Annotated in this window: 50 protein-coding genes (1 of these 50 running past the window's edge); 15 read left to right on the top strand and 35 right to left on the bottom strand. The window is 39.6% G+C overall.

Annotated elements, in window-relative coordinates:
* The 17 genes from EKM69_RS07700 to EKM69_RS07620 all read right to left on the bottom strand — a co-directional run.
* Positions 1-188, bottom strand: partial view of a DUF4091 domain-containing protein gene (locus EKM69_RS07700; RefSeq protein WP_125709813.1) — the 5' end (the start) only. Its footprint begins 1,495 nt before the window's first position; only the first 188 of its 1,683 coding nucleotides appear in the window; its start codon is at positions 186-188; the stop codon falls past the left edge of the window.
* A 451-nt stretch (positions 189-639) separates the two neighbouring features.
* Positions 640-2,583, bottom strand: a complete 1,944-nt coding sequence (locus EKM69_RS07695) for a M13 family metallopeptidase (RefSeq protein WP_125709811.1) — start codon at positions 2,581-2,583, stop codon at positions 640-642.
* A gap of 111 nt (positions 2,584-2,694) precedes the next feature.
* The gene (locus EKM69_RS07690) at positions 2,695-3,159 is read right to left on the bottom strand and encodes a universal stress protein (protein ID WP_125709809.1); all 465 of its coding nucleotides are present in this window, start codon (positions 3,157-3,159) and stop codon (positions 2,695-2,697) included.
* 15 nt (positions 3,160-3,174) lie between these two features.
* Positions 3,175-4,395 carry a carboxylate--amine ligase gene (locus tag EKM69_RS07685; protein ID WP_125709826.1) on the bottom strand — a complete coding sequence of 407 codons (1,221 nt, stop codon included), beginning with the start codon at positions 4,393-4,395 and terminating at the stop codon, positions 3,175-3,177.
* Positions 4,396-4,843: 448 nt separating this feature from the next.
* On the bottom strand, positions 4,844-5,089 hold the full coding sequence (locus EKM69_RS07680) for a hypothetical protein (RefSeq protein WP_125709807.1): 246 nt from the start codon (positions 5,087-5,089) through the stop codon (positions 4,844-4,846).
* A gap of 98 nt (positions 5,090-5,187) precedes the next feature.
* Positions 5,188-6,039, bottom strand: coding sequence for a DegV family protein (locus EKM69_RS07675; RefSeq protein WP_125709805.1), 852 nt, complete (start codon positions 6,037-6,039; stop codon positions 5,188-5,190).
* A 17-nt stretch (positions 6,040-6,056) separates the two neighbouring features.
* On the bottom strand, positions 6,057-6,569 hold the full coding sequence (locus tag EKM69_RS07670; RefSeq protein ID WP_125709803.1) for a DUF1836 domain-containing protein: 513 nt from the start codon (positions 6,567-6,569) through the stop codon (positions 6,057-6,059).
* Between the two features lie 678 nt (positions 6,570-7,247).
* Positions 7,248-8,078 carry an aldo/keto reductase gene (locus tag EKM69_RS07665; protein WP_125709801.1) on the bottom strand — a complete coding sequence of 277 codons (831 nt, stop codon included), beginning with the start codon at positions 8,076-8,078 and terminating at the stop codon, positions 7,248-7,250.
* A 797-nt stretch (positions 8,079-8,875) separates the two neighbouring features.
* Positions 8,876-10,783, bottom strand: coding sequence for an asparagine synthase (glutamine-hydrolyzing) (gene asnB, locus EKM69_RS07660; protein ID WP_125709798.1), 1,908 nt, complete (start codon positions 10,781-10,783; stop codon positions 8,876-8,878).
* Between the two features lie 12 nt (positions 10,784-10,795).
* The gene (locus tag EKM69_RS07655; protein WP_225423863.1) at positions 10,796-11,887 is read right to left on the bottom strand and encodes a metallophosphoesterase family protein; all 1,092 of its coding nucleotides are present in this window, start codon (positions 11,885-11,887) and stop codon (positions 10,796-10,798) included.
* Positions 11,888-12,072: 185 nt separating this feature from the next.
* Entirely contained in the window at positions 12,073-12,597 is a 525-nt protein-coding gene (locus tag EKM69_RS07650; RefSeq protein ID WP_125709794.1) for a GNAT family N-acetyltransferase, read from the bottom strand.
* Between the two features lie 76 nt (positions 12,598-12,673).
* Complete coding sequence (locus EKM69_RS07645; RefSeq protein WP_125709792.1) at positions 12,674-13,348, bottom strand: hypothetical protein; 675 nt, start codon at positions 13,346-13,348, stop codon at positions 12,674-12,676.
* Positions 13,338-14,156, bottom strand: coding sequence for an ATP-binding cassette domain-containing protein (locus tag EKM69_RS07640; protein ID WP_164505894.1), 819 nt, complete (start codon positions 14,154-14,156; stop codon positions 13,338-13,340). The genes EKM69_RS07645 and EKM69_RS07640 overlap by 11 nt, the downstream gene beginning before the upstream one ends.
* Before the next feature lies 1 nt (position 14,157).
* A complete protein-coding gene (locus tag EKM69_RS07635; protein ID WP_125709789.1) occupies positions 14,158-14,649 on the bottom strand; it encodes a hypothetical protein in 492 nt (163 codons plus the stop codon).
* Positions 14,650-14,691: 42 nt separating this feature from the next.
* Positions 14,692-15,240, bottom strand: coding sequence for a DNA-3-methyladenine glycosylase I (locus tag EKM69_RS07630; protein WP_125709787.1), 549 nt, complete (start codon positions 15,238-15,240; stop codon positions 14,692-14,694).
* 455 nt (positions 15,241-15,695) lie between these two features.
* Complete coding sequence (locus EKM69_RS07625) at positions 15,696-16,169, bottom strand: universal stress protein (RefSeq protein ID WP_125709784.1); 474 nt, start codon at positions 16,167-16,169, stop codon at positions 15,696-15,698.
* A 69-nt stretch (positions 16,170-16,238) separates the two neighbouring features.
* Complete coding sequence (locus EKM69_RS07620; RefSeq protein WP_125709782.1) at positions 16,239-17,375, bottom strand: glycerate kinase; 1,137 nt, start codon at positions 17,373-17,375, stop codon at positions 16,239-16,241.
* A 74-nt stretch (positions 17,376-17,449) separates the two neighbouring features.
* Between EKM69_RS07620 and EKM69_RS07615 the strand changes: the two genes are divergently transcribed.
* Positions 17,450-18,253, top strand: a complete 804-nt coding sequence (locus EKM69_RS07615) for a tyrosine-protein phosphatase (protein WP_125709780.1) — start codon at positions 17,450-17,452, stop codon at positions 18,251-18,253.
* A gap of 808 nt (positions 18,254-19,061) precedes the next feature.
* Here the strand turns inward: EKM69_RS07615 and EKM69_RS07610 are convergent.
* The 5 genes from EKM69_RS07610 to EKM69_RS07590 all read right to left on the bottom strand — a co-directional run bounded on the left by EKM69_RS07610 (position 19,062) and on the right by EKM69_RS07590 (position 26,035).
* Complete coding sequence (locus tag EKM69_RS07610) at positions 19,062-19,721, bottom strand: HD domain-containing protein (RefSeq protein ID WP_125709778.1); 660 nt, start codon at positions 19,719-19,721, stop codon at positions 19,062-19,064.
* Positions 19,722-19,864: 143 nt separating this feature from the next.
* Complete coding sequence (locus tag EKM69_RS07605) at positions 19,865-20,125, bottom strand: hypothetical protein (RefSeq protein WP_125709776.1); 261 nt, start codon at positions 20,123-20,125, stop codon at positions 19,865-19,867.
* Between the two features lie 1,525 nt (positions 20,126-21,650).
* Positions 21,651-24,008 (bottom strand): phosphoketolase family protein, encoded by a 2,358-nt coding sequence (locus EKM69_RS07600; RefSeq protein WP_125709774.1) that lies wholly within the window; start codon positions 24,006-24,008, stop codon positions 21,651-21,653.
* Positions 24,009-24,099: 91 nt separating this feature from the next.
* Complete coding sequence (locus EKM69_RS07595) at positions 24,100-24,828, bottom strand: GntR family transcriptional regulator (RefSeq protein WP_125709772.1); 729 nt, start codon at positions 24,826-24,828, stop codon at positions 24,100-24,102.
* A gap of 202 nt (positions 24,829-25,030) precedes the next feature.
* Complete coding sequence (locus tag EKM69_RS07590; protein WP_225423862.1) at positions 25,031-26,035, bottom strand: choloylglycine hydrolase family protein; 1,005 nt, start codon at positions 26,033-26,035, stop codon at positions 25,031-25,033.
* 152 nt (positions 26,036-26,187) lie between these two features.
* Here EKM69_RS07590 and EKM69_RS07585 point away from each other — a divergent pair, with 152 nt between their 5' ends.
* On the top strand, positions 26,188-27,135 hold the full coding sequence (locus EKM69_RS07585; protein WP_125709770.1) for a Dyp-type peroxidase: 948 nt from the start codon (positions 26,188-26,190) through the stop codon (positions 27,133-27,135).
* Between the two features lie 900 nt (positions 27,136-28,035).
* Here the strand turns inward: EKM69_RS07585 and EKM69_RS07580 are convergent.
* The 3 genes from EKM69_RS07580 to EKM69_RS07570 all read right to left on the bottom strand — a co-directional run bounded on the left by EKM69_RS07580 (position 28,036) and on the right by EKM69_RS07570 (position 30,368).
* Positions 28,036-29,583, bottom strand: a complete 1,548-nt coding sequence (locus tag EKM69_RS07580; protein ID WP_125709768.1) for a PH domain-containing protein — start codon at positions 29,581-29,583, stop codon at positions 28,036-28,038.
* Complete coding sequence (locus EKM69_RS07575) at positions 29,573-30,058, bottom strand: PH domain-containing protein (protein ID WP_125709766.1); 486 nt, start codon at positions 30,056-30,058, stop codon at positions 29,573-29,575. The genes EKM69_RS07580 and EKM69_RS07575 overlap by 11 nt, the downstream gene beginning before the upstream one ends.
* A 103-nt stretch (positions 30,059-30,161) precedes the next feature.
* Positions 30,162-30,368: a hypothetical protein gene (locus tag EKM69_RS07570; protein WP_125709764.1), complete on the bottom strand. Its 207-nt coding sequence runs from the start codon at positions 30,366-30,368 to the stop codon at positions 30,162-30,164.
* A gap of 248 nt (positions 30,369-30,616) precedes the next feature.
* Between EKM69_RS07570 and pgtP the strand changes: the two genes are divergently transcribed.
* Entirely contained in the window at positions 30,617-31,975 is a 1,359-nt protein-coding gene (pgtP, locus tag EKM69_RS07565) for a phosphoglycerate transporter protein PgtP (RefSeq protein WP_125709822.1), read from the top strand.
* Positions 31,976-32,222: 247 nt separating this feature from the next.
* The gene (locus tag EKM69_RS07560) at positions 32,223-33,332 is read left to right on the top strand and encodes an SLC13 family permease (RefSeq protein WP_125709762.1); all 1,110 of its coding nucleotides are present in this window, start codon (positions 32,223-32,225) and stop codon (positions 33,330-33,332) included.
* A 572-nt stretch (positions 33,333-33,904) separates the two neighbouring features.
* Here EKM69_RS07560 and EKM69_RS07555 read toward each other — a convergent pair.
* Positions 33,905-34,432, bottom strand: a complete 528-nt coding sequence (locus EKM69_RS07555) for a PadR family transcriptional regulator (protein WP_125709760.1) — start codon at positions 34,430-34,432, stop codon at positions 33,905-33,907.
* Between the two features lie 109 nt (positions 34,433-34,541).
* Between EKM69_RS07555 and EKM69_RS07550 the strand changes: the two genes are divergently transcribed.
* The gene (locus EKM69_RS07550) at positions 34,542-35,081 is read left to right on the top strand and encodes a phenolic acid decarboxylase (protein ID WP_125709758.1); all 540 of its coding nucleotides are present in this window, start codon (positions 34,542-34,544) and stop codon (positions 35,079-35,081) included.
* Positions 35,082-35,743: 662 nt separating this feature from the next.
* On the opposite strand, the gene EKM69_RS07545 is transcribed toward EKM69_RS07550, so the two are convergent.
* Together EKM69_RS07545 and EKM69_RS07540 are read right to left on the bottom strand one after the other, a co-directional pair.
* Entirely contained in the window at positions 35,744-36,295 is a 552-nt protein-coding gene (locus EKM69_RS07545; RefSeq protein WP_125709756.1) for a ClbS/DfsB family four-helix bundle protein, read from the bottom strand.
* Positions 36,296-36,394: 99 nt separating this feature from the next.
* Positions 36,395-36,883 (bottom strand): cysteine hydrolase family protein, encoded by a 489-nt coding sequence (locus EKM69_RS07540; RefSeq protein ID WP_125709754.1) that lies wholly within the window; start codon positions 36,881-36,883, stop codon positions 36,395-36,397.
* 192 nt (positions 36,884-37,075) lie between these two features.
* Between EKM69_RS07540 and EKM69_RS07535 the strand changes: the two genes are divergently transcribed.
* From EKM69_RS07535 to EKM69_RS07525, 3 genes are all read left to right on the top strand, one after another.
* Positions 37,076-37,357, top strand: coding sequence for a hypothetical protein (locus EKM69_RS07535; protein ID WP_125709752.1), 282 nt, complete (start codon positions 37,076-37,078; stop codon positions 37,355-37,357).
* Between the two features lie 106 nt (positions 37,358-37,463).
* Positions 37,464-38,111 (top strand): TetR/AcrR family transcriptional regulator, encoded by a 648-nt coding sequence (locus EKM69_RS07530; RefSeq protein WP_125709750.1) that lies wholly within the window; start codon positions 37,464-37,466, stop codon positions 38,109-38,111.
* A gap of 63 nt (positions 38,112-38,174) precedes the next feature.
* Positions 38,175-39,200, top strand: coding sequence for a lipoate--protein ligase (locus tag EKM69_RS07525; protein ID WP_125709748.1), 1,026 nt, complete (start codon positions 38,175-38,177; stop codon positions 39,198-39,200).
* Between the two features lie 84 nt (positions 39,201-39,284).
* On the opposite strand, the gene EKM69_RS07520 is transcribed toward EKM69_RS07525, so the two are convergent.
* From EKM69_RS07520 to EKM69_RS07510, 3 genes are all read right to left on the bottom strand, one after another.
* Entirely contained in the window at positions 39,285-39,941 is a 657-nt protein-coding gene (locus tag EKM69_RS07520; RefSeq protein ID WP_125709746.1) for a phosphatase PAP2 family protein, read from the bottom strand.
* Between the two features lie 849 nt (positions 39,942-40,790).
* Entirely contained in the window at positions 40,791-41,495 is a 705-nt protein-coding gene (locus EKM69_RS07515; protein ID WP_125709744.1) for a VIT1/CCC1 transporter family protein, read from the bottom strand.
* A gap of 21 nt (positions 41,496-41,516) precedes the next feature.
* A complete protein-coding gene (locus EKM69_RS07510) occupies positions 41,517-42,209 on the bottom strand; it encodes a VIT1/CCC1 transporter family protein (RefSeq protein ID WP_125709742.1) in 693 nt (230 codons plus the stop codon).
* A gap of 252 nt (positions 42,210-42,461) precedes the next feature.
* On the opposite strand from EKM69_RS07510, the gene EKM69_RS07505 reads away from it, so the two are divergent.
* The 5 genes from EKM69_RS07505 to EKM69_RS07485 all read left to right on the top strand — a co-directional run bounded on the left by EKM69_RS07505 (position 42,462) and on the right by EKM69_RS07485 (position 47,973).
* Positions 42,462-42,929 (top strand): Fur family transcriptional regulator, encoded by a 468-nt coding sequence (locus EKM69_RS07505; protein WP_125709740.1) that lies wholly within the window; start codon positions 42,462-42,464, stop codon positions 42,927-42,929.
* Positions 42,930-43,569: 640 nt separating this feature from the next.
* Positions 43,570-44,592, top strand: coding sequence for an LCP family protein (locus EKM69_RS07500; RefSeq protein WP_125709738.1), 1,023 nt, complete (start codon positions 43,570-43,572; stop codon positions 44,590-44,592).
* A 129-nt stretch (positions 44,593-44,721) separates the two neighbouring features.
* A complete protein-coding gene (locus EKM69_RS07495; RefSeq protein WP_125709737.1) occupies positions 44,722-45,153 on the top strand; it encodes a MerR family transcriptional regulator in 432 nt (143 codons plus the stop codon).
* A gap of 186 nt (positions 45,154-45,339) precedes the next feature.
* Positions 45,340-46,587 (top strand): glucosaminidase domain-containing protein, encoded by a 1,248-nt coding sequence (locus EKM69_RS07490; RefSeq protein WP_125709735.1) that lies wholly within the window; start codon positions 45,340-45,342, stop codon positions 46,585-46,587.
* Between the two features lie 495 nt (positions 46,588-47,082).
* Positions 47,083-47,973 (top strand): Gfo/Idh/MocA family protein, encoded by an 891-nt coding sequence (locus tag EKM69_RS07485; protein ID WP_125709733.1) that lies wholly within the window; start codon positions 47,083-47,085, stop codon positions 47,971-47,973.
* A 624-nt stretch (positions 47,974-48,597) separates the two neighbouring features.
* On the opposite strand, the gene EKM69_RS07480 is transcribed toward EKM69_RS07485, so the two are convergent.
* Both EKM69_RS07480 and EKM69_RS07475 read right to left on the bottom strand, forming a co-directional pair.
* Complete coding sequence (locus EKM69_RS07480) at positions 48,598-49,383, bottom strand: glucose-1-dehydrogenase (protein WP_125709731.1); 786 nt, start codon at positions 49,381-49,383, stop codon at positions 48,598-48,600.
* A gap of 825 nt (positions 49,384-50,208) precedes the next feature.
* On the bottom strand, positions 50,209-51,069 hold the full coding sequence (locus EKM69_RS07475) for an aldo/keto reductase (protein WP_125709729.1): 861 nt from the start codon (positions 51,067-51,069) through the stop codon (positions 50,209-50,211).
* Positions 51,070-51,746: 677 nt separating this feature from the next.
* Here EKM69_RS07475 and EKM69_RS07470 point away from each other — a divergent pair.
* Entirely contained in the window at positions 51,747-53,378 is a 1,632-nt protein-coding gene (locus tag EKM69_RS07470) for a glycosyltransferase family protein (RefSeq protein ID WP_125709727.1), read from the top strand.
* A 43-nt stretch (positions 53,379-53,421) separates the two neighbouring features.
* On the opposite strand, the gene EKM69_RS07465 is transcribed toward EKM69_RS07470, so the two are convergent.
* Positions 53,422-53,817, bottom strand: coding sequence for a hypothetical protein (locus tag EKM69_RS07465; RefSeq protein WP_125709725.1), 396 nt, complete (start codon positions 53,815-53,817; stop codon positions 53,422-53,424).
* Between the two features lie 260 nt (positions 53,818-54,077).
* Positions 54,078-54,662, bottom strand: a complete 585-nt coding sequence (locus tag EKM69_RS07460; protein ID WP_225423861.1) for a TetR/AcrR family transcriptional regulator — start codon at positions 54,660-54,662, stop codon at positions 54,078-54,080.
* A 166-nt stretch (positions 54,663-54,828) separates the two neighbouring features.
* Between EKM69_RS07460 and EKM69_RS07455 the strand changes: the two genes are divergently transcribed.
* Positions 54,829-57,156: an ABC transporter ATP-binding protein/permease gene (locus tag EKM69_RS07455; protein ID WP_125709723.1), complete on the top strand. Its 2,328-nt coding sequence runs from the start codon at positions 54,829-54,831 to the stop codon at positions 57,154-57,156.
* Positions 57,157-57,671 lie beyond the last annotated feature (515 nt).

Below are 57,671 nucleotides of genomic sequence, written 5' to 3'. Positions count from 1 at the left end.
TCAATTAATCCCTGATATGGTAACGATTCATCGTCGTTTAAATTAATCCAAGTATCTTTCTCCAAAGTAATACTTACTTGTAAGCCTAATGATTCACCTTTCAATGCGAATACATCTAGTGATTTAGCAGTGTCTACTGGACGATACCCCTCTTGTCTGATCAATGGTGAGACAAATGACAATTTCATAAAAACATTCCCCCTTATTGTTCATCAGTTTCTACCGATGAGTTGATTTGGCATATTCACCCCTGGATATGCTTTATATTTTTATTCTATCATCAAAATATTTGTTTTTGATTTTTTGTTGGGAATGAAAAAGACAAATACCATTTTTGTCAGATGTTTTTTTCTGATGGTATTTGTCTTTCTTTGTTTTTTATGGAGTTATTGATTGTTGCATGGGGTGATTTGTACTGGAGCTTTGTTGTTTGGGAGCCAAACGGTTATTGTTTTATACAACCCCCCCCCTTTAGTTTGGTTATCAAACGTTGCCCCATTTATAGCGGAAACGAGCTCCGGGAGATAGCGGCCTCCGGTTAACACAGGTGGTCGCGGTACGGCTTTGCCACACCTCTGTGCGACCACCCGCGTTAATCCTCAGCAGCTGACCATCTCTCTCCGCTCTTTTTTTTTGTTTTTACCAAATATTAACTCGTTTATCTTCATCCAACCACATTCCATCATCAGGTGTGATGTTGAACTCTGTATAAAATTCGTCCATGTTTTGTGCCATGACGTTGGCTCTTAATGGGCCTGGTGAGTGTACGTCAGTCTTTAATAGTAGTTCGTTGAATTCTTTGGTTGCTTTTAGGCGCCATACTCTAGCCCAGTTGATGAAGAATTCTCTTAGGTTTTCGTCTTTTTCGGTTTTGGCCGCTTCTAGAGCACATCTTAAACCGCCGACGTCGGCTACGTTTTCACTGACTACTAGCTTACCGTTTACCTTGCCTCCGTTGTATGGGATGCCGTCGAATTCTTTGATCATCTTTTGTGTTAGTTCTTTGAACTTGGCATAGTCTTCGTCGGTCCACCAATTGTTCATGTTTCCGAACTCATCGAATTGAGCACCGTTGTTGTCAAAAGCGTGGGAAATTTCATGCGCGATAACCGCTCCGATACCACCGTAGTTTTGACTGCTTGTTTGATCCAAACTGTAAAATGGTGCTTGTAAAATAGCTGCTGGGAAAGTGATATCGTTTCTTGATGGGTCGTAACAAGCATTGACCATATGACCTGGCATGAGCCATTTTTCACGGTTGACTGGACGATGGTAGCTGTCTAGTTCGTCTTGACGACGGATCCGTCTGAAGTTGATCACGTTGTCGTATAATGACGCTGTCTCTTCCACTTCATACTTGGAATACAGTTCATCGATCTTATCAGGATAACCGACTTTGATCTTGATCGTTTCCAACTTAACAATAGCCTTTTTCTTAGTATCTTCACCGAGCCAAGTGTTGTCGTTGATCCGTTGTTCATAGATTGAGATCATCTTCTTGACCATATTGGCAACGTCATCTTTGGCAGCCTGTCCAAAGTATTTCTTACCGTAATAAGTACCAACTACTTGAGAAAAAATATTGGCTGCCTTGTGATAGGCATATTTGGTTCTATTTTGAAGCTCTTGAGCACCGCTCAAAGCTAGTGAGTATTCACCGATGGTTTGACGGAACTCTTCATCTAAGTTAGATGCGTTATCAGTTAAGTATGTGACTAACATCCATTCTTTAATGTTTTCAAAGTTTTCAGCATTGACCAACTTGTTCAAGTTATCCAAATAACGTGGTTCTTCAATGATGACTTTTTCCGGAGTAGCATCGATCAAATCGACTACTTGCTTCTTCAAGTCTAAGACATTAGATTTTGTAACGTATTCATTGAATTCCATTGGGTTGTAGATCTTAGTATAATCAGCCCATTCTTCCTGGCTCTTGACGATCGGTACTAGCAATTTATCGAAAGCTAAGGCTTTTTTGACGATAGCTTGGGCTTTTTCTAGGTCGTAGCCGATCATGGAAAGCAATTTAACTGAGACTTCGCTGAATTTCTTCAATAAAGTTTGGCCTGATTCGTTGTCGTCGTCATAGTATGACTTGTCCGGCAAGATCAAACTTGCTCCTTCGATGTAGACGACATTTGTTGAAGTATCTTTCATGTCAGCATCGATCGATACGTCGATCGGCAATGGGAAATTGTCGGCTGAAAGTGGAGCTAATTGCTCACTCAAATCGTTGATATCCTTAAGATCAGTAATCCGTTGGATATCTTTTAGGATTGGTTGTTGATGAAATTTATCTAGGTGTTCAACGTTGTTAGCCAAACGATATAGTTTGACTGCTTGGAATAACAAGTCATCGTTGACTTTATCTTCGTCGTTAGCAAACTCATGAAAATCCTTCATTAAGGTTTTTTCAACGCCCTCATCGAGATCCATGAATCCACCGGTTCTAGGCTTATCAGAAGGGATCACTGCCTTTTCTTGCCAGGCTCCGTTGACTGCTAAGTATAGATTATCTTTTTCATTAGCTGGTTTAGCATCGACCATGTCGCCTGCGCCACCAACTATCTTGCTTGTAAACATGCCTTCACCACCAAATATAAGTTAAATTATGATTGTTAATTGAGTACTACTATAACACTAAAAGGAGGTTGGGACTTAGTCCCAGCCTCCCAGCTTGGTTAATTTGTTGATTTATCTAATAACACTGACTGAAACCTTAGAATCGTTAACGATCCGTGCTGCTTGAGAACCGATAGTATTACGGTTACGGTTCTTTTCTTCAACACCAACGATCACTAAGTCTGGTTGGAATTTAGGAATTACTTGTTCAACGATCACGTGACCAGGGTTACCTTCTGTGACCATCAAATGAAGATCTTGAACACCATAAGTCTTGGCTTTCTCCCCGTATGCTTCGAGGAGTTCCTTGATTTGGTTACGGCGCTCTGCAAGTGTGTCTTTATCCAATGATTGGAAAATGTTCAAGTCACCTGTCTCCAAAACAGATACGATACCTAATTTGGCATTGTAGTGCTTAGCTAGAGAACAAGCGTAGTTGAAAGCATTCTTGGAAGAAACGAAGTCATCTGAATCTACACAGATCAAGATGCGATCATATTCAATTTTCTTAACTTGATAATCCTTTAATTCGTCCATTTGTACAGCCCCCTATTATTCGAAATCTCGTCCTTTGTTGACCTCAAAATATTTGTCGAAACGCTTTACATAGTTGTGGAACATGTAAGTTAGTAACAACCAGCGTTTGAAGGAACGATCTTTATCATAGAAAACGGTTGTGCCAATTCTGTCTTGCTTGATCAGCTCTTCAGCGTAGTGGCTAGCTTCATTATCAGCCGCATACTTACGGAACACCTTAACTGGAACTCCAAGCCAAAGCTTGTGTTGAGCTTTATTCTTGTTTGCGTAAACAGTTGGCTCATTTTCTAAGCTATTTTCAATATAATCTTCTACGACATATTTAGCAAGATTGTAGCCATTCAATGTTACGAAAAAGCTGCTCCGTCCTTGACGTAAGTTGATTTCGAAGAACTTGAAAGTTTGATCACGAGAATCATACTTCATATCAAAGTTAGCATAGCCGGTAAATTTGATGTCTTCGAGGAATTTTTGCACGACGTCATAAACGTCTTGGTTAAACTCAGGCACGATAGCCACATAGTTACCGATTGCTTGCGGAGTTGGGTCCTCCAAAATTGGATGACCTAAGCACATCATTTTAACGTGATGTTCTTGGTCCACGTAAGCATTCAAAACACGCATATTTGAATCGTCACCAGGGATAAAGTCTTGTAAGATCAAGTCAGAAGTGTAGCCATTGTCAAAAATCTTACCAACGATATCTTTGAATTCTTCGTCTGAATGGATCGTGAAGGCTTTTTTACGACCTTCAAAATGAATATCGAGCCATTCAACACTATTAGCAGGCTTCAAAGCTACTGGATAGTCGTAAGGATTCTTGATATCTTCTTTATCTTCATACATCGCCCTAGTAATGATAGTAGTCAAAGGATGTGGCAATTTGTGTTCGTCAGCGACCTTATAAAAACTTTCCTTGTTGTTCAATGATTTTAAGAGATCATAGTCAACGTATGGGCAAATGAATGTCTTTGATAATTCTTCTTTATGTTTACTAATTAATTCGGCGTAGCCATCACCACAACCGATCAAAATTACTGGTTCATCATGTTTGTCATATTTTTTAGCGATCTGGCGCATCTTTTCAATAAAAACGGGATCTTCAGAAAATCCAGAAAAGAGAGTAAGATCAAGTATTTTAGTAAAACGTGTTGGGGCTAATTGTGCTTCGGCATATGCTTGTACTTTGTCGCCATATAGATCATGGAACGCACGAGCCATTCCGTACACGTTCATATCACTACCTAAGAGTACCGGTGTGAATTTTTTTCCTGATTTAGTTTCGATAGGTATCAACCTCTCACTCTAATTCGATTATTTTTAATTTTTTACAATCATTGTTGATTATACCATATTTGTCGGGATGGTTATTTCTTCGGTTAATCGACTCAATATGATATCAATAATTCTATAGTAATTCAAATTTGTGTTTTGAGTGGTGGTTGGGGGGAAACTTAATAATATGTTAGTAAGTTGTTTGGTGGTTGTAATTTTGGTGGTGGTTCACTGCCGACTCCGGGGGCCGGGGATACAGCCGCTGGAACGCTGCCGGCTGCATCGATTGAAGCTATCCGGGGAGTTCACCCGGACATCTCCAATACGAGCCTTTCACTAGGCAATAAATTGCCAAGTGAAATTTGGCGGCTGAGGGCTGTATCCCCGGCCCCCTCCGTCTAGATAGTCATTAACCTTCTTTTTTAGGGGGGGAAAGTAGGTGCTGAATTTTTTTGTTGCAGAAATTTGGTGTTTTTGGTGCTTTTCTTTCTTTTTGATGTTTCGCAGGACTTCGCTCTGCGAATTTGGTTTTATTTTTTATTGCTGCTTTGTACCTCTCTTTGTTTTTTCTCGGCACCTCTGTTTGATTGTTCGTTTGCGCGTGGATCGGGTGCTTTGCACCCTTCACGCTTATTCTTTTTTGTTGTAAGAGCATGGAAAAAAAACACCTTATCGTTATTTGTTACTTGATAAGGTGTCTTATTTGTTTTTCTTCATTTACTAATTTGCTTCTTTTTCTGATTATTTTTTAGTTTACAGGAGACAAGTTGCTACCCCTACTAGTCCTGGGCCTGTGTGTACTCCTAGGGCTGGGCCTACTATGCCGAAGAATTCTTTTTTGCCGTGGATGCCGTTTTCTTCTAGTTTTGCTAGTAGGTTTCCGCCAACTTTTTCGTCGTTTCCGTGACTTACTCCTATTAGGTAGTCTTTATGATCACCTATGAATTCTTGGATTTTTTCACGCATGATTTTTTGACCTTTTTTCATTCCTCTGGCTTTGGCTATTGAGGTGTAGATTCCTTCTTCGTTGCAGGTTATTACTGGTGCTAGTTTTAGCATTCCTCCTACTACTGAGGAGACTAGGCCGATTCTGCCCCCTGCTCTTAGGTAGGTTAAGGTTGGGATGCAGAAGTAGGTTACTGTGTTGGCGCAGATTTTTTCTACTTGTTTTACTATTTGTTCGAAATTGTCTTCGGTGTCAACTAGGTCTTTGGCTGCTACAGCTATTAGGCCGGCTCCGATGGCTACTTGTTTGGTGTCGAAGGCATGATAGGTGAAGCGGTCGTCTTGTTCTAGGAAGGTGTTTAAGAAGTTGTACGTTCCTGATAGGTTTGAGGAGATCGAGATGGAGATTATTTTGTTGTAGCCTGCTGCGTAGGCTTCATCTAAGGTTCTTTGGATCGAATCTCCTGTTGGTAGTGATGTTTTTGGTATTTCTTGTTCTAGGTTGTCATAAACTTGCTTTGAAGTTATGTTTACACGATCTAGATAGCTTTTTTCTTTGTAGTTGATCTGCATTGGTAGTTCATAAATGCCGTCTTTTTTTAAGTATTCTTCAGGTAGATCACAGCATGAATCTACTAGGATTGCTATTTTATTAGTCATTTTGGTCGCCTTTCATTTTAGTCGTTATTTCCAATCGTTAGAATCTTTCTGGTCATTAATTTCGTTGCAAAGGTCCGTGTGACTAAGTCGATCACCAGACTACTTAATAGTTCGGTGTCTTCAGGGACTGGCACCTTGTTGGTGCTCAGGTTTTGTAAGGCAGCTTCTTGTTTGTCGCAAAAAGTATTGTATGCGGATTCGACGCTTTTTAGGGCGATGGTTTCCGATTCGATGCCTCGCTTGATTTCGTCCATCGACATGACTTGTTTTAAAAAAGTTATTACGATCAAGTAAGCTAGCTGTTCTCTGTGGTAGCGCTTTTTGATCGGTGCTGGCATCATTCCGTTTTTTACGTAGTTGTTGACCATGGATTGGGTTACTATTGGTGCTTCCCCGATCCATACTGGTTTTACGTATTGTTCTACTAGGGTGATGAGCTGGTCTTTGTATAGCGCTAGGTCTGGGAGGTTGTTCCACCTTGGTAGGGTGTAGTTGGCTGTTTGTTTTAGCCATGTTTGTAGTTCGTTCATTGCTTTTTGATTCCTTCTGGTTTTTTGTTTTTTGTTGGTATTTGGTTATTATAACTTAGTTATCTAGTTTTTTTAAACTAGATGTTGTGGTTATGGTTATTTGTTAGTGGGATGGTGGTGGTAGTTTGGGGGGTGGTTCACTGCCGACTCCGGGGGCCGGGATACAGCCGCTGGAACGCACCTGACACGATTTTGAGCTACCCGAGAAAACCACTCGGGCATCTCAAAACTCGGTCTTTCACTAGGCAATAAATTGCCAAGTGAAATTTAGGTGCTGAGGGCTGTATCCCCGGGCCCCTCCGTCTAGATGGTGCAACAATCTCCTCTTTTTTTTGATTGGGACCGAGTTTTTTTGTGCAAGTTGGCATTTTTTGCGCGTCCTAGTTTTTGTGGTCTATCTCAATTTCTACCTTGGTTTGTAAGATTAAAAGCCAGTTCAAGACCCTGTTCATTTTTTTACTCTGTTAACATTCTTCTTTCTTTCATTTTCTCTTTTTTCTTCTCTTTTGCTTGCGTGCTCGATTCTCTCGCACTCTCGCCTTATTTTGTGGTTCTTTTTTTACTTCTGTGGTTTTGTGTTTTTCGGTTTTGCCATGGTGGGGTCCTTTTTTTCACCCCCATTCTACAAAAAAAGTGCAACTGGACAATGTCACATTGTACCAATTGCACTTTTCTTTTCTAGAATTCTTGGTAATAACTTGGATCTTGGTCTTTTAATCTTCCATCTTTTGAACTTAAAGAGTTGATTGTTGCCATGTCTTCGTCTTTGATGGTGAAGTCGAAGATGTCTATGTTTCCTTTTTGACGGCTTGGTGTTGATGATTTTGGTATTGGGAGTGTTCCTAGTTGTACTTCCCATCTTAAGATCAATTGGCCGACGTTTTTGTTGTATTTGGCTGCTATTTTTTTCAAGGTTTCATTTTGTAGCATTTCGCTAGCTCGACCGATTGGGCTCCAGGCTTGTGTTAGGATGCCGTGATCTTGGTCGTATTTTCTTTGTTCTTCTTGGTTGAAGTATGGATGTAGTTCTACTTGGTTGATCACTGGGACTACGCCAGTTTCTTTTTCTAGTCTATCTAAGTGTTCTGGTAGGAAGTTTGATACTCCAATCGAACGAATCAGTCCGAATTTTTGCGCATCGATCAAGGCTTGCCATGCTTCTACGTAATGATCTTCTTTTGGGTTTGGCCAGTGGATCAAACATAGATCGTAATAGTCCAGGTGTGCCCGATATAGTGATTCTTGGATCGTATCGATGGCTTCGTGGTAGTCATGATGTCTGCCTGGTAGTTTTGATGAAATGATCAATTCTGAACGAGGTACTGACGAACGTTGAACAGCTTCGCCGACTGCACCTTCGTTTTCATAATTAAAAGCAGTATCAAGCAAACGATATCCTTGATCGATTGCCGAATCGATCACTGAAACACCGTGAGCGCCATTCAATTTATAAGTACCAAAGCCAACCTTTGGCAACTTAAGTCCATCTCGCAAAGTATAAGTCTCCATGAAAATCCTCCTCTAACATCATTTAAGATTAGGATATCACTAACCCTCAAAAAATAACCAGTCATCCCTTTTCAAAAAAGTGACAAAAAATCTAGATCCTTTCCACCTAAAAAAATGGGATAATTCATTTCATTACAAATTCATCAAATAATTTAAATAGAATCCAACAACAAAAATCAGTAACAAAAAAACAAAGTGAAAATAAACAGCATAATCTATAAACATTTGTTAGAACCACGCGAGGGTGCGGTACTTAGGCACACGAGCCCAGAAGCGAAGGCAAGAGATCAAAAATAATATCCCAACTTATCCGACCAGAAAACAAAGAAAAGATTGCAAAAATAAGGTACGTCAGGAAACAAAATAAGCGGAGCTTTAGTCCCGCGCACCGAGAAGCTGCTCAGTAATCAAACAGAACAAATCTTGCGCATAAAACTAGGAAGCACCTATTTCCCAATTAAAAAAAAGAAGATTTCTACTATTCAGACGGAGGGGCCCGGGAATACACACCTCAGTAGGGAGATTTCACTTGGCAATTTATTGCCTAGTGAAAGACCGAGTTTTGAGATGTCCGGGTGAACTTCCCGGATAGCTCAAAATCGTGTCCCCTACGTTCCAGTGTCTGTATTCCCGGGCCCCGGAGTCGACATTGAACCTCCCAAACAAGCTACTACCTCTATCCCAACAACCACCTAAAATCACAAGCGCCTATCAAAGCAAAACGCCTCTGTCTGCGTTTCTCTCTCACCTCAAGTACAAAAAAAGCCTCCACTATCTCTAGTGAAAGCTTATCAAATCTATTGATTACTATATGCAACTTTAACTTGTGGATCGATGTCAGGCTTAGCACCATCATTGATAAAGTAAACTTTATACCAGATCAAGAATGTATAAATTGTCCAGATCTTACGACGATCATCGTTTTCACCTTTATAAAATCCGTCGAGCATCTTCAAGATCATATCTTGATCAAAGAACTCTCCAGCAAAGTCTTCGCTGAATAGCTCGTGCATTTCGTTATAAACTTTTTCAGTGTGGATCCAGTCACGAATTGGTACTGGGAAACCTAATTTTTCACGTTTTGCCCATGCTTTAGGCAATGCTCTTTCAGCTGCCACACGTAATGCATACTTACTATCCTTGCTGTTCAATAAGTACTTCGTAGGAATTGTTTCTGCTAATTCTGCTACCTTCTTGTCTAAGAATGGCACACGCAATTCCATTGAGTTTGCCATACTCATCCGGTCAGCCTTCAAGATAATATCGTTAGCCATGAATTGATGAAGGTCTAAGTATTGCATCTTCTTCACTTCGTCTTGGTAGTCTGCTACTTTGCGGTAACTGCGCATAACGATTTCTTTAACTGAACGTGATTTTTCAAAGTCCGGTTTAACGACTTTGGCTGCTTCTTGTTCACTGAAGACTTTTGCTTGGCCGATGAAGAATTCTTCAGCCTTAGCTGTTGACTCGTATAAGTGGAGTCTTCCAGGAAAGTTAGGAAGCTTCTTTAATCCGTGGGCTAACTTGTAACGCACACCCTTTGGCAATTTCTTCAATTCTTCAGCTACTACTCGAACTGTCTTCGAGTGTGAGTGGTAGCCGTAATTTGCGTAGCCTGCGAACAATTCATCGGCACCTTCACCGGAAAGGATTACCGTAACGTCGCGACTAGCTAGTTTTGTTAAGAAATAAAGTGGCACACATGAAGGATTGGAATCTGGTTCATCCATGTAATATTGGATCAATGGGATCGACTTCATAGCTTCATCAGCTGTAACGATTCCACGAGTGTTTTCCAAGCCTAAGTTAGCTGCTAATTCTTTAGCGGCTGATCCTTCTTCATAAGTGCTTGTATCAAAATCGATCGAGTAAGTGTGTTGTGGTTTCAAGATGGCTGTAACGTAACTTGAGTCCACTCCACTGGATAGTAATGATCCAACAGGAACATCACTAATAGCATGGGCCTTAACAGACTCACGTAAAGCTTCATCGATTTTTTTGACAGTATTTTCTAAGCTGTCTTGTTTTTCTTTGAAGTCAACATCCCAATATTTCTTGATCTGCAACTTGCCCTTGTGGAACTTGAAGTAGTGTCCTTCTGGGATGCGGAAAACATTCTTGAAAAATGTTTCATTTAGAGCTGAATATTGGAAAGTCAAATAAGGTTTCAAAGCTTGTTTGTTTAGTTCCTTAACAAAGTTAGGATGCTTCAAAAATGACTTGATCTCTGAACCAAAGATGAATGTTCCGTTCTTATTATAGTAATAAAGTGGCTTGATACCGAAAAAGTCTCTGGCACCTGTAATGTCCCCTGTTTCGAGGTCATAAATTACGAAAGCAAACATTCCGCGAATTCTCTTAAGTAATTCTTCAATTCCCCACTCTTCAAAACCGTGCAACAATACTTCTGTGTCTGTTTCGGTAGTAAAAGTATGACCCTTTTGGATCAATTCTTCTCTAATACCTTGGTAGTTATAAATTTCTCCGTTAAAAATTACCGCTTTTGATTTATCTTCGTTATAAATAGGTTGCATACCACTGTTGATATCAATGATACTTAACCGACGAAATCCTAGCGCTGTATCCTCATTAACTAATTCCCCTGAACTATTAGGTCCACGATGTTTGATCGTGTCCATCATAGCCTCTATAACTGGCTTTTTGTCAGCAATTTTATTGTCTACAAAACCGACGATACCGCACATATTTAATTCTCCTTAAATTTCAAAACTTACGAATCTAGTTGCTGCACCATATCCAAATATTTGTAGCAGCATTTTATCGGGATTGATATTAATGAAATAACCTGCTAATTCAGAAATTTCATTGTATCGACGATCCCATTTTTTATTGTAATCTGTCGTTAGGCCATGCTTTTTACCCATCAAGGCCGAACAATTTAATATTATATGATTAATTCCGCTTACTGTGTAGTACTTTTCATAATGCATGTGTCCACAAATATAATTGGAGACAGTCGAAATGCCAGTGTCAGTGAAGTTGTATCTAACATTAACTCCAAAATCGCCCGACAATTCATTTTTTAATAGTCCTGATTCTTTGTTGTTAAAACTAGTAAAAATCTTCTGGATCAAGTCACCATTGAAGTTCAAAGCTGAACGACCGCTTTGGCTGATCAAGTTGGCGTGACCGAATACAACGACGTGCTTGTCGACGGTCTTCTCCAAAATCGTGATCAGATCTTCGATTTGTTGCTCACGGATACCTCTGACTTTTTTGAAGTCATACTTCTTGGTCCCGCCATTTAGGATATAGGGAATATCGCTCGTATTCAAGAAAATAACTCGGATATCGCCCTTATCGATCCAAGCAACTTTAGATCCTAAGCTCAGACGCTTGATCTCAGGCTGTTCAAAGTCAGGTTTCGTTACTAAATTATAGTAGTCATCACGTCTGAATGAGGCTGAAGTAATGAACTTATGCTCATCATACTTGTCATTTTCATCGTGGTTTCCTTCTAAAACGTAAAAAGGACGTTGACTATTTTGATAGTTTTCCATCGTGAATTGTAACAATCCGCGACTGATTTCTGGCTTATCGCTTCCATCGATCAAATCACCCAAATGAATATTGTAATCCACTGGCAGTGAATCGCAAGCCTTGTTTGCTTCAATGATGTGTCGAACACCGTTGAGACCATAATATGATGAACTAGCGACGGCCTTTTCATGCGTGTCAGTCAAAACCGATAACGTTAGACAGTTTGGCGTCACATGAGGTTCAACATTCTTTCTGAAAACTTGGCCGATATATTCAGTAAAAAATGGTCTCGGCTTTAATTTTCTCAAAAAATTGTCTGTTTGAGAAGAGATAAATTCCGAAGGCCTTGGTTTTAAAAATTTTTTAGTAAGAAATTTGATTTTCACGATTTTTATTCTCCTAATTGACTAAATCTTATCATGTTTTGGACTTAGACAAACAAAAAAACCATCAGAAATAGATGGTTTTTAATAAAAAATATTATATTTTCATTTTAATGCAAGAGAAGTTGATAAGCTTTTCTAACGCCTTCGTCTTCTTCCATGCTGATCTCGCCCTTTTCAACGAATCCGTTAGTAGTAATAACGTGTTGCATAACTAAGTTTTCAGGATGTGTGTCAATTCTGACATCTGAATAACCTAGTTGATAAGAAATAGTCAATAATTGACGAATTAAAGCAGCTGATAAATGTTGGCCTTGATGCCCTGGTTCAACAGCGATTCGATGAATTACTGAATACTCCTTATTTGATTCTGCATCCCATTTTCCATTAACTAACTTTTCGTAGTTAGGTTCGATTCCTTGTTGCAAAGCTGCCGTTCCGACAACTTCTCCGTCCAATAACATTACATAATTAATTCCATCGTTTAAATCTTGTTTTAAGATTGCTTCATCAGGATAGCCTGTTTGCCATTGGTCGACGCCACGATCTCTAAGTGTTTTTTTCGCACCAGAAATAATGTCCAATACTTTTGGTAAATCTTCACTTCTAGCTTGACGTAGATAAACGTTACTCATCTTACGACCTCCATAATCTAAAATTACTCATTCCGATATTTAAACAAAAAGGACGTGTAATGGCAAGCTTTTTATATCACTTTGCATAACTTTTTTTGTTGAAGAACAAGCTGATGCCGAAAAGGATGAGTGCATAAATGAACTGTCTCAAGGCTAACGGTAACAAAGCGACCATTTTGCTATGCTCTTGAAAGGTTGTCACTACGGTCGAAACTGGTGGCAAGATCCAGTTGATGTAGACCAAGATAGTATTGGTGCTGTCTGCTAACGAGAATAATACGATCACCAACAAACTGACAGCAGCAATATATTTCCGACTAGTCCACTGGGAACGGCAGATGAATGCAATTGCTGTCCCGATCCAAGAAGTTGTCATCAATACTAATATCATAGTACCATTTGCGGCCGGTGATGTAGAAAATAAGAACGTAAAAATACCCGAGATCAAAGCTGTGACCACATTAAAGACGATCAACACGAACATCTGGGTCAGTGCGTACAAATAATAGTCATCGATCCGCTGCTTCAAATAACGATTTTGCAAAGTATCTTTTTTCAAGAAGTACATTGCTAAAATCAAGGCAAAGAAAAAGTTCAAAATAATCATGCTAGGATATTTGACCTTAACGCTGTCATCCACGAGTAGGTTGAAAAACAACTCAAAGATCACTAGAAATCCTAAAAAAACGGGATAGACTAAGTCGTCCAACAAGAGTTTGGAAAAATTGCTGAATAAAAATTTAAACTTCAAGGCTGACCATCCCTTCAAACAAGTAATTCATTTCTAACATCGTATGCAAGATCCGTTCCTTTTGATCATATGGTGCTCTGATCTCGATCAAATTATTGAAAGTAGTCGTCGCATAATGAGCGATTTCTTTCGTGATCGCCATCGAGTCTTTAGTCGCTTTAAATGACATCAAATAGGCACTGCGGTCGACTGGCAATCCGGCAAGTGTCTTGCCGCTCAATAAATAATTCGTATTGAAAAAGCCATCAGTAATAGTATCGCGCATTGGAGCCGCCATAATAATACCGGAACCGTGGTCTTGCAGATCTTTAAAAATCTCCAACATATTGTGGGCGTAAAAACTATTTTGGAACGAAAACGGATCATCCATGATCAAAATATTAGGACGCTTAGCGATCGCATTTAAAAAGCTAACTCGCTGCTTGGCCCCTAATGACAACGTCTTTACTGTGCGGTCCATCAATGAACGCATGCCTAAAAAAGCCGCCATATCTTTCAATTGTGCGGACGACACAGCTAGTTTGCCCTCGATCTGTCGAGTTTGTTCTAAATAATCACCAACACTAATGTCAATGACTTCAGTCTCGACTTGTGGCATAAAACTGATCCGAACTCCCGGAGTAGTAGTAACTTTACCACTATCTGCTTCATTCAAACCAACGACTGTCTCTAACAACGCTGTCTTACCTGATCCAGCATCCCCCACGATGTTGATAGCTTGGTTTTGAGCTAAAGAAAAGGTTACATGCTTGAATGCAAAGTAACCTTTTCTTTCAAAAGATAAATCTCTGACTGATAACAAGTCCATCTTAATCTTGCCAATCTGCAATTGCCTTAGCTGCCAAAGCAACTGAAAGGATCGCATCCTTTGAGATAGAGTTTCTAATATCAGCAACGATTGTATTGGCAAAAACAGCACCAATCACAACGAAAGAATAGTTTACTAAGTCAACGTCGACCTTAGGACTGTATTCGCCATCAGGAAATGGATTTTCGTGGTTGTAAGTAAAGTTAACATCGTGGTCAGCTAACGAACCATCAATGTGGTTGACCAAAACGCGATCTTTTAATTCGCTCAATTTAGCCTCAGGATTTTGAAGTGTCAAACGGTGATCAGACTCATTTTCGTAGTAGTCTTCTTCAGTCATATCAAAGTATTCTTTGATCGGCTTTCTTAACACTTCCAAGTTATCGATGACATCGTAAACACGTTGTGCATCAAACTTAACTGAGTTGTTTTCAATCTTGTTGGCGTTATCGTCAAGCCATTCGCCAAACTCACTAATAGTTTCAGAATTCATTTTATTTCCTCCAGTTAGCTTACATTATACTGAAAAATCGTTTCATTTAAAATCGCATTGATCTAAATGATCATTGATCACGCCGACCGCTTGCAAGTATGAGTAGATGATCGTCGGCCCAACAAAGCGAAAGCCACGCTTCTTCAAATCCTTGCTGATCCGTTGCGACAGCTCATCTTGAGCCAACATTTCATCGTCTTTTTTTAGATGATGATCGATAACTTTTCCGTCAGTAAAGCTCCAAATATAATCAGAAAATTTTTTGCCTTTTTCATGCATCTCAACGATTTTCTGGGCATTGTTGATCGTAGCAGAAATCTTCAGCTTATTATGAATGATGCCGGGATCGTTGCGGAGTTCCTCTTGCTTGGTCTCATCAAATTTTGCGACTTTTTGATAATCGAAGTCAGCAAAAGCTTTGCGATACCCTTCACGTCGTTTGATGATCGTCGACCAGGATAAACCCGCTTGCGACAATTCTAGCGTTAGCATTTCAAAAAAGTATTTCTCATCGTGACTTGGCTTGCACCATTCGTTATCGTGATATGCTTCCATCTCTGGAAAAGTATTTTCGGCCCATTTACAGCGCATGGTTTTACTCCTTTGATTCAGTTAGTTTATTTGGATAGTCAATATTTTCATTGTACTACTGGTTGGTTTTGATAGTCTTTTGTTGTTATATCTACTGGCTTTAATTTAAATTACGTTTTTTTGTTGTTTGTATTCTTGTTCAGCAAAAAAGAGGCCGGATTTTGGCCTCTTTTTTTGGTTTTGGATTTTTTGTTTGAGCTTGGTGTTCACTATTTTTTTAGTGAACTTTGGTTGTTTGGTTGCCAAATGTTGTTTGTTTTATGCCAAACCTCGATTGTTTGATGACCAAACGTTCTTAGGTTTGTTACCAAACGTTGCCCGTTTTATAGCGGAAACGAGTTCCGGCGCACAGCGGCCTCCGGTTAACACATGTAGTCGCGGCACGGCTTCGCCGCGCCTTGTGCGACTACACGCGTTAATCCTCAGCAGCTACCCGTGCGCCTCCACTCTCTTTTTTATTTAATGGTTTTATTATCAACGTCAGTTCTAACAATAATAACATCAGTTCTAGCATTACGTGTGACATACTCCGATACTGATCCGACTAATAGTCTTGTTACTGCGTTCATTCCGGTTGATCCGATCATGATTAGGTCGTTTTTGTATTCTTCTACGAATTCTGTGGCGATGACTGTTTTTGGTTCTCCGAATCTTACGTGGATGGCAATTTTGTCTGAGTCAAAGCCGTCTTTGACTGCTTCGTCTTTTAATTCGTTGAGATACTTTTGTGCATCTTCTGATAGTTGGTAAATTACATCCCCGTTTAACATTCCACCGTGTAAGCCGATGAATTGTTTTGTATCAAGAACTGTTAGTACGTCAATGTGACCTTTGTTCATTGCTGCCACTTTGACGGCCTTGTGAAATGCCATTTCTGCTTCTTTTGATCCATCTACTGGTACCAAAATCTTTTCATAGTCTTGTTCCATAATTTAATCCTCCAACAACGCCCTTAATCGAAAGCTTTACCTTTAGATTAATGCATAATTTTATTAATTTCAATCTTTTCCATTATGAAATGCACCCAATGTTCTCGCTAATTGATTAGCGATCGATTCATAATGTTCAAAAATTATTTGTTCATCTTTACTTTTTAATGAATAATTCGACATTTGTGTCGAGAATATTCCGGTAAAAAGTTGTTCATAATCTTCAAAGTCATCAATAAAGTTGTTACAAAAAATGAAGGTCGGCATTTTGGAAAAGCCGGCGATCTTGCTCAGGTGAAACAGGATTTCATCGTGCATGGATTCTGAAGACACTTCGTCAGTGGCGGTTATCATAACGTCAGCTGACCGGATCGTTTCATCCATCCCAGTGACATTGGCGACCCATTCGAAAGACGAACGCGAAATATGGGCGTCCATCATCGCAAATGCACCGGCCAATGTATTAATGGAGCCTGAACGAGGCATCGGGTGTATATCTAAATTATACTTCTTATTGATTTTTTCTGTAATATAAAGCAGGTTATCCTCTAAAAAATCTTTTTGCGTTTCAGATAAGTAGTCGTGCTTTTCCTTCATTTCAATGCTAGTAGAATAACTCAGCAAGACGGTGATCTTCACTTTTCGTAGCAATTTATAGACATCGTCGAGATCAGCCTCATAACCGTTTATCAGCGGGTTTTCACCTTCTGGTATCAAATCCCCACCTTCGTCATAAATCTTAGCTCCAAGAGCTTGGAGGGCTCCTAAACCACCATCGTATGATTCAGACGTCCCCAAAGAAATAACAATCTGGCGATAGCCACTCGTCACTGCATCCATAATGAACTCGCCAATACCATAACTCGTCGCATGAAAAAGATCATTTCGACTTTTTGATTCGGCTAATTCTGGGCCAACTATTTGTTCTGTATCAATAATTGCGGTATCCTGACTATCAATGTTCGTTAATAAGTAACGTCCCATCTTATTTTGCCAAAAGGCATCAAAGAAAAGTAAATCGGCCCATTTACCACCAATTGTATGGGCTACTAACGCAGGCATTCCATATTTACTATCCGTCACAGGCATAGTAACTATCTGAGCATCTGGCAGTGCCCGTGAGATACCACTATATATCGCTTGTCCGATCAGTTTCGAGCTGATCGATGAATCATGATACTTTCCTGGAGCGATAAGAAATTTCATGGATAAATCTTCCTTTTGCTATAATATATAAATGATTCAGTCTATAGACTAAATTGAGAAGAGAGGTTCTTTTTATGGACAGAGCAACTGAAAGCGCACGTCGCATTTTAGACCTAGAAGCCGGCATCAACTTCCGTGAATTGGGAGGATACCAGACTGTCAACGGTCAGTCCGTCAAATATCACAAAGCCCTTCGTTCAGCTGGACTCGGTGATCTAACTAATAACGATATTAAGTACTTAAAAGACTATGGCGTAAAAACCGACGTAGATTTTCGTTCCAAAGACGAGATCGACAAAAAACCTGATCGCGTACCAACTGGTGCCAAATATGTTTCCTTACCAGTTTTTGTTGAAGATCAAACTGAAGCATCCAAAATTGAAGATCGGGTAATTCCCGAAATCGACTTTGATCCGCACGACGGTTACAACCACATGCTAGATGTCTATCGCAACATGATCACTGAAGACCAAGCACGAGTAGCCTATCGAAGATTTTTCGATGAACTATTAGGCAATAGCAACGACAATGAAGTAGTCTTATTCCATTGTACAGCAGGAAAAGATAGAACCGGCATGGGTGCCGTTTTCTTTCTTTATTCTTTAGGAGTTCCCTTGCCAACGATCAAACAAGACTACTTACTAACCAATCAAGCAAGTAAAATCTACGTAGCAAACGTCTTAAAGCAAGTAGAAGCCAAAGATCCAAGCCTAGTCGAATCGATCAAGGCACTCTTAACAGTCAACGAAAGCTACTTAGACGTCGCTCAAAAAGCCATCGAGGAGACCTCTGGTAGTCTAGATAATTATATCAGAAGCGAATTAAAAGTTAGCGATAATGAAATTAACGACTTGAAGAAAATTTATTTATTGAAATAAATCCGTAACAAGTTTTTCCTAATTAAGTTGCAAAAGCATCATAATTTCTTCATATTTACCAGTTATTATGTATTCATAAGCTAAGGAAGCAAGAAACAGTCCTTAACTTATACCTCTTCATAATAATTCTCATAATTCAAATGGATATAATTCTCATAATAAAATTCAAGTAGCGGTTGAGACCTCCTCAAGTTTTGACTGCTTTAATGTAAAAGCCAGAAAGGGTGATTCCTTTCTGGCTTTTTTTGTGTTTTGATTTTGTTTGTTTTAGTTGTTTGTGTAGAGGTTCACTGCCGGTTCTGGGAGGGTTCCAGGAATTGCGCCGTGGAACGCCATGGGCACCACTCTGAGCTATCCGGGAAACCCACCCGGACATCTCACAGCTGGGCCTTTCACTAGGCGATAAATCGCCAAGTGAAATTTCATGGCTGACGGCGAATTCCTTCCACCCTCCCAGAACCTAAGGTGGTAATAACCCATTCTGTTGGTGGGTGGGAACGGTACTTATTTTTTTCCTACAAAATTGTTTTGGCTGATTTGGTGGTACCTTTTGTTTTTTTCGTTCTTACGAGTTTGGTTTTTCTCCCTATCTTGTTGATTCTTGTTTTGCGTTATCATCGGCTGCTATTCTGGATGTTTTTTCTCTTTGGCTTACTCCTCGGTTCCCCTCGGAGTTACGCCCCGTTCTTTAACTGCAGTTTTCCCCCACTCTTACTATTTGGATAAATCAATTATTGGTTGAGCAAATCAACATTTTTTCTTGCCCTCAATTGAGATTCTTATCTCTCATCCACCGTAGATTGGATTCTTACTTTTGTCCGAGATTCCATTCTTCTTTAAATTCAGTCAAGTAGTCTTCCATGAACTTATGTCTTTTCTTGGCGATTGCTTGAGCTGATTTGGTGTTCATCATTCCTTCTAGTTTTAGTAATTTTTCGTAGAAGTGGTTGATGATGGTTTCGTCTGATAGATTTCGGTATTCTTTTATGTCCATGTTTTCTCTTGGCTTGACGGTTGGATCGTAGATTGTTTCGGCGTTGGCTCCTCCGTAGTAGATGGCTCGAGTTATGCCGATTGCTCCGATGGCGTCTAGGCGGTCGGCATCTTGGACTATTTGACCTTCTAGGGTCAATTTTGGTGGATTTTCGCTTAGAGATTTGCTGAAGCCTATGTTGTGGGTTATGAATAGGACTTCGTTTGCTTGTTCATCCGTGAAGTCGATTTTTTGCAAAAATTCTTTGATCTCTTTTTCTAACTTAGCCGGGTCGTCGACTAGTTTGTCGTCGGCTACGTCGTGCAAATATGCTGCTGCCAAAGTGATCAATTGATTGGCGTGCTCTGATTCGCTCAGATTTTGGACCATATTGACCACGCGCTCGATGTGATCGAAGTTGTGTCCGGTCGTGTCAGCTGACATTTTTGAATAGGAAAAGTCCTTAATTTGCTTAATTTGTTCAGAAATATCCATCTCAATACCTCATCTTCATTATATGTATAGGTACATTTTAACAAAGACCAGGAAACATTTTTAAAAAGCCGAATCCACCAATGATTCCACTCGGTAAAAATGGGCAAAAAAAATAGCACCCCTCTGGATGCTATCAATCGAAATTAGTTAATAAACTTGAGAAGCCCTTTTCTGGCAATTCTGCAATTTGCGTAAACTGCAAATACAATAGCCCCGATTAAAATAACGGGCAGTGAGAATCGGCTTCCTATGGCCAAGAGCAAGATCGCTAACGCGACGATCACAGCTGCTCCTGCAAGTTTAATAAGTGATCCAATAATTTGAATTGTCATAAATTCCACCGCCTCTAAATATATTTTTCCTACACGCTTAACGTAACACGTAAATTCTTCACTTTCAACCATTTAGGGTTAAGTTTTTTAAGTTCAATGAAAGCGTTTACTTACCTTTAATTTAAGTTTCTAAGACATTTCCTAATTATTAAAACTGTCTTGTGAAATTAATAAGCTTTCAAGCGGATAAATGAGATTGAATTTCATTTATCGTTAGATAAAAATTAGGCATAATTAAAAAAACTTAATAAAAAAATATTTAAAAAAGCAGAAAATTGCTTGTCTAGAGGTGAGAGGAAAAAAGCAGCAAAAGTGGTTTGGAACTAATAATAGAAAATGAGATGAGAGGATTAATCTGAGGTAGTGATGGTTTGGAGGTAGTAGTTTGGTTGGAGGTTCACTGCCGGTTCCAGGGCGGGGCGCTATATGGGATTGGAACGCTGTGGACATCGATTGAAGCTATCCGGGAAGTTAACCCGGACATCTCCAATACGAGTCTTATTCTAAGCGATAAATCGCTAAGAATAATTTCACAGCTGAACCCATATAGCGCCCCGCCCTTCCACCTAGATTAGTAATCAATTCTTCTTTGTGGTGGGTGGGCTCCACTCAAGATAGATCAAATCGCCACTATCAATGCTCCCTATTTCTCACTTGTCTATCTCAATATCCTCCAGAGTATTAAGTTCAAGTTCAAAGACAATAAAACCAAAATGCAAATATAATTGCCCATTTTCAATGAATACTTGAACTAACTTACCAACCGATGATATCCAAGTAAAAAATCGACAAGATAAATACATCAGGTAAAGATCCTAGGACACAAGAAAACATAAGTGCCAAAGACCCATCCAAATCAGTCAAATACTATAAGAATAAGTACCGTAACCCCACCAAAAGATGATGTTTGCACCACCCTAGGTTCTGCGGGAGGGTGGAGGGAATTCGCTGTCAGCCATGAAATTTTACTTGGCAATTTATTGCCTAGTAAAAGGCCCAGCTGTGAGATGTCCGGGCGATTTTCCCGGATAGCTCAGAGTGGTGCCCATGGCGTTCCACAGCGCAATTCCCGGAACCCTCCCGCAGAACCGGCAGTGAACCACGACCCAACCAATTACCACCACAAAAATCAACAAGATAGACACATCAAACAAAGATCCTAGGACACAAGAAAACATAAGTACCAAAAAATCATCCAAATCAGTCAGACTCTATAAAACTAAGTACCGTAACCCCACCAAAAGATGATGTTTGCACCACCATAGGTTCTGCGGGGGATGGAGGAAATTCGCTGTCAGGTGTGAAATTTTACTTGGCAATTTATTGCCTAGTAAAAGGCCGAGTTTTGAGATGTCCGGGCGAACTTCCCGGATAGCTCAAAATCGTGCCCACACCGTTCCACAGCGAAATTTCCGGAATCCCCCGCAGAACCGGCAGTGAACCACCACCCAAACTACTACACAAACAAAAATAAAACACAAAAAAAAGCATTTCCCACCAAAACAGCAGGAAATGCTCAAAATCAAATAACAAACGGAAAAAATGTAAAAGATTTTTATATAGAAATTAGGAATGTGAATTTATTAAAGGTTTAGTTTTAGATATCCCATTTCCATGAAGTAACTTCTGGCAAGTCATCACCGTTTTCACGGATATACTTGTTATGCTTGTCAACAATAGCTTCCATCTCGTCAGCAAAGTCGCCGGCAGCGTCACCTTGAACAGCAACTGCAGCTTCTTCAGCCAAGTGGAATCTATCCATTTCGTTTACGACACGCATATCAAATGGAGTTGTGATATCACCGTTTTCACGGTAGCCATGTACGTAAAGGTTGTGGTTGTCACGATCGAAGAAGATTTCTTTGATGATATCTTCGAAGCCGTGGAATGCAAAGATAACTGGCTTGTCGATTGTGAAGATTTCGTTGAATTCTTCGTTAGTTAAACCACGAGGGTCAACTTCTGGTGCACGAAGTTTAAGTAAGTCAACGATGTTTACGAATCTTACCTTGATATCAGGTTTTGATTTTCTCAAAATGCTGATAGCAGCAAGTGATTCGATTGTTGGTTCTGTACCAACTGAAGCGAAGACAACATCTGGTTCGCCACCATTATCATTTGAAGCCCAGTCGATTACCTTGTAACCTTTATCAGCTAATTCTTGTGCTTCGTCCATGTTGAAGAATTGTAGACGAGGTTGTTTTGAAGTAACTAATAAGTTGATCTTTTCTTGGTCATCCAAAATCTTAGGCATAACAGCAAGCAATGAGTTTGTGTCAGCTGGGAAGTATTCACGGATGTATTCTGGTTTCTTTTCAGCCAAGTGAGTGATCAAACCTGGATCTTGGTGAGTGTAACCATTGTGGTCTTGTTGGAAAGCAGTTGAAGTAGCGATCACGTTAAGTGAAGGATACTTGTTTCTCCATGAAAGTTCGTTAGCTTTTCTTAACCACTTGAAGTGTTGTGTAAGCATTGAGTCAACAACTCTTAAGAAAGCTTCGTATGAAGCGAAGATACCATGACGTCCTGTCAATGTGTAACCTTCGTTAAATCCTTCAGCTTGGTGTTCTGAAAGTTGTGAATCGATGATACGACCAGCTGGTGCTTCATATTGGTCGTTAGGTTCTTTAACTTGTTCCATCCATTGACGAGGTGAAGCTTCAAATGCGCCATATAGACGGTTTGACATTGTTTCATCAGGTCCGAATAATCTGAATGTCTTAGGGTTGTTTCTGATAACGTCACCTAAGTATTTACCTAAGTTGATCATATCTTGTGATTCGATTTGACCTGGCTTGTCGAATTTAAGTTCGTAATTCTTGAAGTCTGGTAGGTCTAATGGTTGAGGGTCTACTCCACCGTTTGTAATAGGGTTCATAGCCATACGCTTGTTACCCTTAGGTGTAATAGCAGCAATTTCATCCTTCAATGAACCATCATCGTTGAATAGTTCTTCTGGCTTGTAACTCTTCATCCAGTCAACTAATGCATCGATATGTTCCATGTGGTTTTGGTCTACAGGAATTGGAATTTGGTGAGCTCTAAATGAGTTTTCAATTGGAACGCCATCCCATTCTTTAGGACCAGTCCAGCCCTTAGGAGCACGGAAGATAACAACTGGCCAGTTAGGCATCTTAGCATCGTCTGCTGAACCTTTTCTAGCTTCTGCTTGGATAGCTTGGATCTTTTCGATAGCTTCATCGAAGACCTTAGCTGTTTCTGGGTGCATCTTAGCAGGATCGTCACCTTCAACGAACATTGGATCCCAGCCCATACCTGTAAAGTATTCTGTCAATTCTTTGTCAGTCTTACGTGACAAGATTGTTGGGTTAGAAATCTTGAATCCGTTCAAGTCAAGGATTGGTAGAACAGCACCGTCATCAACAGGGTTGATGAATGTGTTTGAGAACCATGATGCAGCAAGTGGACCAGTTTCTGATTCACCATCACCGATAACTACAGCAGCGATTTGATCAGGGTTATCAAGGATAGCACCAACACCGTGTGAAAGTGAGTAACCTAGTTCTCCACCTTCGTGGATTGAACCTGGTGTTTCAGGAGCAGCGTGAGATGCAACACCGCCTGGGAATGAGAATTGTTTGAACAATTTCTTCATACCAGCTTCGTCTTGTGTGATCTCTGGATAATCTTCTGTATATGAACCGTCTAAGTAAGCGTTAGAAACCATAACTTGCCCACCATGTCCTGGTCCTTCGATATAGAACATGTTTAGGTCATATTTGTTGATAAGACGATTTAAATGAGCATAGATGAAGTTTTGTCCAGCAATTGTACCCCAGTGGCCAATTGGATGAACTTTAACGTCGTCAGCTTTAACGTCACGTTTCAACAATGGGTTATCTTTAAAATAAAGTTGTCCAACAGAAATGTAGTTGGCAGCACGCCAATATTTATCAATAAGGTTTAAATATTCTTTAGATGAATAGTCTGTCATTAGTACACTCTCCTTATGTATTTATCTAGTATAATATACGGTATTTTTATAAAAGTCAACCATTTAATTAATTGGACCGTTCCAATTAAGTCTATCTATTGTCTAGGTCAACGAATGAGTCGTACTTAAAATATTTATAGTGCAATTTCATCGTTGAAAATTCGAAAGGTGTTCCATCATTCAAGAAGAAAATACCTTCCATCAATCCGACAGGCTCATTAGGATTTAAATCCAAAAGCTCCTGGCCTTCCTCATCAGAAGGAGCAGCTGTAATAGTTAAATAAGTCTTGTTAACTTCTTGTTCCAATTCAGTTTCGACATAATTAAAAATCGATTCTGAAGCAATTTCTTCGGATAATTCGGGGGCTAATTTAATCGGAATATAGCCCGTTTCGATCATAAATGGCACCGAGTCGATCAAGCGTAAACGCTTGAAGGAGTAAACAAACTCACCCGGTTTTAAAAATAAGTTATCCTGTAACTCCTCATCGGGACGGATAACATCGAACTCTAAAACTTTGATGCTAGGTTTTTGACCATTAACTTGGAAACTATCAGTGATACCTAAATTTTTCCCACTATAGTTAAAACCAGAATCTTGTTTCAAATATAGTGGATTAATGAAAGTTCCGGAACCGCGTTTTTTAAAAATTATTCCTTGCTCAGCCATGTTGCCGAGAGCTCGCTTAATGGAACTTCTACTGACAGCATATTGCTCAGCTAAGGATCGCTCATCGGGTAATTTCATGTCGGGAAATTTGCCCAGCTCGATCTCTTTGCGAAGAGAATCGATGATTTTTTTGTAGATTAAATCTGCCACGAAATCCTCCTATTTTTTATTGGGTCGTACCAATAATATTTTTGGTTATCTCAATCGTTTGTAGTATATCCTATTTTTTCGACAAATACCATCCCAATTGTTCGGAATCCGGGCAATAAAAAAAGCTCAGGGTAAATAAATCCCCCAAGCTCAATGTCTTCATCCTATCAAGGTGCGAGATAAAATGAAATTAATATGCTTATTATTTATCATTCAAATTTGCAAATTGTTGGTCAGCTGCGACTGGAAATTGTTTAGGTTCCGACTGATTTTTGATCAGATCATCGGTCATAGCAACCGAATAAATTGTCCGATTTCCATAAGGAACGAAGTACATCGCCTTATTTGTCAGGTCCAAAACCGTTTGGTATTGTGTATAACTCGATTCGCCGTTGTCTTTAATATTGACGCCACGAGGGATCGTTACACTGTCGAGGACGTGCAAGATCATATTAACTGCTTGTTGAGCAGTTTCTGGTTTTTCAACGCTCTCACGAATAAAAGCAGTTCTGACGAAACGGTCAACAGCCGTATAACCTCCGGGCAAGCGGAAAGTTCCGTTTTGACCTAAAGGAATAACTTCTTCTTCACCAAAAGTCTTTCCAGCAAAGTTAGTTGGTTGAGCTCCTAAATAGTTTGCTAAGTTAGTCTTATGCCAGTTGTAATCAGGCGTATTCGTCATGACGCCGACCTTATCTTCTTGCAAGACCAAGCCATTTCCTTGAGGTTCCAAGACGTAAGTAGCCCCAGTAGCATCGCTAAAAATAAAGTGTAGTGGCTGATTGACACCCATGACACCCTTGGCAGATTCAATGATTCGCACATCTTTTAAGTTATTATTGAGATCTTCAATGCTCTTGTTATTACCCAAAGCCCAGAGCAAAAATTCTTCAGCCACCACATTGACTGCACCGTCAGTTGGTTCTTGATCGTATTCAGCAGCATTTGCGAAATACAATTCAGCAGCAGAAAGCCCGTATTCATTGAAACCGTCAGCAATCATGTAGTTTTTACCAAACTTAGCCCCGGTTCCCATGATGGCATACTTAGTAGAATAAACTTCCTCGTCGAAAGAAGACGTCCATTGATATTCCTCCGGTAAAAATGTAGGTGCTCCGTGTAATTCAAAGGCAAAGTCCATCGTTCTGGCCAAAAACTTTGAACCATCCAAAGCGGAAAAACTCAAGCTAGTACACATAGTCGTCATCCTTTCGATTCTCTAATATTGATAAATTTATTATCCACTTATTGTCGAACAAATGTAATTCAAAATCAATAAATTGAACATGTTCGAATTAATAAAGTTTTTTAACAATATGTAGTAGAATTAATTATATTAAAGGAATTCGGAGGTAATTTATGTCAATTAATATCAAAGATTCTCAAGATGTCTATAAAGATGCTGGTGAAAACGTAACGTTCGTTACTTTGGATCTAAAACGAAAAGATCTCGACAAAGAACGTGACGTCATCTCAGAATTTGCGGACATGTCAAATTCGATCATCAACAGCATGCGGATCAGAAATCAAAATGACCAACTAGCTGTAGCATGGGGTTTCAGTTCAGATGGTTGGGACTACTTGTTCCCAAATGCTAACAAGCCAAAGGAACTAGAAACTTTTAAAGAAATAAAGGGTCCAAAATACACTGCACCATCAACACCTGGTGACTTATTCTTCCACGTTCGTGCCAAAACAGAAGCTGTTGTTTACGAAGTAATGGATCAATTCATGGACATCCTACGTCCAGTCACAAAAGTAGTTGATGAAACACACGGCTTCAGATATCTCGAAGGTCGTGCCATCATCGGCTTCATCGACGGAACAGAAAATCCAGCCGGCGTCGAATCAATGGATTACACTTTGATCGACAGCGACGAAGATCCCGACTTTGCTAACGGATCATACGCTTTTTCACAAAAATACATGCACAACATGGACGAATGGAAAAAGCTTCCTACGACTGAACAAGAAAAAACAATCGGACGTAGAAAATTCTCTGACCGTGAATTAGACGAAGACGAAAAATCGCCAAACGCTCACAACATCGTTTCAAAAGACGAACGTGACGGCGTTGAACACAAAATCGTCAGAATGAACGTACCTTTCTCAAATCCATCAAAGGATAGAACTGGTACTTACTTCATCGGCTATTCTAAGAGCTGGGAGATCACTCGTAATATGTTGACTAATATGTTTACGAAGAGCGATCGTCTTCTCGATTTTAGTACTCCTGTTTCTGGTACTTTGTTCTTTATTCCTTCTAAGACGGTGTTGGATTCTATTGCTGAGGGTGATTTGTATTAAAGTTTTTTAGCAGCGATTTTTGTTTCGCTGCTTTTTTTTGTGTTTCATTTTTTCTGGTTCTGGTTGCTGTGGTTGTGGTTCACTGCCGGGTCTGGGGGATTCCGGAAAATTCGCCGTGGAACGGTGTGGACATCGATTGAAGCTCACCGAAGAAAAGCGCTTCGCCGATCTCCAATACGAGTCTTATTCTAAGCGATAAATCGCTAAGAATAATTTCACACCTGACGGCGATTTTCCTCCATCCCCCAGACCCTAGGGTTTTATAAAATCAATTTTTTTGTGGGGGGTACGGTACTTATCTTTACTTGTTAAACCTGCTGCGGTTGGATAGATGCACTGTTCTTGATCTTCGTTCTTGAGATTTTAACTTGTAAAGACAGTTCAAAAACAGGATCCATCCATCATCAAAGCATCCCTTTTTCTCTCTTGCTCTAACTACTTTCTTTAAAATGTTACGTAAAAAAAGAGAACATTTTCTGAATTGCTTCAGTACTATCTGAAGTAATTAGAATGTTCTCTTTTTTATTTTTTTATTTAACATATTTTTCTACACACATATCGAGTCTCTAACAAAACTATTTCTAATATTTAAGACGTTCTGAGAAAGGCTCCAAATTCATTAAAATACTAGCACTCACAAAATGTACGGACACAAACACAGCTATAAAACATTTTTATCCTATAAAGCAATGGAGCTGTTCAACCCACCCCCTAAGATACTAGATGTAACTTAGGTTCTGTGGAGGGTGGAGGGAATTCGCCGTCAGCCGCGAAATAAAGGAACGTAAGTGCTGACGCACTTGCGCAACTGGTTCTTGGTGGTGGCTACGCCACCGAACAACTAAGGAAGCCACGGCGCAATTCCCGGAACCCTCCACAGAACCGGCAACAAACCACCACCTAAACATCCTTATACCAATCTAGTATCTCATCTACATCCGATTCCTTTTGATAGTTGGTATTTAATTTTCTTTTTGTTACTCCTGATCTGAGGTTGATCGTTAAACTGGCTAATTTTTTCTTTTCTAACCAAATACTCTGTCTCTTTTCAGCCGACTGGATTGTCTGCCTTGGTACTAAGACTAACTGTTTTGTCATTATGCGATTGTTTCTAATCGCAATGTAGTTTTCATCTAGGGTTTGGACTTTGGTTCTTTTTATGGTCATGATTGCTGGCAAGAACCAGAAGGCTATGTCCAGGATCACGAAGGCTACGCAGAGCCATGGGACCATGAATAATAAGCCTACGAAAATGGCTGAACTTCCCAATGTCAATAGTGTTGCGTTTCTTAAGTTGTAATAGTAGGTCCACTTGATCGGTTTGAACGGTTTGACCTTTTCTACTGGGATCGATGGGAAGAATTGGTTTAGGAAGTCGTTTACTTTTCCTACTATTATCACTGGCATGACGATGATGTCTTTGTCCGTGTCGTCTTGATGAGAGTTCGAGATGACGACTAGTTGTACCGTGGCGATGTTGAGCCATTGTCTAAATAGTGGTTGTTTAACTAATACCGCTTGAACTCGTTTTAGTGAGATGGTCGTCTTTTTTGTCTTGAAAAAACCTCTGGTGGTGACGAATTGCTGCTTGTTTTCGACTAGTTTGAAGTTGTAGTACTGATTGATCAATATCAAAACTGATCCAATGTAAAAAAGCAGTAATACTACTACTACGATCAAGATGACGATCAAAATACCCAAATGGGCAGCTTTTTTGAACAAGTACTCATACATTTGGTCGCTGATGGCCTGTTCAAATTTTCCGTAGGCCGCCAAAACTACCAAGAGCCCACTTAAAAAAGCTGGCGAAGTTAAGGCGAATTTGATGAGATCTTTTTTGGTGATCGCGTACGTATTGGACGAAGTTTCTTCCACTGGTTCGGCAAGTTCTTCATCCGTTGTGGCATCCCCTAAGTCGTCTGTTGGTGAATTATTCGTTTCTATATTATTTATTTTTGAACTGTCAAAATTTGTTTCATCATTATTTTCAGCAACAGCTTGACTGGAAAGTTTTTGACTACGTAATTTTTCCAATTGGTCTTTTAAGTCGACCGATACCGCAAAAAGTGACACTTCGGAATCATCCGCATGACTGGCGGTCTCGACTTCGAGTTTTTCCACACCGAATGGTTTTAAGAAAAACCACTGATCTGAGGTGATGTTTTGGATCCGGTCATATGGGACGTGGTCATCGTGTCGGATGAAAATTCCGTGTTTGACGACGATCTCATCCTCCTTTAATTCAAAGGTGAAACGGAAATAATTGGCTATCGACATGGCAAAAATCAAAATCGCAATTACGATGACTACTGGTACTATCGGCAATTCTGACCAAAAATTGGCGATCCCAATGATTGTTACTATGATTGGCACGATCAAATTTTTAATATCGCTGATCAAAAAATACAATAACGCGATCGGATGCAGATGCTGAGCTTTAGATGTCATTTCTGGCCTCCTTAGCTAGCTTCATGATCAACTCTTTCAAGTCGTTAGCTTCTTGTTCTTTTAAACCAGCGATATCCTCACCACCGGCGGCAGTCATGACTTTAACTTTTTGCAAATGCTTCAGACGGATCACTGGCCCTTGGATCAAGGTAACATTTTGGACCCGAGCAATCGGAATGACGATCTGCTTGCGAAAGAAAAAGCCGTGATGGAGTTCGACTTGTCGGTCGTTGATATAATACGTCCAAAAACGGTAATGATATGGAACTAAGGCGAGCTCGACCAACGATTCGATTACTCCAAAAGCTGCAATCACCCATGTGATCGACCACAGCCAAGGCTGCCAAGAATCTGGTGCTAACAATGCCCAGACTAAAAATGGCACCGCAATCAGTAGCCACACTAGCAAATCGATCAGCGCTCTGATCCGCCAAATAGTCTTGATTTCAACTGGTAGTTGCTTAACGTTGTCCATACTCCTAATCCCCCTTGTTTCAATTAGGATATCAATTTTTAAGTATTAAAAAAAGCCTGATAGTTTTTAGATGCGATTTCCAACTATCAAGCTTCTCTGATATTTATTTTTTTATTTGTGAATTCTTTTTGATCCGTTCTGGTTGTACTTGCCAGTTATCCTTGACGAACATGATGGCAAAAAAGACAAACGAACCGGCGGCGACCCCTAAGAAGATCCGGCCGATGAAAAAGGTAGGATCGTAGGTCAATTCGATCACAGCTACGATCATTGATACTAGGATGAATAAATTTAGGCGAATATTATTCATGAAAATCATCTCCCCTTGATAACACTTTCATTTTATCAAAAAAATTTTCAATTGTTTATGAATTATTTTTATCACTAATATACTATAAGTGCTAATTTAAGAATATATCATGACCTAGTAATTGATAATATTTCTTAATATATGACAATTTATTATAAATTACGTTGACATTTATCAATTATTTGTTCATTATGAAAACGGTTACTTATCAAGTGATCAAAATTATGCCATCAGGGGAGGCATTTGTTATGGGCTTTTTAACACCACCAACGACCAATAAGATGGTGCCGAAAGATAAAATTGATCCAACTTACAAGAAATTACGTTGGCAAGTTTTCATCGGTATTTTTATTGGTTACGCTGGTTACTACCTACTCCGGAACAACTTTTCATTGGTAATTCCAAAATTGGTTGATGAAGGTTTTTCCAAAACTCAACTGGGGATAGCATTCTCAGCTGTGTCTATCGCTTACGGATTCAGTAAATTCTTTAGCGGGATAATTTCTGACCGTAGTAATGCACGTATCTTTTTACCATTAGGATTGATCCTTACAGCTATCATCAACTTGATGTTTGGATTTATCCCAGCATTGACTCAATCGATCACTGCTATGTTCATTTTGCTATTTTTGATTGGTTGGTTCGAAGGAATGGGTTGGCCGCCTTCTGGACGTGTTCTGACTCACTGGTATTCCGTTTCTGAACGTGGGGGCTGGACTTCCACTTGGAATATCGCGCACAACGTCGGTGGAGCCTTAATGGCACCACTTGCTGCGTTTGGTATTTCCTTCTTCGCAGCCAACGTTACCGGTATGAAATCATATACCGGTGCCTTTATTATTCCCGCTATCGTCGGTATCATCGTTGCGATCGTCGCTTACTTTTTGATTCGTGATACACCTGAATCACAAGGTCTACCACCTATCGAAGAATACAAAGACGACTATCCTAACGAAGAGCACGAAATGTTTGAAACAGAAATGACAGCCAAGGAGATCTTATTCCAACACGTTTTGAACAACAAATGGGTTTGGATCATCGCCTTCGCCAACATTTTCGTTTACTTCGTACGTTATGGCGTAGAAAACTGGGCTCCCGCCTTTTTAACAGAGATGCGTAACATCTCGCTTCAAGGTTCATCTAATTCATATATGATCTACGAATTAGCCGGTATCCCAGGAACAATTTTTGCTGGTTGGGTATCTGACAAACTATTCAAAGGACGCCGTGGTCCTGCTGGATTCAGTTTCATGCTCATCGTCAGCATCTTCGTCATCATGTACTGGAAAGCTACCAACCTAGCAATGATCAACATCTCATTATTCATGATCGGATTCTTGATCTACGGACCAGTAATGTTGATCGGACTACAAGCACTAGATTCCGTACCGAAAAAAGCAGCCGGAACAGCAGCCGGCCTAACCGGCCTCTTCGGATACTTATTCGGATCAGTAGCTGCCAACGCCATCATGGGTGTAATCGTAGACCACATGGGCTGGACAGCTGGCTTCATCACAATCTTCATGTCATGCTTAATTGCCGCAGCATTGTTCGCATTAACTTGGAACTTGCGTGGTCAGGAAATCGTACCAAAAGACAAAAAATAAATCCATTTAGTCATTTTCCACAAAAAGAAGTTGTCATTTTGACAGCTTCTTTTTTTACCAACCATTTTTATTAAAATTATTCCATTGTGTATGTTGACCCTGTGGCTTTCAAAGTTCACAATGAACGGTGGACTAATTCCACATATTTTTATAAATAAAAATCAATATCATTATGTATAATATACTTAATGCGTTTTTTTAAAGTTTAATATTATTTATGGGTTAATTTCCTAGGGGAAGAGCATATATGAATGTCTTAAAACGAGTTTTCTCGGACAAGGTGCTGTGGATCGCTGGTGCGGCCGCGATCATTACATCTTTTATCAGTCCGCCACAGCTTTCAGATATTAACTGGAAAACTATTACCTCATTGCTTTCAATGATGATAATTATCCAGATTTATGATTACCTTGATTTACTTAAGTACTATGCAGCTTATTTAACTAGAAGCGCCAAAACGACTCAACAACTAATGTTTATGTTAGGTAGTTTATCGTTTTTCGGCGCGATGTTTTTGACTAACGATGTTACGATCTTAACGTTAGTTCCGCTTTTTTATAAGATCACCAAGAGCCTGAAGATCAATCCGATCTATCCGGTGATCTTGATCACATTAGCGGCAAACCTCGGTAGTATTTTCACGCCGTTTGGTAATACGCATAACTTGTTCATCTTGACACATTTCAATTTGAGCATCAGTCAATTCTTCGTTATGTCAACGCCAATTACGATCATCAACTTCATCGTAGTCTTCATCGTAACTAGATTTTTTAAAAAAACAAAAATCGAGCTCCACAAGCTTCCTTCCGTTGAGCTCAACATGCCACATTTGACACTAACTTTGATGGTAACCATCGTGATTTTCTTAGGAATTTTCTCAGTTATCCCAATTTGGTCATCACTAGTAGCCGCTTTGTTACTAGTAGTTTTCATCAATCCAAAAATTTTACAAGTAGTTGATTATTCCATCGTGCTGATCTTTATGTGTTTCTTCATCGCCGTTGGTAACATCAACCGAGATCCTTCGATCGTTAACCATTTGTCTGGTTTGATCCAGACGAAGACTGGTACTTACCTTACTTCGATCATTACTTCGCAATTTATTAGTAATGTTCCTACTACTATTTTGGTTTCTAAGTTTTCTAACTATATTCATGCTATTTTTCTTGGTACTAATATTGGTGGTTTGGGTACTGTGGTTGGTTCTTTGGCTAACTTGCTTGCTTTTAAGCAGTATCGGTTTTACTTTAAGGAGAATGTTGGTAAGTATATGGCCGCATTTTCGGTTATTAACTTTAGTTTACTGATTTTGCTTGGTGTTATTGGATTTTTCTTGATTGATATTATTCCTACTTAGATTTAATTGCTTCTGATTGTATTTTGATCAGAAGCTTTTTTTATACCCTAGAGGTGTGAGAGTTTTTGGCAGACGAGAAGCATTTTGCTTGGTTGGACGTTTGTGATTTTGGGTGGTTATTTGGATGGTGGTAGTAGTTTGTGTTGAGGTGGTTCACTGCCGACTCCGGGGCCCGGGGATACAGCTACTGGAACGCTGCCGGCATCGATTGAAGCTATCCGGGAAGTTCACCCGGACATCTCCAATACGAGCCTTCTTGTAAGCGGTAAACCGCTAACAAGAATTTGGCGGCTGAGGACTGTATCCCCGGGCCCCTCCGTCTAGATAGAGGTAATCATAACCCCTCCTTTTTTTGATTGGGACCGATCTTTTTTGATCAAGTTGGCACTGCGTGCGCGTCCTAGTTTTTGTGGTCTATCTCAATTTCTACATTGGTTAGTAAGTTCAAAATCAAGATCAAGCCCCTTATTCATTTTTATTGATTGTTTACTATTCGTCTATCTTGATACTGTTCGTTCACTTAGAAAATGCAAAGGGACTAATTCGTGTGAATTAGTCTCTTTTTGATATTTCTACTTAATTTCATCCAACCATTTTAGGTAATCATTTTCTCTTTGAATGGCGTGTTTTAGGACGTTATAATGTCCGTTTTGATTTTGTTTAGTCTTTTCGGTGGGAAATTTATCTTTCATTTGTTGTTTTAGGTGGTTTAATTTTTCTTGACGGGCTTGTTTTTGTTCGTTGATCATTTCTGGTAGTAGTGGTGAGGTTTTGCTGTCGATGAAGTATAGCTTTAAGATGAATTCATCGTGACTATTGTCTGCTTCTGAGGGTTCTTTTAGCCATTTTTCGAAGAGTTCTTTTCCGTTGGGGGTAATGTCGTAACTTTTCTTTACTAGTTTGGGACCGGCTTGAATTTCGTGGTGGGTTATTAGTTGCTCTTGTTCCATCTTTTTTAGTAGCGGATATATTTGACTATGGTTGGCGGTCCAAAATTCTCCGATGTCACTGTCGAAGGCCTTGGTTAGGTCGTAGCCAGTTTTAGACTCTATGTTTAGCAATCCTAGGATTATGAATTGGAGTCTATTTTTTTGTGCCATTTTTAAATTGCTCCCTTGACTTTGCTTTGTGATGAGTATACTCTAATCCAGTAAACAAAAACATGTAATTATTTACATGTTAATAATTACCTTAAAAAGATGAATGCATATGACTGAAAAAACTTTTAAGACTTTAGACGACTTTTTAGGAACACATTTTATTTATACTTATGATAATGGCTGGGAATATGAATGGTACGCCAAAAATGACCATACTGTTGACTACCGGATCCACGGTGGAATGGTTGGTGGACGTTGGGTCACTGATCAAGAAGCTGACATTGTTATGTTGACTGAAGGCATCTATAAAATTTCTTGGACTGAACCAACAGGCACCGATGTCGCACTCGACTTCATGCCAAATGAAAAGAAACTTCACGGAACAATTTTCTTCCCTAAATGGGTCGAAGAACATCCTGAGATCACCGTGACTTACCAAAATGAACACATCGACTTGATGGAAGAATCTAGAGAAAAATACGAAACATATCCCAAACTAGTCGTCCCAGAATTCGCCAACATCACCTACATGGGTGAAGCAGGTCAAAACAACGAAGATGTAATTTCAGAAGCCCCATACAAAGAAATGCCCAACGATATCAGAAACGGCAAATACTTCGACCAAAACTACCACCGAATCAACAAATAACTCCTTCCCCCCAGATAACAAATAATGATAAATTAAATATCAACAACAAAAGCTACGATCTCCAAAAAACGAGAACGTAGCTTTTTTCATTATTTTCTTGTCTTACCGTTTAAGTTAAACATTGAGAAAGGAAAAATTATATTCATATCAAGAACATCTTAACAATCATAAAATAGCAACCGATGATAGAACAAACAAAAATCAACAAGATAAAAACCAGATAAAAATTGTAAGACACCGAAAAAGAAGTACGAATCCAAACTAACCAAAGCAGTATTCTACTGTAAAAATAAGTACCGTAACCCCCACAAAAATTTGGATTTTGCTCCCAATTAGGTTCTGGTGGGGTGGAGGGAATTCGCCGTAAGCCGCGAAATTTTCGTTTGCACGGCGTGGGCCGTGCTTACGAAAAGGTCAAGCTTTGAGATGTCCAAGGCGGGTTTCCTTGGATAGCTCAAAGTTGGACCGCAGCGTTCCACGGCGCAATTCCCGGAACCCCACCAGAACCGGGAACCAGCCTCCACCCATCATCCTTCCGAAAACATCATCAAACACAAAACCAAAAATCAAAACCAAAAATCAAAACCAAAACCAAAACCAAAAACCAAAACCAATCAAAAAAGCCGAAACACAACCCGTTTCGGCTTTTTTTATATTAATAATTAGGCGTTTTGCGCCTCGCTCTTTCTCGTAGTGAAGTTCTTCCACTTGCGAACTTGGCGGCTGTAGTTAGTAAAAGGCGAGATGGCGTTGATCCGGATCCATTTGGAAACTGGCCACATTGCTTTGGTCGTAGCCCATTTTCTTTGGCCCGGTTGGAACAGCTCATCTTCTGGCATCTTATCGACCCATTCTAGTAGCTCTTTTACTACTCGACCTAATTCTTGTTCCTCTTTTTGCAGACCTTCGCTGCCATACTTGACGTTGAAGTCGTCATACAGTTGTCTCATTTGATCCCATTTGTATCCTGGCGTTGGAGTGGTTATCTCTTGTCCGCTTTCCTCGGCTTTTTCCCAGGAGAGGATCATGTGGATCCAACCTACTTGATATGACAACATTTCACGTGGAGTTTTGTCGACTTGATCGATTCTGTCGTCGGCATCGCTGTCAGAAATTCCCTCATATTCACTGATGAACTTTTGATAGCTCTCTTTCAAGTGTTCGATCAGATCTGCTGAATTTTTATATCCCTGCATATTTTCGCTACCTTTCATTAGATTCGAAAGACTAGACTCCCACAGATTCTATTATAGTCCCCTGAAATGGTAATTGCACAAAATATGTTCATAACATATATATTCTTAAAAATATTATTATATAAATGTCAAGAAATTACTGCCCCAAATATCCTCAAAAAAGGTGATTGTCTCGGATGCTGTCATGAATTCATTGTCATATGTCGTCGTCATTTCCGGCTGCATGTATAGGTCATAGCCTAAACCGTGTGCCATGGTGATCGTCGCGTTGACGCAGTATTCCGTCTGCAAGCCACAGATCTCTAGCTGATTTAGATCATTATCCGTTAATAAGTCGTTGAGCTCTGTTTTGTAAAAAGCATTCAAGTGTGTTTTTTGCACGGTCATGTCTTCTGGCGTTGCTAGTAGTTCGTCTGCTAATTGCCACTCTTTACTGCCTGGCAATAATCCTTTTTCGGTATGCTGGATGAAGATCACTGGTGCACCTACTTCTTGATATTCCTCGATCCGTTGGTTGATTTTCTCGACTAATTCATTGAAATGATAGGCGTCGGAAAAGCCTTTTTGCATGTCCATCACTAATAGTACTTGGGCTGTTTTTGCCATGGTTATCTCCTTTGTTTTGTTTTGATATAATTATTATGTTGTTAATTTTAAACTTGATTATTTTTTAGTACAAAAATATTAAATATATTATTGACATCGTCTCTGATAGTGTTATATTTAAGTTGCAGATGAGATAGTGAGTACTCACCCGCAACATTTTTTAGAAATTATATAGAATAGAGGTTGGTTATTATGTTTACGACAATGTTTTGGATTTTGGCAGTTTGGTTTGTAATCAATGTTATCTGGATGTGGTTTGTAATGGATAACTCAAACCTTGAAAAGACTTTTGCTTGGATCAACGTCGTTGCGATCGTCGTTGGTTTCTGGGTATACTTTGCTGCAACGAAAGTCGGCGGCATCGACACTTGGTTCAATGCCCTCAACTACATTAATATTATTGTAGCTGCTATCCAATTTTACATTGGATACCACGGCATCGACAAGTCTAGTCATAATACTCACGAAGCATAGTTTCTACACTTTTCATTTTTCCTACTAGGTTAAATAGCCAATAACGCGGGCTATTTGACCTTTTTTGTTTTAAAATAGAAGTATTACTTGTGAAAGGGTGTTCATCATGCATAACATTATTAGTATTTACGAAAACTCTCCTGAGACTCATGGATTGACTGAAAAACAACTAAAGATCTTCAAATCGGCAATCGAGCTTTTTTCCAAAAAAGGCTACGCCAACACTAGTACTAAAGAAATTGCCGAAAACGCCGGCGTTTCTGAAGGTAGTATTTTTAAAAAATTCAAAAATAAAGAAGAACTGCTTTTTTCGATTTTAAATCCCCTCTCTCGTAACATCCTGCCTCAACTAGTTAATGAGTTTTCGGAAGAAACTTTGCAAATACGTTATGAATCCCTTCATGATTTCATTTCGGCTTTAATTCACAACCGCAATATTTTTGTTAAGGAAAACGTCGATGTGATCAAAATTTTTGTCGATGAATTCATTTATGACTTGCGAATCCGTGACAAAATGGTCAAGGCTGTTCCTTATCAATACATCAAGAGTTTCAATGACGTCTTAAATGACTTGAAAAAGCGGAACTTGATGATCGATTGGATGAACAGTGAAATTTGGAGAACGATTTTTTCAGCTTATTTTGGCTATGTTGCTGAGCATTACTTGATCTTCCCCGATATGAAATTCGATGAAAAAGTCGAGTTAGAGCATACAATTGATGCAATCGTTAAAGCTTTAACGCCAAACGTTTAGGTTTTGGATTTTCGGTGAAATGGCTTACAATGAAACCATGTCAATTTAAGAGGGAGTGTTTGTATGTTTTTCATCGATACATCTAGAAACGGAAAGCCGGTTTATAACGCGATCGTTAATCAATCGCTCGACAATTATTTAGTCAACGACTTAAAATTGCCAGGTCACGGATTGATCATGTACATCAATAACCCATCTGTAATTGTTGGTGTTCATCAAAACGCCTACGCCGAAGTTAATTTCCCCTATTTAAAGGAGAAAAAGATCCAATTAGTTAGAAGAACTTCCGGTGGTGGTGCTGTTTATCACGACTTTGGTAACTTAGTCTTTGAAAATATCGTGATCGATAACGACGACCACTTCGGCGAATACGACTATTTCGCACAACCAATCGTCGATGCCCTACACGACATGGGTGCCAAAGATGTAGAAATGCGTGGCAGAAACGACATCGTAGTCGATGACAAGAAATTCTCAGGAATGACAATGTTCAAAGTCGGTCATTCATATGCTGCCGGTGGAACATTAATGTTCGACCTCGACATGGATACTGCCAGCAAAGTCTTAACTCCTGAACAAGACAAACTAGAATCTAAAGGTGTTAAGTCCGTCAACAAGCGTATCACTAACATCAAAGAATACTTAGACGAACCTTTCAAGAGCATGAATGCGGATCAATTCAAAGAAGAATTATTAAAACGCATCTTCCATGCCGATTCCCTAGAAGACATCGAAACTTACAAGCTAACTGATGAAGATTGGAAGATAATCGATTCCCGTTTGGAAGGAAAATATGACACAGATGCCTGGAACTACGGTGAAAATCCAGGTTTCACGCACTATGTTTCCAAACATTTCGACATCGGGACCGTAGCCTTCAACTTCAACTTAGAAAACAATCAGATCACCGACATCAATATTTACGGTGACTTCATCACAGGCGGCGACATCCACTTGATCGAAAAAGCCTTAACCGGAGCTGACTTCAATGAAGATGGTCTGACTAAGGCCTTAGAATCAGTTGATCTAGCAGCTAACTTAGGCAAAATTGATGCCAAACCACTAGTAGATCTACTATTATCAAAATAAATAATTATGCAAAAAATAAGCGATGCGACCGAAATAAATCGGCACATCGCTTTTTTAATATTTTATTTTGAAATAATTTTTTGACTAAGAATCTTTCAACACTTTGTTAGCTTTTTGATAAAAATGCAAGTAAAGCAGCTGCGAGAAATTCCACCAACCAAAGGCCAGCAACAAGCTGCCAAGAACATCTGAAGGATAATGAACCCGCAAATAGATCCGCGACAAGACAATAATGACCAACCAAATGATCATCAAAACCCGGATCAAAAAGCGATTCCCCGACTCAACAATCCGCGGAACCAAGATCCCCAACACGAACAAGACCAAAATAGTCGATCCAAAAACATGTCCACTAGGAAAACTAAAACCAAAAGCTCCCCCAACAATATCATGATCCGGCCGAGCCCGGCGAACCAAATTCTTGATCAAGTAAGCCAAGAAATAGCCTCCCAAAATAGTAAAGGCAATCCACAAAGCAGTAACCCGCTCCCTTTGCAAAATAAAAACCCCGGCAATAATAGCACTAAAAATCAAAACAGCCACAGGACTACCAAACAAAGCCACAAATCGATAAAAATAAGCAAAAACCGATCCAGCCTTAATAACCATCAACCCCTGGATCATCTCATCAATATCAAACAACCAGCTAGCCCGCAAAGACACAGCTGACATCAACAAAATAAACAACAAAAACCAAACAAAACAAGAAACCCCGCGCTCATCTCTGTGTTTAAAAATCATAAAATTACCTTCCAAAATAAAAACAATATATTTGTATAATTTTCTAAGTACCCATTGTATAAATTATAGAGGGAAAATACAAGAGAGCAAGCACAGAGAGCGGAGACACACGGGTAGCTGCTAAGGATTAACGCGGGTGGTCGAACAAGGTGCGGCGAAGCCGTGCCTCGACCACCTGTGTTAACCGGAGGCCGCTGTGTGCCGGAGCTCGTTTCAGCATCCTTGAGGATAAGGATAAAAATCACTATAAAATTTGCAGCAAGTTTATCCAACAAAAATAGATACCCAATGCACTACCATTGCGAGAGTGCGAGGAACGAGCACGCGAGCCCAAAAGAAAAGAAAACATAGAGTGAGGTTTTGATTTTGATTTTGATTTTGATTTTGATTTTGATTTTGATTTTGGTTTTGGTTTAGATCTCACAAACCAAGGTAGAAACTGAGATAGACCACAAAACCTAGGACGCGCAAAAAGTGCCAACTTGATCAAAAAAACTCGGTCCTAATCCAAAAAAATGGGATTGTTGCACTATCTAGACGGAGGGGCCCGGGGATACAGACCTCAGCACCTAAATTATTCTTAGCGATTTATCGCTTAGAATAAGACCGAGTTTTGAGATGCCCGAGTGGTCTCCTCGGGTAGCTCAAAATCGCGTCAGGTGCGTTCCAGCGTCTGTATCCCCGGGCCCCGGAGTCGGCAGTGAACGTACACCAAAACTACCAACTCTATCCCACCAAACAAACATCAAAACATCACCCAAGCAAAACGCAACCAGTCAGCCAAAAACTCTCTCACCTCAAGGCAAAAAAAATAGCCGGCAACAAGCCAGCCAAACAAAACAAATAAAACTACTTCAACAAAATACCAACAGAATAGTGAATAATCATAGTAATAATACCAACAATAATATTACGATAAATAGCAACCTTAACCAAACCATCACCAAGCTTAGCACTCAAATATCCAGTCAAAGCCACAGAAGCAATAACAGCCAAAATAGTACCCTGCCACTGCAAGCTAACAGGCAAAAGCGACATAGCAGCCAAAGGAAAAATACCACCAGCAGAAGCAGCAACCAATGAAGAAAAAGCAGCGTTCCAAGGGCTCATATAATGTCCCAATTCCAAGTCATACTTAACCCGAATAACAGTCCCCAAAGCATCCTTCTTCATCAGCTCATTAGCAATATCATAAGAAGTAGCAGAAGTAACGCCACGATCCATATAAAACTTAGCCACAGCATCAAGCTCGCTTTGAAAATCTTGCTTCAATAAAACTTTTTCCTTTTCAACAACGGCTTTTTCAGTATCCTTTTGCGAACTAACAGAAGCATACTCGCCAGAAGCCATTGAAAAAGCACAGGCTATCAAATCTGATAATCCAGCGATAAAAATCGTAAATTGATTAGTTGTAGCAACGGCAACGGAAAATAGCACACCGACAACAGTTAAAATACCATCATTAGAACCTAAAACTCCGGCACGTAATGTGTTTGACCGTTCGGCCATTGTTTGTTTTTGTTTCTTTAGTCTTGAAATACTCATTGATTTCATCTAACTTAGTCCCTTCTATAATTAGTGTGCAAATAGTAATCCGACGCCATAAGTAACGCCCATGGTCAAAAGACCAGAAACTACGTTTCTTAATGCAGCCTTCCCTCTATTAGCATTACCTAAAACAGCAGCTGTGTATCCGGTAATTACTAAAGAGATCACGACCGCAACCATAGTTGCAATCAATTTGATTTTTTCAGGGAATAATGTAATCGACAATAGTGGAAGTAAAGATCCCAATGGGAATGAGATCATTGAGGCTAAGGCCGCAGCGATAGCACTAGTTTTTTCTTTCGGATTAAAGCCATATCTTTCTCTGACGGCGGTATCGATCTTGTCGCCTTCTAACATTTCTCGAGTAGCTTTTTCAGCTAACTCAGCCGGGATCCCGGTTTTGTGGTACTTGTCTTTGATAAAGTTAAATTCTTTGTCGTAATTAGCATCTAAGGCTGCGGATTCTTTTTCAATGGCACGACGTTCGGAATCTCTTTGAGTACTTACGGAGACCCATTCACCCATCGCCATAGAAATTGTTCCGGCTAACATACCGGCGATACCGGCAAGAAAAATAGCATAATTATTATTCGTCGCTCCGGCAACACCGATAACGATACCAGCAACTGAAACGATCCCATCATTGGCACCCATAACACTGGCACGCATGACATTGATCTTTTCAGCTAAACTTCTCTTTTTCTTCTTAGCAATTTGCATAATACTCGCTCCCTTTAAACGGTCTTCTAAAATGTCGTTTTTCGCTAGATTGGAATGGTTATTATCTAATATCGACTCTATATTAACGTTACTATTCATAAAAGTAAACTATAAACGTCTATTTTTTGTAAGATTTTCTCAATCAATCGCTTTCAATTTGCAATGATTTTTAAATGAGAAATACAATTAACTTGTAATCATTATCAAAAAGGTGTTTTAATGAAACTAGATAAATAGAAAGGAAGAACTCTTATGGCTACAAAGAATGTTGCAGATAAAACTTTGCAAGTTTTAAAGGATAATAAGCTCCGTGTGACTCCACAACGTCATTTGATCTTGTCTTATTTGGCTAGTCATCATAACCATCCTTCTGTGGATACCATTCATGCTGCTTTAAGTAAGGAACTTCCCAATTTAGGTGCATCTACCATCTACAATACTTTGAATACTTTTGTCGAACGAGGACTTGTGATCGAGCTGCAGAATGGTGATGGTAGTACTCATTACGATTACTTTGGTACTCCGCATTATCATGCTATTTGTACTAACTGCGGTAAGATCGTTGATGTTACTTATGAGGGCTTTGGTAAGGATGAGAAGCAGTTTGAGAAGCGTACTGCTGAGTTGTCTGGGTATATGATTTCTGGTAATCATATGGAGGTTTACGGACTTTGTCCTGAGTGCCAGATTAAGCTTGGGTTACGCAGGGCTGATAGTTAGAAGCATTCCTTTTTTTGGGGAGTGCTTTTTTTCTTGAGGTGAGAGAGTTTTTGGCGGACGAGAAGCGTTTTTTTTGGTTGATGTTTTGATGTTTGTTTGGTGGGATGGAGGTGGTAGTTTGGTTGGTGGTTCACTGCCGACTCCGGGGCCCGGGGATACAGACGCTGGAACGCACCTGACACGGTGCTGAGGTCTGTATCCCCGGGCCCCTCCGTCTAGATAATGCATCAATCCCCTTTTTTTATTATGGGGACCGATTTATTTTTTACAAATTGGCACTTTTGGTGCGTCCTAGATTTTTCGGTCTATCTCAGTTTCTATCTTGGTTTGTAAGATCAAAATCAAACTCAAATTCAAGAACCTAAACTAGACAAAGTTAAAGCAAAATCTCCTTTTTCTGCTCGCGTGCTGTTAACGCACTCTCGCGGTTGTTATTCACTTCTCCGCTCTTTTGTATTCCTAAGCTTGATTTTTATTTTTCACTTTTTTTCTTCTGCTTTCTCAATTGTTCTCCACCTTCTTCAGCTTTTTATTGGCTATAGCCTAACTCTTTATACATTTATTTATTTACTCATTTGTGTTAAATTTATTTCTTAATGTTGAACGAATTTATATTCGAGCTTTTCAGTGGAGAATTTTTATGAAAATTTTTAAACGTGTTTTAATTGTTCTACTAATTCTGGTCGCCATCGTTGCTGGTGGTGGTTATGCTTTTTATAAAGCTAATACTAATGCTTTGAAGTCGATCCATAATACTCAGAAGAGTGTTTCTTCTAAGATCGAGAATGGTAAGCCTTTTTCTGTTTTGCTTTTGGGTGCTGATACTGGTGCCGATGGTCGGGTTGATCGGGGGAATTCTGATACTATTATGGTTCTTACTATTAATCCTAATTCTAAGAAGGTTTTGATGTATTCTGTTCCTCGGGATACTATGGCTGAGATGGTTGGGGATTCGCCTAAGAATGTTCAGAAGATCAATTCTGCTTATGCTATTGGTTCTAATAAGATGGCTAAGCAGTCCGTTTCTGCTCTTTTGAATGTGCCGATCGATTATACGGTTACTATTAATATGCGGGCTTTGAAGAAGACGGTTGATTTTGTTGATGGGGTCGATATTAATACTCCAATTAAGGTCAGTTATGACGGTGTTACTATTCCTAAGGGTAAACATCATCTTAATGGTAAGAAGGCTTTGACTTATGCTCGGATGCGTTATGGTGATCCTCGTGGGGATTATGGGCGTCAGTTGCGTCAGCAAGAAGTTTTGCAGGGCGTTATTAAAAAGCTGAAATCTCCTAAGTATTTGACTCAGTTGCCTTCTTTGATCAAGACGGTCGGTCCGGAGATTATTACTGATATGACTGATAATGAGATGAACTTATTGCCTGTGAAGTATTACATGGTCGGCAATAACTTTGAGTCCAAACAATTGGATGAAAAAACTGCTTGGATCAATGGTAGTTCTTACCAAGTTGCTTCAACTAAGTCATTGCAAAAGGCTTCTGATACTTTGCGGAAATCACTCGATCTTTCCACTTCGAAGGTCGATAATATGGAAACTAAATTGAACAAATACAATCAGGACTTTTTCTCTGATCCTGATAATACTGACTACGATGACCGTGGTCTCAATCATACTTTTTATACTAATGACACATATTAATTTTTAAAAAACTATTGGTTAATTTTTTGCCAATAGTTTTTTTATATATAAAATTTGTATTTATTAATATTCAGTGTAAAATAGAACCATCTTCGAGTTACTATAACTTAATAGAAAGAAGGGATCCTTTTGGCAACGTATTCGGTTCAACAAGTAGCTAAAAAGACTGGCCTCACTACTTATACTGTTCGTTATTATCACGATCACGGCTTGCTGCCTTTTGTTCAACGAGACAAAAACAACAATCGCGTTTTCAGCGATTCTGACATTGAATGGTTGGAAATGGTCACTTGTTTGCGTAGCACTGGCATGCCACTTGATCAGATCAAAAATTATACTAATCTCGTTGTCGAGGGTGAAGATACTGTTCCTGAACGTTATCAGATCATGCTCGATCAACAAAAACGGACCATCAATGAGATCAAAGAGTTGCAACAACATTTAGCAACGATCAAATTCAAAGTTGATCATTATGCTGAAATAATGGAAAATCACGAGCCCGATTCATTCGAACCTTCAAATATCCACGAGAAGGAAAGTCTGAAAACAGAGGCAAAATAAGCATGTCGGCTTTTTATAAAAAGCTGAACATGCTTTTTTTAATATCTATTTATAAATATTGAATTATAATATCCATAATAAATTACAGTTATATGAACAAGTCTTTACAATACATCGTATCTGGTTGAAGCTAGCTTTAAATTTTTGTATTCTACACTAGCACATCAATTTGGAGGATTTATATATATGCGTAAAAGCTTGCTATTAACTAGTGTGGCAATTTTAAATACTATGGCATCAGTAGCGGTGCCAACAGTCGTTTCAGCATCTACTACTGATTCAACTAGTGAAGACACTACTGTCATCGCTGCTGACCAAAATTCTGCTTTACCAGCCGAAAGTGACGCCGAATTAGTCGGTAACAACGGCTCAAAAGATAACAACATCTTAGAAGGTTCGAAAAAAATTGAACCTGATCAAAATATTGCACATTCGACTGATATTGAATCATTCAGCGAAGCTGCACCTATGTCTCGAATGTCATCTTCAGCTTTCATCGACTTAGCTGGACCTATGGCTCAAAAGTCGGCTCAACGTTACAACGTTTATGCTTCAGTAATGATGGCACAAGCTATCATTGAATCTGGTTGGGGTGGTTCTACTTTAGCTATGTACCCTAACCATAATCTTTTTGGGATCAAAGGTAGTTACAACGGACAATCCGTTTACATGCCAACTCGTGAATACAGCCCTCAATACGGTTGGTACACGATCAACGCTGCTTTTAGAAAATATCCTAGTTACGAACAATCATTTGACGACAACGGTGCCCTCTTGCGTTACGGTCTAAATGGTTATTACAAAGGAACTTGGAAAGAAAATACTAACTCATACCGTGACGCAACTCGCTGGTTGCAAGGTCGATACGCCACTGCTCCTAACTATGCAGCAGTCTTGAACAATGTGATCGATACTTACGGTTTGACTCGTTTTGACAATGCCGTTCAAGGACCAGACGTTGATGCTGGTTCTGAAGCTCCACTAAATGGCGACTTTTTCAAAATGGATGACGTTGGTGTGATCACTAATCCAAACGGAGCTCAAATTTATCATCAAGCAAATCCAGATCGCCCAGAAAAGCAAATCTTAGCTGCTGGTTCATCATGGAAAACAACTGGTAAAGTCGTAACATCTGACGGTAAGATCTTCTACCAAGTATCGACAACACAATACATCAAAGCTGATGATATCAAGCTCAAGTCTGACGTTTCTGAAGACACGAAGCAACGCGTTATCAAAGCTAAGAATCCCAACAGCTCCATCGTTCCATTAGTTGGTTTCAAAGAAAACGGTAAGACCTTCGACGGTAACCGTGGCCTTTCAAACGACACACTATGGATCACTGACCAAACTCGTGAGTATCAAGGACATAAATACTATCGTGTATCAACTAACGAATGGGTCCAAGACAGTCACGCAACATTTATTAAGTAATCTCATCCGGCTAAGTCTTACTTGGTCGGTTTTTTTGTGTTTGATTTTTGTTGTGGTGGGATTTTGGGTGGTGGTTCACTGCCGGTCCTGTGGGGGTTCCGGGAATTGCGCCGTGGAACGCTGCGGACCCACTTTGAGCTATCCAAGGAAACCCACCTTGGACATCTCAAAGCTGGGTCTTTTCGTAAGCACGGCCCATGCCGTGCAAACGAAAATTTCGCGGCTGACGGCGAATTCCCTCCACCCCCACAGGACCTAGGGTGTGCAATAATCATTTTTTTGTAAGTGTACGGTACTTATTTTTTCTTGCTTAGACTGTTTTAGTTGGATACTGGTACTTAACTATTTTTTTCGTCTTACGATTTTTTCTTGGATTTCTATCTTTTTAATATTTTTAGGACAATATTTTTATTAATTAAAATTTGCGTTAATTAGAATTTATCAATATAACAATTATGATAAGCTGTCTATATCATGCAGAATCGAGGCTTTTTTATGAAAAAAATCGGTGTTATCGGACTTGGCAATATTGCCCAAAAGGCTTATTTACCAGTAATGGCCAGTCTTCAAGATGAATTTGAATGGCATTTGACTACTCGTAATTTAGAAAAGGGCGAAAAACTGCAGAACCAATTCGGCTTTGCTCACTTGCATCAAACTTTGGACCAATTAATATCTGAAAAACCTTTGGCAGTCTTTGTGCACACACCTACCTCGACACACGCTCAGATCATCGAGCAGCTGTTGAATTCAGGCATCAACGTCTACGTCGACAAGCCCGTTTCGGATGATATTGCTGATGTCAGACGCTTGTATCAGTTAGCTAAAGAAAAAAACTTAATGCTAACTTGTGGCTTCAATCGGCGCTTTGCCCCATTCAACCAGGAGCTCGCCCAAATACCTGACAAGAGATCGATCACCGTTGAAAAAACGCGGGAAGATGTCGATCAAAGTCCAAAGGATGCGATTTTTGACCTAGCGATCCACTCGGTCGATACAGCCCTATTCTTGCTTGGAGATAAAACCATTTTAAACGCAGAATCACGGATCGTTACTTCCGATGATTTGCTCGATCAATATTACTTAACGGTCGACACTGCCGACTGTCGGGCTACGGTCATTACTAACATGCACAGTGGTGTAAATCTGGAACAAGTTACCGTTCAAGGTTTGAACGAGCGTGAAGTAGTGACTGACTTGAATAAAGCATCCGTCTATCACAGCGGAATCGTAGAAGAAAAATATCGTCCCGATTGGGAACGGACGCTCGTTAGTCGCGGATTTGAGCCATTGATCAAAAAATTTCTGCAGGCTGTTTCTGTAGATGGGATTAATCCGGTTGATCCGGAATCGGCTATTCTTAGTCATGAATTGTGTTTGAAATAGAAAAGACAAGGTTAACTCGCAATTTGAATTGCTGGAGTTTACCTTGTCTTTTTTTCTTTGGCTCATTTTTTTATCTTGAACTTTTTGATCTCCGGAGTCTGATCAAAAAAGTTTTTGGTAGTTTTTTTAATGTTCTTGGTAGTTTTTGGGATTACTCCCTTTTCTTAGATCCCGAGGTGATTTTCTTTTTTGATGGGATTTTTTTTCTTTTGGTTATTCCCAGTGGTAATTTTTTTGGTGCTTGTACTTCTGGTTGGAAATCCCTGTTGTTGAAGTTCCTGTTTGGAGCATTCTCATCTTTGGATTTCCTGTGGTAGGTTTCCTTGATGAAGTTCTGCTCCTCTTTGGATTTTCCTGGTAGGATTCTACTCTTCTTCGGAGTATTTGGTAGTAGTTTGTTTTGTACTTATCCGTTTCCTTATTTTTGTATCGGAAACTTTATTGTTTTTAACTAAGTTTGTGGTTGATGTTATTTCGTCTTTGATTTTTTGATAGTGGAAACGAGCTCCAGGCGACAGCGGCCTCCGGTTAACACAGGTGGTCGAGGCACGGCTTCGCCGCACCTTGTTCGACCACCCGCGTTAATCCTCAGCAGCTGACCGTCGCCTTCCGCTCTCTGATTTTTTAGCCCTCCCCATCTTTAAAAGCAGGATATAGGGTCATTCCTCCATCAATAAATAACGTGATTCCTGTGACGTAGCTGGATTCGTCTGATGCTAACCAGGCTGCTCCGGCTGCTACTTCTTCGGGAGTTCCGATTCTGTTCATTGGTACCATTGATACTGTTTCGTCGTATTGCTTTTTATCGGCAAATTTTTCCGCGTTAATTGGTGTGTTGATGGCACCGGGTCCGATTCCGTTGACACGAATGTTGCGGTCGGCATATTCCATGGCAATAGTCTTGGTAAATAGTTTTACACTACCCTTTGCTGCAGCGTAACTAGCAAAGGTTGGCCATGGGATTTGTTCGTGCACTGAGGACATGTTGATGATATTGCCCTTTTTGTTGTTTGACACAAAGTAATTTAAAGCTGTCTTCGAACCTAAAAAAACACCTGTTTGATCGACAGCAGTAACTTTTTTCCAGTCATCCAAAGTAGATTCATGGGTAGGCGATTTAATTTCCATACCGGCATTATTGACCCACACATCCAAGCCACCAAAATTATCAATGGCAGCATCTAACAGAGCTTTGGCACCCTCTTCATAACTAATATCAGCTTGAACAATGACAGCACGACCACCTTCAGCCTCAACAGCATCGGCGGCAACTTGAGCACCGGCTTTGTCGCTATGATAATTAATCACAACGGACATATGCTCATTACCAAATCGCTTAGCAATAGCATTACCGATCCCTTTAGAACCTCCAGTAACAACAGCAACTTTTCCATTCAAATCTGAATACATAACCAAAGCCTCGATTCCAAATTATTTAACAAATTTTTTGGTGCACATCTATTACATGGCATAATGCCCAAAACGTCAATTTATTTGATTAAGCAAAAGCAAAAATTTCATGAAAAATATAACCAAAATCCCGTCATAACAACAAAAATAAGTATTACAAAAAAATTATGATAACCAACAGTAAAATACGATCAAATTTAATGAGCTCCAAAAAAAGCCTTCAAATTTGAACTCAATTTGAAAGCTAAATTAGGTTTTAACCAAACAGTGATTTAAAGTTGAGCACCGATTTTATTTTTAACACCAGTTCTGACTTCGACTTTGATTTTAGTCCTTGATCTGCCCTTAGTTTTGATTTAGGTCTTACCAACAAAAATAAAAATTGAGATAGACCGCAAAATATAGGACGTGCCAAAAGTGCCAATTTGATCAAAAAAATTCGGTCCCCACCCCCAATAGGGAGGATTGTTACATTATCTAGACGGAGGTGCTTGGGGATACAGCCCTCAGCACCTAAATTTCACTTGGCAATTCATTGCCTAGTGAAAGACCGAGTTTTGAGATGCCCGAGTGGTCTCCTCGGGTAGCTCAAAATCGTGTCGAGTGCATTCCCGACCTTGGTTGTTCGGTGGTGTAGCCACCACCAAATTCGGTTGCGCAAGTGCGTCAGCACTTACGTTCCTTCATTGTATCCCCGGGCACCGTAGTCGGCAGTGAACATCGACATAAAGTACTTCCTCTATCCCAACAAACACCAAAATCACAAGCACCAACAAAATAAAACGCTTCTGTCTGTCTCTACTCTCTTACATTTATGCTAAAATCCTACTCCTGACGTCCATGATGATACATATCAACAGCAGAATCCTTCATGCCATTCAATGAATTCATATCATCATCAGAAATAACAAAATCCAAACGAGCGTTATCCAAAATATGTTCCTTATGAGTAGCCTTAGGCAATGGCAAAGCACCATTTTGTACGACAAATTCTATAGCCAACTGAGCCACACTAACACCATACTTATCAGCAATCCGAGTAACAGTAGGATTGCTGAGCATACGACCAGTAGCTAAAGGAGAATAAGCCTCGATCAAAATATCATTATCAGCAGCAAATTTAGAAATCTTAGGCTCAGTGTAACCTACATAATACTGGATCTGATCAACAGCAGGTTTAACCTTAGCAGTCGAAAGCAAACTCTCAAGATCGTGCACATTAAAGTTAGAAACACCAATAGACTTAACTTTTCCAGAAGCCAAAATTTCTTCCATAGCCTTCCAAACTTCTTGATTAGCCTTGTCATATTTTTCAATATTTTGTGACTTATTCATTTCATCCCATGGAAATGGAGCATGAACTAAATAAAGATCTAAATAATCAAGACCCAAATTGTTGTAAGTAGTCTCAAAATCCTTCAAAGTTCCTTCATAAGTCTTAGTCTCACCAGGAAGTTTCGAAGTAACGTAAATTTCGTTACGATCAATACCAGAATCACGAACAGCTTGCCCAACTTCTTTTTCATTTTGGTAAGCCAAAGCAGTATCAATGTGGCGATAACCAGCCTTCAAAGCTTCAAGAACAGCTTGTCGAGTATCTTCAGCAGCCATCTGCCAAGTACCAAAAGCCACCTTAGGAATCTTAGTACCATCATTCAAATCATAAGTTTCATTCAATTTAGTCATCAAAAAATCCTTCTTTCGTATTTACAAAAACAACTCTATACCTTCGACCATACTCGAACGCAAACATAACAATCCCAAAATTTAAAATAGAACAAAAATAATATTTAGACCGTCACAAAATCAGTCGTTCCGTTTCAGCTTAGCTATGGTCTATTTTTTTTGTCTGTCTTTGGTCTGTTTTTTTGTTTGTTTGGTTTTCTGCTTTTGCTTTGCAAACAACCATAGAAACTGAGATAGACCGCAAAAAATAGGACGCGCAAAAAGTGCCAACTTGATCAAACTAAATCGGTCACCACCACCAAAAGAGAATATTGTCACACTATCTAGACGGAGGGGACCGGGGATACAGCCCTCAGTACCCAAATTCTTCTTAGCGATTCCATCGCTTAGAAGAAGACCGAGTTTTGAGATGTCCGAGTGAACTTCTCGGATAGCTCAAAATCGCGTCGGGTACGTTCCAGCGGCTGTATCCCCGGTCCCCGGAGTCGGCAATCATCCACAATCTAAATCCAAAAACGCATAACTCAAAATACAGTAACAAAATAATATCCACCATCCCAAGAAATTTCTTGGGATTTTTTTATCCATAATCAATAACATTTATTAGTATAAATAGATATTATTGTTAATTTTATTAAAGATATAATTTCGTCAGAATCAGAAATGCAGGGCGAATTATGGACAAAATATCGCAAAAACTACAACAAAAAAAATACCTATATACCTTCTTCTTACTAATCAGCATCCTAGTAGTACTCTTCATCAACCTACATCCAGGATATTCCTTCGCGACCGGTGACTATCGTTTCCACATCAACCGGATCGAAGCACTAGCCAACGAATTTCGTCATTTTAACTTTTTCCCCAAAGTTGATGGCTACTTTTCCGGCGGAATGGGTTACGCTGCTAGCTTATTTTATCCGGACATCTTCCTCTATCCTTCAGCCGTTTTAAGGTTGTTACACGTTCCCATCTTGATCACATACTTGTTCACGATGGTCGAGCTGAACTTCGCAACCTTTTGCCTGACTTATTGGGCTGGTAAACGGCTCGACTTAGCCTTCAAAAACAACCTCATCTTTACGTTCGTTTATACCCTCAGCACTTATCGGCTACAAGTTTTGTACAGCCGTGACGACTTCGGCGAACTTATGGGCATGATGTTTTTCCCACTACTCTTGGCAGAATTGATCAGGCTCAAAAAAGGTAAAACGACCCAGTGGTACTACCTAACAATCGCCATGAGTGGCATAGCTTGGTCACATTTGATCTCGTTATTCATGGCCGTTTGTTTCGCCGTTGCTTTCGTCTTATTGAATTTAAAATCTTTTCTCAACGTAGAAAAAATCAAGGACATCGCCAAAGCTGCCTTGTTAACGATCGGTATTTCCCTCGCCGTCTACGCCCCCGTGATCGAGCAAATACTGCACATGGACTTCACCTTGTCGACTCATCCCTTGATCCACATTTATAACGAAAGCCAGCCACTCAACCAGCTCTTTATAAATTCCGCAAATAATCAGCCATTTCACGCCAACACCGTTAATATCGGAACGGTAATTTTATTTGGTTTGATAATTTATTCCTTCGTCAACTTAGCAAAAAAACGAAATCTCGACTTGACCATCATAGCTTGGTTTTTATTCATTGCTTGTAGTCAATACTTCCCATGGTTTGATCTCAGAAAAACACCTTTTGCAATGATCCAATTTCCTTGGCGTTACTTCTCGATCATTTCACTTATAGTTGCCTACTTCATCGCTAACGACGACTTGCATTTATTCCAACAACAATATGTCACGACCGCGATGGTTTCCCTCGTAATATTATTCAGTCTGACACTTGGATTAAACACCGTTCAACAATCATATTGGCGTTTAAATAGTTACCAATCTTATAACCACATCAGCAGTTACTTGATCGGTGCCGGTCACGAATACTTACCAAGTAATGTTAATTATAAATACGTCAAAACAGACGGACCACGTGAATTGCATTACGATAATAAAAAAGTAAACATCACGAACGCTACCATCAACACGCACATCATCAAGTTCCACTTTGATGCTAAGCAAAAAACTAACGTTGAACTGCCGATTTTTTATTACAAAGGCTATCAAGCTCAAGTAACGGGACCAGGTCATTCAACGACACCAAAGCTAAGTCCCAACGGTTTGGCGGAAATCACCTTGAAGAAACAAGGTACGGTGACAGTCCAATACCACTACACCTTAGTACAAAAGATCAGCTCAGCAATCTCCCTGATCTCGCTCGGGACATTAATTTATCTTTACAAAAAAAGCCGGTGAATCCACCGACTTTTTCTTTTTGAGTAAAACTCAAGTTCATTAATTAAAATGCGTGTTTAGTAAAAGCATGTTGGTGAAAGGTCTTTTGATGTAGTTCCAGAAATTCCCCTCGTTTGTCTTCTGGAAAAACCTTCAAGACCTTATCGTATTCTGTACTCGACAGCAACGCTTGCAAACGCAGGTGATCATGGTCACTCATATGATAGACGGCTGTCCGAAATTCCTTGAACGTCAAAAGTCGTTTGATGTACCAAAAATAATATCTATTCCACGTCAGCGCTTTTGCTAGGAAGTAATACTTCATCAGTTGATAAAATCCCCACAAGAAGGCGGCTACTAATACAGCCTTGACGATCGACGGGACCCCTAAACACAATATTGCAATAATTGGCAAAAAAATCGTGAACAAAATTGTTAGAAGATTGCTAACGGTTTTCATAATTGATACTCCCCCTTATACCATTTATTGACCCAAGAATAACAGCTCAAATTTATGGTGTATATAACAGAAAATGCTCTCATATCGAAAAATAATTTTTGATATGAGAGCATTTTTAAGGAAATATTATTATATAAATTATACAATTACTACGAATTTTTCGATGTCTTAAGAAACTCAATCACACAATTAACACTCTAAAAAGAAAAAACAAGCAGACGATTTTTTGAACAATTCTTCCTATTAGTATCAAATCAACTCTAAGAGTCTAATTCAGATCGATCGAGATATTTTTGATAGTCAGAATATTTTTTCATCGGTCGGATGTCTTCAGCAAATAACAAACGTTCAATAATGCACGTCAGTTCATGAGGACTTTCCTTCATCCCTTGCTTGACCCAGCTTTTTAAAACATTTTGCAAGCCAGCCATGACGTAGATTCCTTGATACGAGTTAACACTATTTTCTGGTCGTGGTTTGGGAGCTAGGACTTGGTGCATCTTTTCCAAAAGCCGCGTCTTTCCTTCAACAAAAGCCAAATTGCTCAGTTTGGGATTCTCATAAAACAGCGATAGCAAGGCTTCCAACGACTGAAATGGCGTGAACTCTTCAGGAATATTCAAAGAGTCGATAAACTCCGTCTCGATCTGTTCTTCACAGTCAGGAATGTCTTTGTAATACCGGTAAAAAGTCGTTCGATTGATGTCTGCCAGCTCGCAAACTTCGGTCACGGTGATCGCTTCGACTGGCTTTTCTTGTAGCAATGACAAGACCGCTTCTTTGATTATTTGCTGCGTATATTTTGCGCGTCGATTATTTCTAACTCCTACCATTTGTCCGTCCATTAGTTCAACACTTTTTACTAATTTGTTTATTTAAAAACACAATGTCGCAAACTGGTGGTTGAACTGTTCTTTCATAATCTTTATTATTTGTACATAGTGTTGCAATAATGGTAATGTAACATAATAATTGTGACAATATAAAATAAAAAGCAAAGGAACTGAATAAATGCTTGAATTAAAACATATTAAAAAGTATTACTATGTCGGTGATTCAGTAACTAAAGCATTAGATGACGTCTCCGTTTCCTTCCGTAAACAAGAATTTGTAGCTATCCTCGGACCTTCTGGTTCTGGTAAAACTACAATGCTCAACGGTATCGGTGGCTTAGACATTTATGACTCTGGTGACTTGATCATCAACGGTAAATCGACCAAAGATTTCAGTGCTTCTGATTGGGACGCTTACCGTAACAATTCCGTTGGCTTTATTTTCCAAAGTTATAACATCATTGGTCACTTAAGTATCCTTGATAACGTCGAAATGGGAATGACGCTTAGTGGTGTTCCTAACGCCGAAAAGAAACAAAAGGCGACTGAGGCTTTGGAACGTGTTGGTTTAGGCCCTCACATGAATAAAAAGCCGAACCAGCTCTCTGGTGGTCAATTGCAACGTGTAGCTATTGCTCGTGCGATCGCCAATGACCCTGAGATCTTGCTTTGTGATGAGCCAACTGGTGCCCTAGATACTGAAACTAGTGAAGAGATCATGAAACTGATCAAAGAACTTTCTAGTGAACGTCTAGTCATCATGGTTACTCACAACCCTACTTTGGCTAAAGAATACGCCGATCGAATCATCAACTTTGCTGATGGTAAGATCTTAGACGATTCTAATCCTTACCAAGAAGACGCTTCAAAAGATACTTTCGAACTAAAGAAAACTAAAATGACTTTTTGGACAGCCTTGAAGTTATCTTTCACCAACTTGAAGACGAAAAAAGCTCGGACTTTCTTGACGGCTTTTGCTTCCAGTATTGGTATCATTAGTATCGCCATCGTTTTGGCCTTATCATCTGGTTTCCAAAAGCAGATCGATAAGACACAAAGCAATACTTTGGCTCAGTTCCCAGTAACTATCTCACAAACTGCTTCTAAGACAACGGCAACAACGACGACTCAGAAGAAAACTTCGAAGTCGAATAAAGTTAAAGCTGAACTTAGTCAACAAGAGAAAATGACTCACAAGAATAAGCTGACAAAGAACTACTTGAATTACGTAGCTGATCTTGATACTGACTTGAGTAAGAATGTTACTTACACTTACACAACGGGTATGAATTTATTGACTAAGCAAAACGGCAAGGTCAAAACAGCCCAGTTCTCCAATGCTAGTTCTGATAACGCTACTGCCAGCATGTCGACGGCTGCTATGGCCTCATCAACTGGTGTCGGAGTATCAGTCTACCCTTCAACTTCTAACGGTGGAGCCGACTTTTTGAAGAAGCATTTCAAAGTCTTGTCTGGTTCAATGCCAAAAAGCGAAAATGACGTTGTCTTGATTGTTGACCGCGACAATTCAACTAACATCAATGCTTTGAAGAACATCGGTATGAAAGTTAAAGACGGTCAAAAGTTGAACTACAACAAGATCGTTGGTACAGAATTCAAAGTTGTTTCTAACAATGACTATTACAAAGAAAATGATGGTGGAACTTATTCTCCATCATCAAATATGAGTAGTTTATACAACAACTCAAATAACAAGACACTTCGCATTTCTGGTATTTTGCGTGTTAAATCAAAATCATCAGAAAACATTCTTTCATCAGGTATCGCCTACAGCGACAAGTTGACGAAAGACATTATCCAAACTAACAAGAACTCTGACATCGTTAAGGCCCAAAAATCTAGCGATTCAAACGTCTTAACTGGTGCTTCAGTCGATTCAGATACGAAGACTTCTCTAGTTAGTGCCTTAGGTGGCTCAACTACTCCAGCAAGTATCTTGATCTACCCTAATACTTTCAAGAACAAAGATAAGGTCCTTGATTACTTAGACAAGTACAACAAGGGCAAGAGTAGCTCTGACAAAGTCATTTACACTGACTTAGCTGGACAAGTTTCTAACCTAACTGGTGGATTGATGAGTGCTATCACATACGTACTAGTAGCCTTCGCAGGTATTTCACTAGTAACAAGTATGATCATGATCGCTATCATAACTTACACTTCAGTGCTTGAAAGAACTAAAGAAATTGGTATTTTGAAAGCCCTCGGTGCTCGTAAAAAAGATATCACTCGGGTGTTCGACGCTGAGACGGTTATTCTTGGTGTTGGTTCTGGATTGTTAGGTGTGATTATCGCATGGCTAGCTACGTTCCCTATCAATGCTATTTTGAAGGGGATGACGGATCTTTCTAATGTGGCACAGTTGAATCCGGTACATGCTTTGATATTGATAATTATTAGTACGGTTCTGACTGTGATTGGTGGGCATATTCCTGCTAAGATGGCTGCTAAGAAGGATGCTGCTACTGCTTTACGGTCTGAGTAGTTTTTGATTTTAAGGTTTTTGAATTATTGCACAATCTCTTTTGAGGTTGTGCTTTTTTGTGTTTCATTTTTATTTGTATAGGTTGATGTGGTGGAGGTTCACTGCCGGGTCTGGGGGGTTCCGGAAAATGCGCCGTGGAACGGTGTGGACGTCGATTGAAGCTCCTCGAAGAAGAGCACTTCGACGATCTCCAATACGAGTCTTCCACTAAGCGGTAAACCGCTAAGTGGAATTTCACACCTGACGGCGATTTTCCTCCACCCCCCAGGCCCTAGGTTGGTCGCAATCATATTTTTTTGGTGGGATACGGTACTTATCTTTTGGCGAATTTTATAATCAAGTTAGCCACCTTAAGAAAATCTGAATAAAAAACACCAAGACGGAAAAATCAGTTATCATTGGAGTTCCGACACTAACAATGAAAGAGGTTTTTCGTCTTGATGCATCAACAGAATACCATAATTCGCAAAAAAGGACAGCACTTAACTGAAATTGAACGAGGCAGAATTGCTTCT

It is taken from the genome of Companilactobacillus zhongbaensis, assembly GCF_003946515.1.
GTDB lineage: Bacteria > Bacillota > Bacilli > Lactobacillales > Lactobacillaceae > Companilactobacillus > Companilactobacillus zhongbaensis.
This window is presented reverse-complemented; position numbering and strand designations above follow the sequence as displayed.

Bases quoted from the DNA above. Each gene is read 5' to 3' on its own strand.
- EKM69_RS07500 (WP_125709738.1), top strand. From the start codon at position 43,570: ATGAAAATTTTTAAACGTGTTTTAATTGTTCTACTAATTCTGGTCGCC.
- EKM69_RS07630 (WP_125709787.1), bottom strand. From the start codon at position 15,240: ATGCGCTGTAAATGGGCCGAAAATACTTTTCCAGAGATGGAAGCATAT.
- EKM69_RS07535 (WP_125709752.1), top strand. From the start codon at position 37,076: ATGTTTACGACAATGTTTTGGATTTTGGCAGTTTGGTTTGTAATCAAT.
- EKM69_RS07555 (WP_125709760.1), bottom strand. From the start codon at position 34,432: ATGGCACAAAAAAATAGACTCCAATTCATAATCCTAGGATTGCTAAAC.
- pgtP (WP_125709822.1), top strand. From the start codon at position 30,617: ATGGGCTTTTTAACACCACCAACGACCAATAAGATGGTGCCGAAAGAT.
- EKM69_RS07510 (WP_125709742.1), bottom strand. From the start codon at position 42,209: ATGCAAATTGCTAAGAAGAAAAAGAGAAGTTTAGCTGAAAAGATCAAT.
- EKM69_RS07675 (WP_125709805.1), bottom strand. From the start codon at position 6,039: ATGACTAATAAAATAGCAATCCTAGTAGATTCATGCTGTGATCTACCT.
- EKM69_RS07460 (WP_225423861.1), bottom strand. From the start codon at position 54,662: ATGGACGGACAAATGGTAGGAGTTAGAAATAATCGACGCGCAAAATAT.
- EKM69_RS07485 (WP_125709733.1), top strand. From the start codon at position 47,083: ATGAAAAAAATCGGTGTTATCGGACTTGGCAATATTGCCCAAAAGGCT.
- EKM69_RS07625 (WP_125709784.1), bottom strand. From the start codon at position 16,169: ATGGAACAAGACTATGAAAAGATTTTGGTACCAGTAGATGGATCAAAA.
- EKM69_RS07680 (WP_125709807.1), bottom strand. From the start codon at position 5,089: ATGCTCTTACAACAAAAAAGAATAAGCGTGAAGGGTGCAAAGCACCCG.
- EKM69_RS07505 (WP_125709740.1), top strand. From the start codon at position 42,462: ATGGCTACAAAGAATGTTGCAGATAAAACTTTGCAAGTTTTAAAGGAT.
- EKM69_RS07665 (WP_125709801.1), bottom strand. From the start codon at position 8,078: ATGGAGACTTATACTTTGCGAGATGGACTTAAGTTGCCAAAGGTTGGC.
- EKM69_RS07525 (WP_125709748.1), top strand. From the start codon at position 38,175: ATGTTTTTCATCGATACATCTAGAAACGGAAAGCCGGTTTATAACGCG.
- EKM69_RS07610 (WP_125709778.1), bottom strand. From the start codon at position 19,721: ATGGATATTTCTGAACAAATTAAGCAAATTAAGGACTTTTCCTATTCA.
- asnB (WP_125709798.1), bottom strand. From the start codon at position 10,783: ATGTGCGGTATCGTCGGTTTTGTAGACAATAAAATTGCTGACAAAAAG.
- EKM69_RS07635 (WP_125709789.1), bottom strand. From the start codon at position 14,649: ATGAATTCTGAAACTATTAGTGAGTTTGGCGAATGGCTTGACGATAAC.
- EKM69_RS07550 (WP_125709758.1), top strand. From the start codon at position 34,542: ATGACTGAAAAAACTTTTAAGACTTTAGACGACTTTTTAGGAACACAT.
- EKM69_RS07690 (WP_125709809.1), bottom strand. From the start codon at position 3,159: ATGGACGAATTAAAGGATTATCAAGTTAAGAAAATTGAATATGATCGC.
- EKM69_RS07470 (WP_125709727.1), top strand. From the start codon at position 51,747: ATGGACAAAATATCGCAAAAACTACAACAAAAAAAATACCTATATACC.
- EKM69_RS07560 (WP_125709762.1), top strand. From the start codon at position 32,223: ATGAATGTCTTAAAACGAGTTTTCTCGGACAAGGTGCTGTGGATCGCT.
- EKM69_RS07455 (WP_125709723.1), top strand. From the start codon at position 54,829: ATGCTTGAATTAAAACATATTAAAAAGTATTACTATGTCGGTGATTCA.
- EKM69_RS07475 (WP_125709729.1), bottom strand. From the start codon at position 51,069: ATGACTAAATTGAATGAAACTTATGATTTGAATGATGGTACTAAGATT.
- EKM69_RS07615 (WP_125709780.1), top strand. From the start codon at position 17,450: ATGGACAGAGCAACTGAAAGCGCACGTCGCATTTTAGACCTAGAAGCC.
- EKM69_RS07670 (WP_125709803.1), bottom strand. From the start codon at position 6,569: ATGAACGAACTACAAACATGGCTAAAACAAACAGCCAACTACACCCTA.
- EKM69_RS07685 (WP_125709826.1), bottom strand. From the start codon at position 4,395: ATGAACGTGTACGGAATGGCTCGTGCGTTCCATGATCTATATGGCGAC.
- EKM69_RS07490 (WP_125709735.1), top strand. From the start codon at position 45,340: ATGCGTAAAAGCTTGCTATTAACTAGTGTGGCAATTTTAAATACTATG.
- EKM69_RS07520 (WP_125709746.1), bottom strand. From the start codon at position 39,941: ATGATTTTTAAACACAGAGATGAGCGCGGGGTTTCTTGTTTTGTTTGG.
- EKM69_RS07545 (WP_125709756.1), bottom strand. From the start codon at position 36,295: ATGAAAGGTAGCGAAAATATGCAGGGATATAAAAATTCAGCAGATCTG.
- EKM69_RS07590 (WP_225423862.1), bottom strand. From the start codon at position 26,035: ATGACGACTATGTGTACTAGCTTGAGTTTTTCCGCTTTGGATGGTTCA.
- EKM69_RS07575 (WP_125709766.1), bottom strand. From the start codon at position 30,058: ATGGACAACGTTAAGCAACTACCAGTTGAAATCAAGACTATTTGGCGG.
- EKM69_RS07620 (WP_125709782.1), bottom strand. From the start codon at position 17,375: ATGAAATTTCTTATCGCTCCAGGAAAGTATCATGATTCATCGATCAGC.
- EKM69_RS07585 (WP_125709770.1), top strand. From the start codon at position 26,188: ATGTCAATTAATATCAAAGATTCTCAAGATGTCTATAAAGATGCTGGT.
- EKM69_RS07530 (WP_125709750.1), top strand. From the start codon at position 37,464: ATGCATAACATTATTAGTATTTACGAAAACTCTCCTGAGACTCATGGA.
- EKM69_RS07480 (WP_125709731.1), bottom strand. From the start codon at position 49,383: ATGTATTCAGATTTGAATGGAAAAGTTGCTGTTGTTACTGGAGGTTCT.
- EKM69_RS07580 (WP_125709768.1), bottom strand. From the start codon at position 29,583: ATGACATCTAAAGCTCAGCATCTGCATCCGATCGCGTTATTGTATTTT.
- EKM69_RS07695 (WP_125709811.1), bottom strand. From the start codon at position 2,583: ATGTTTACAAGCAAGATAGTTGGTGGCGCAGGCGACATGGTCGATGCT.
- EKM69_RS07605 (WP_125709776.1), bottom strand. From the start codon at position 20,125: ATGGTTGAAAGTGAAGAATTTACGTGTTACGTTAAGCGTGTAGGAAAA.
- EKM69_RS07650 (WP_125709794.1), bottom strand. From the start codon at position 12,597: ATGAGTAACGTTTATCTACGTCAAGCTAGAAGTGAAGATTTACCAAAA.
- EKM69_RS07600 (WP_125709774.1), bottom strand. From the start codon at position 24,008: ATGACAGACTATTCATCTAAAGAATATTTAAACCTTATTGATAAATAT.
- EKM69_RS07570 (WP_125709764.1), bottom strand. From the start codon at position 30,368: ATGAATAATATTCGCCTAAATTTATTCATCCTAGTATCAATGATCGTA.
- EKM69_RS07465 (WP_125709725.1), bottom strand. From the start codon at position 53,817: ATGAAAACCGTTAGCAATCTTCTAACAATTTTGTTCACGATTTTTTTG.
- EKM69_RS07540 (WP_125709754.1), bottom strand. From the start codon at position 36,883: ATGGCAAAAACAGCCCAAGTACTATTAGTGATGGACATGCAAAAAGGC.
- EKM69_RS07515 (WP_125709744.1), bottom strand. From the start codon at position 41,495: ATGAAATCAATGAGTATTTCAAGACTAAAGAAACAAAAACAAACAATG.
- EKM69_RS07640 (WP_164505894.1), bottom strand. From the start codon at position 14,156: ATGGACTTGTTATCAGTCAGAGATTTATCTTTTGAAAGAAAAGGTTAC.